General features: G+C 61.1%; 61 protein-coding genes (2 of these 61 only partly in view). 43 read left to right on the top strand and 18 right to left on the bottom strand.

Going from position 1 to position 56153, the window contains the following annotated elements:
• From YH62_RS16785 to YH62_RS16750, 8 genes are all read left to right on the top strand, one after another.
• Positions 1-1563 carry the 3' portion of a ParB/Srx family N-terminal domain-containing protein gene (locus YH62_RS16785; RefSeq protein WP_046795379.1) on the top strand. The gene continues 777 nt to the left of window position 1, outside the view, so 1563 of the gene's 2340 nt are visible here — the last part of the coding sequence; the start codon falls outside the window, past its left edge; its stop codon occupies positions 1561-1563.
• A gap of 118 nt (positions 1564-1681) precedes the next feature.
• Positions 1682-2038: a hypothetical protein gene (locus YH62_RS16780; RefSeq protein ID WP_046795572.1), complete on the top strand. Its 357-nt coding sequence runs from the start codon at positions 1682-1684 to the stop codon at positions 2036-2038.
• A complete protein-coding gene (locus tag YH62_RS16775) occupies positions 2035-2409 on the top strand; it encodes a DUF2958 domain-containing protein (RefSeq protein ID WP_046795378.1) in 375 nt (124 codons plus the stop codon). Before YH62_RS16780 ends, YH62_RS16775 begins: the two co-directional genes overlap by 4 nt.
• An 81-nt stretch (positions 2410-2490) precedes the next feature.
• Positions 2491-2907, top strand: a complete 417-nt coding sequence (locus YH62_RS16770; protein ID WP_046795377.1) for a hypothetical protein — start codon at positions 2491-2493, stop codon at positions 2905-2907.
• Positions 2908-3765: 858 nt separating this feature from the next.
• Complete coding sequence (locus YH62_RS16765; protein WP_046795376.1) at positions 3766-4086, top strand: DUF736 domain-containing protein; 321 nt, start codon at positions 3766-3768, stop codon at positions 4084-4086.
• 366 nt (positions 4087-4452) lie between these two features.
• Positions 4453-5646 carry a hypothetical protein gene (locus tag YH62_RS16760; RefSeq protein ID WP_046795375.1) on the top strand — a complete coding sequence of 398 codons (1194 nt, stop codon included), beginning with the start codon at positions 4453-4455 and terminating at the stop codon, positions 5644-5646.
• A gap of 313 nt (positions 5647-5959) precedes the next feature.
• Positions 5960-6931, top strand: a complete 972-nt coding sequence (locus YH62_RS16755; protein WP_082118389.1) for a kinase — start codon at positions 5960-5962, stop codon at positions 6929-6931.
• Positions 6928-7938 (top strand): cysteine synthase family protein, encoded by a 1011-nt coding sequence (locus YH62_RS16750; RefSeq protein WP_046795374.1) that lies wholly within the window; start codon positions 6928-6930, stop codon positions 7936-7938. The genes YH62_RS16755 and YH62_RS16750 overlap by 4 nt, the downstream gene beginning before the upstream one ends.
• Positions 7939-7973: 35 nt before the next feature.
• On the opposite strand, the gene YH62_RS16745 is transcribed toward YH62_RS16750, so the two are convergent.
• The 3 genes from YH62_RS16745 to YH62_RS16735 form a co-directional block, all read right to left on the bottom strand.
• The gene (locus YH62_RS16745) at positions 7974-8429 is read right to left on the bottom strand and encodes a PIN domain-containing protein (RefSeq protein WP_046795373.1); all 456 of its coding nucleotides are present in this window, start codon (positions 8427-8429) and stop codon (positions 7974-7976) included.
• Complete coding sequence (locus YH62_RS16740; protein ID WP_046795372.1) at positions 8426-8671, bottom strand: type II toxin-antitoxin system prevent-host-death family antitoxin; 246 nt, start codon at positions 8669-8671, stop codon at positions 8426-8428. Before YH62_RS16740 ends, YH62_RS16745 begins: the two co-directional genes overlap by 4 nt.
• 79 nt (positions 8672-8750) lie before the next feature.
• Complete coding sequence (locus tag YH62_RS16735; protein WP_046795371.1) at positions 8751-8990, bottom strand: helix-turn-helix transcriptional regulator; 240 nt, start codon at positions 8988-8990, stop codon at positions 8751-8753.
• 128 nt (positions 8991-9118) lie between these two features.
• On the opposite strand from YH62_RS16735, the gene YH62_RS16730 reads away from it, so the two are divergent.
• Positions 9119-9445: a hypothetical protein gene (locus tag YH62_RS16730; RefSeq protein ID WP_046795370.1), complete on the top strand. Its 327-nt coding sequence runs from the start codon at positions 9119-9121 to the stop codon at positions 9443-9445.
• A gap of 358 nt (positions 9446-9803) precedes the next feature.
• Positions 9804-10124: a hypothetical protein gene (locus YH62_RS16725; RefSeq protein ID WP_046795369.1), complete on the top strand. Its 321-nt coding sequence runs from the start codon at positions 9804-9806 to the stop codon at positions 10122-10124.
• Positions 10125-10214: 90 nt separating this feature from the next.
• On the opposite strand, the gene YH62_RS16720 is transcribed toward YH62_RS16725, so the two are convergent.
• From YH62_RS16720 to YH62_RS16690, 7 genes are all read right to left on the bottom strand, one after another.
• Entirely contained in the window at positions 10215-12605 is a 2391-nt protein-coding gene (locus YH62_RS16720; protein ID WP_046795368.1) for a hypothetical protein, read from the bottom strand.
• Positions 12606-12687: 82 nt separating this feature from the next.
• The gene (locus YH62_RS16715; RefSeq protein ID WP_046795367.1) at positions 12688-14196 is read right to left on the bottom strand and encodes a tripartite tricarboxylate transporter permease; all 1509 of its coding nucleotides are present in this window, start codon (positions 14194-14196) and stop codon (positions 12688-12690) included.
• Positions 14196-14621, bottom strand: a complete 426-nt coding sequence (locus YH62_RS16710; protein WP_046795366.1) for a tripartite tricarboxylate transporter TctB family protein — start codon at positions 14619-14621, stop codon at positions 14196-14198. Before YH62_RS16710 ends, YH62_RS16715 begins: the two co-directional genes overlap by 1 nt.
• Positions 14618-15580, bottom strand: coding sequence for a tripartite tricarboxylate transporter substrate binding protein (locus YH62_RS16705; RefSeq protein ID WP_046795365.1), 963 nt, complete (start codon positions 15578-15580; stop codon positions 14618-14620). The genes YH62_RS16710 and YH62_RS16705 overlap by 4 nt, the downstream gene beginning before the upstream one ends.
• A 62-nt stretch (positions 15581-15642) precedes the next feature.
• The gene (locus YH62_RS16700; protein ID WP_082118387.1) at positions 15643-16881 is read right to left on the bottom strand and encodes a threonine synthase; all 1239 of its coding nucleotides are present in this window, start codon (positions 16879-16881) and stop codon (positions 15643-15645) included.
• Positions 16881-18071, bottom strand: a complete 1191-nt coding sequence (locus YH62_RS16695; RefSeq protein ID WP_046795364.1) for a Xaa-Pro peptidase family protein — start codon at positions 18069-18071, stop codon at positions 16881-16883. The genes YH62_RS16700 and YH62_RS16695 overlap by 1 nt, the downstream gene beginning before the upstream one ends.
• A complete protein-coding gene (locus YH62_RS16690) occupies positions 18058-18858 on the bottom strand; it encodes an IclR family transcriptional regulator (RefSeq protein WP_046795363.1) in 801 nt (266 codons plus the stop codon). Before YH62_RS16690 ends, YH62_RS16695 begins: the two co-directional genes overlap by 14 nt.
• A 129-nt stretch (positions 18859-18987) precedes the next feature.
• Here YH62_RS16690 and YH62_RS29515 point away from each other — a divergent pair, with 129 nt between their 5' ends.
• Positions 18988-19221, top strand: a complete 234-nt coding sequence (locus YH62_RS29515) for a helix-turn-helix transcriptional regulator (RefSeq protein ID WP_082118386.1) — start codon at positions 18988-18990, stop codon at positions 19219-19221.
• 27 nt (positions 19222-19248) lie between these two features.
• On the opposite strand, the gene YH62_RS16685 is transcribed toward YH62_RS29515, so the two are convergent.
• Positions 19249-19482: a helix-turn-helix transcriptional regulator gene (locus YH62_RS16685; protein ID WP_046795362.1), complete on the bottom strand. Its 234-nt coding sequence runs from the start codon at positions 19480-19482 to the stop codon at positions 19249-19251.
• Between the two features lie 245 nt (positions 19483-19727).
• Here YH62_RS16685 and YH62_RS29510 point away from each other — a divergent pair, with 245 nt between their 5' ends.
• From YH62_RS29510 to YH62_RS16620, 14 genes are all read left to right on the top strand, one after another.
• Positions 19728-19952, top strand: coding sequence for a helix-turn-helix transcriptional regulator (locus YH62_RS29510; protein ID WP_082118385.1), 225 nt, complete (start codon positions 19728-19730; stop codon positions 19950-19952).
• A gap of 420 nt (positions 19953-20372) precedes the next feature.
• Positions 20373-20864, top strand: a complete 492-nt coding sequence (locus tag YH62_RS29125) for a DUF2285 domain-containing protein (protein WP_245282113.1) — start codon at positions 20373-20375, stop codon at positions 20862-20864.
• Positions 20865-20988: 124 nt separating this feature from the next.
• Positions 20989-21258 carry a helix-turn-helix domain-containing protein gene (locus YH62_RS16670; RefSeq protein ID WP_046795360.1) on the top strand — a complete coding sequence of 90 codons (270 nt, stop codon included), beginning with the start codon at positions 20989-20991 and terminating at the stop codon, positions 21256-21258.
• Positions 21259-21272: 14 nt separating this feature from the next.
• Positions 21273-22145, top strand: coding sequence for a replication initiator protein A (locus YH62_RS16665; protein ID WP_046795359.1), 873 nt, complete (start codon positions 21273-21275; stop codon positions 22143-22145).
• A 249-nt stretch (positions 22146-22394) separates the two neighbouring features.
• Positions 22395-22889: a DUF2840 domain-containing protein gene (locus YH62_RS16660; protein WP_046795358.1), complete on the top strand. Its 495-nt coding sequence runs from the start codon at positions 22395-22397 to the stop codon at positions 22887-22889.
• On the top strand, positions 22886-23446 hold the full coding sequence (locus YH62_RS16655; protein WP_046795357.1) for a S26 family signal peptidase: 561 nt from the start codon (positions 22886-22888) through the stop codon (positions 23444-23446). Before YH62_RS16660 ends, YH62_RS16655 begins: the two co-directional genes overlap by 4 nt.
• Before the next feature lie 34 nt (positions 23447-23480).
• The gene (locus YH62_RS16650; RefSeq protein WP_046795356.1) at positions 23481-23807 is read left to right on the top strand and encodes a DUF736 domain-containing protein; all 327 of its coding nucleotides are present in this window, start codon (positions 23481-23483) and stop codon (positions 23805-23807) included.
• A 356-nt stretch (positions 23808-24163) separates the two neighbouring features.
• On the top strand, positions 24164-24808 hold the full coding sequence (locus YH62_RS30780) for a lytic transglycosylase domain-containing protein (protein ID WP_245282112.1): 645 nt from the start codon (positions 24164-24166) through the stop codon (positions 24806-24808).
• A complete protein-coding gene (locus YH62_RS30150) occupies positions 24805-25053 on the top strand; it encodes a hypothetical protein (protein WP_137326510.1) in 249 nt (82 codons plus the stop codon). The genes YH62_RS30780 and YH62_RS30150 overlap by 4 nt, the downstream gene beginning before the upstream one ends.
• Positions 25050-26786: a VirD2 family relaxase/mobilization nuclease gene (locus YH62_RS16640; protein WP_046795355.1), complete on the top strand. Its 1737-nt coding sequence runs from the start codon at positions 25050-25052 to the stop codon at positions 26784-26786. The genes YH62_RS30150 and YH62_RS16640 overlap by 4 nt, the downstream gene beginning before the upstream one ends.
• Positions 26787-26860: 74 nt before the next feature.
• A complete protein-coding gene (locus YH62_RS16635) occupies positions 26861-27112 on the top strand; it encodes a type II toxin-antitoxin system Phd/YefM family antitoxin (protein ID WP_046795354.1) in 252 nt (83 codons plus the stop codon).
• 2 nt (positions 27113-27114) lie between these two features.
• Positions 27115-27555, top strand: coding sequence for a PIN domain-containing protein (locus YH62_RS16630; RefSeq protein ID WP_046795353.1), 441 nt, complete (start codon positions 27115-27117; stop codon positions 27553-27555).
• Positions 27556-27706: 151 nt separating this feature from the next.
• On the top strand, positions 27707-29722 hold the full coding sequence (locus YH62_RS16625) for a conjugal transfer protein TraG (RefSeq protein ID WP_046795352.1): 2016 nt from the start codon (positions 27707-27709) through the stop codon (positions 29720-29722).
• 2 nt (positions 29723-29724) lie between these two features.
• Positions 29725-30168 (top strand): CopG family transcriptional regulator, encoded by a 444-nt coding sequence (locus tag YH62_RS16620; RefSeq protein ID WP_046795351.1) that lies wholly within the window; start codon positions 29725-29727, stop codon positions 30166-30168.
• Positions 30169-30293: 125 nt separating this feature from the next.
• Here the strand turns inward: YH62_RS16620 and scpA are convergent, their stop codons facing one another.
• From scpA to YH62_RS16605, 3 genes are read right to left on the bottom strand one after another with little or no spacing between them, the layout of a single operon-like run.
• Entirely contained in the window at positions 30294-32444 is a 2151-nt protein-coding gene (gene scpA / locus YH62_RS16615; RefSeq protein WP_046795350.1) for a methylmalonyl-CoA mutase, read from the bottom strand.
• Positions 32444-34462: an acetyl/propionyl/methylcrotonyl-CoA carboxylase subunit alpha gene (locus YH62_RS16610; protein ID WP_046795349.1), complete on the bottom strand. Its 2019-nt coding sequence runs from the start codon at positions 34460-34462 to the stop codon at positions 32444-32446. Before YH62_RS16610 ends, scpA begins: the two co-directional genes overlap by 1 nt.
• A 26-nt stretch (positions 34463-34488) precedes the next feature.
• Positions 34489-36021 carry an acyl-CoA carboxylase subunit beta gene (locus YH62_RS16605; protein WP_046795348.1) on the bottom strand — a complete coding sequence of 511 codons (1533 nt, stop codon included), beginning with the start codon at positions 36019-36021 and terminating at the stop codon, positions 34489-34491.
• A 116-nt stretch (positions 36022-36137) separates the two neighbouring features.
• On the opposite strand from YH62_RS16605, the gene YH62_RS16600 reads away from it, so the two are divergent.
• Entirely contained in the window at positions 36138-37547 is a 1410-nt protein-coding gene (locus tag YH62_RS16600; protein WP_046795347.1) for a helix-turn-helix transcriptional regulator, read from the top strand.
• 48 nt (positions 37548-37595) lie between these two features.
• Here the strand turns inward: YH62_RS16600 and YH62_RS16595 are convergent, their stop codons facing one another.
• Positions 37596-38174, bottom strand: a complete 579-nt coding sequence (locus tag YH62_RS16595; protein WP_046795346.1) for a dihydrofolate reductase family protein — start codon at positions 38172-38174, stop codon at positions 37596-37598.
• Positions 38175-38479: 305 nt separating this feature from the next.
• The gene (locus tag YH62_RS16590) at positions 38480-39448 is read right to left on the bottom strand and encodes a helix-turn-helix domain-containing protein (protein ID WP_046795345.1); all 969 of its coding nucleotides are present in this window, start codon (positions 39446-39448) and stop codon (positions 38480-38482) included.
• 121 nt (positions 39449-39569) lie between these two features.
• Between YH62_RS16590 and YH62_RS16585 the strand changes: the two genes are divergently transcribed.
• From YH62_RS16585 to YH62_RS16515, 15 genes are all read left to right on the top strand, one after another.
• On the top strand, positions 39570-40205 hold the full coding sequence (locus YH62_RS16585; protein WP_245282111.1) for a hypothetical protein: 636 nt from the start codon (positions 39570-39572) through the stop codon (positions 40203-40205).
• A 274-nt stretch (positions 40206-40479) separates the two neighbouring features.
• The gene (locus YH62_RS16580) at positions 40480-41919 is read left to right on the top strand and encodes an ATPase domain-containing protein (RefSeq protein WP_046795344.1); all 1440 of its coding nucleotides are present in this window, start codon (positions 40480-40482) and stop codon (positions 41917-41919) included.
• A gap of 46 nt (positions 41920-41965) precedes the next feature.
• Positions 41966-42955, top strand: coding sequence for a sensor histidine kinase (locus YH62_RS16575; RefSeq protein ID WP_082118403.1), 990 nt, complete (start codon positions 41966-41968; stop codon positions 42953-42955).
• 19 nt (positions 42956-42974) lie between these two features.
• Positions 42975-43361, top strand: coding sequence for a response regulator (locus YH62_RS16570; protein ID WP_046795342.1), 387 nt, complete (start codon positions 42975-42977; stop codon positions 43359-43361).
• Between the two features lie 254 nt (positions 43362-43615).
• The gene (gene trbB / locus YH62_RS16565) at positions 43616-44620 is read left to right on the top strand and encodes a P-type conjugative transfer ATPase TrbB (protein ID WP_046795341.1); all 1005 of its coding nucleotides are present in this window, start codon (positions 43616-43618) and stop codon (positions 44618-44620) included.
• A gap of 98 nt (positions 44621-44718) precedes the next feature.
• Positions 44719-44994: a TrbC/VirB2 family protein gene (locus YH62_RS16560; protein ID WP_245282124.1), complete on the top strand. Its 276-nt coding sequence runs from the start codon at positions 44719-44721 to the stop codon at positions 44992-44994.
• On the top strand, positions 44991-45269 hold the full coding sequence (locus tag YH62_RS16555; protein ID WP_046795340.1) for a VirB3 family type IV secretion system protein: 279 nt from the start codon (positions 44991-44993) through the stop codon (positions 45267-45269). Before YH62_RS16560 ends, YH62_RS16555 begins: the two co-directional genes overlap by 4 nt.
• A gap of 8 nt (positions 45270-45277) precedes the next feature.
• Positions 45278-47782, top strand: coding sequence for a conjugal transfer protein TrbE (trbE, locus tag YH62_RS16550; RefSeq protein WP_046795339.1), 2505 nt, complete (start codon positions 45278-45280; stop codon positions 47780-47782).
• Entirely contained in the window at positions 47779-48564 is a 786-nt protein-coding gene (trbJ, locus tag YH62_RS16545; protein WP_082118383.1) for a P-type conjugative transfer protein TrbJ, read from the top strand. Before trbE ends, trbJ begins: the two co-directional genes overlap by 4 nt.
• Before the next feature lie 12 nt (positions 48565-48576).
• Positions 48577-48882, top strand: a complete 306-nt coding sequence (trbK-alt, locus tag YH62_RS16540) for a putative entry exclusion protein TrbK-alt (protein WP_046795338.1) — start codon at positions 48577-48579, stop codon at positions 48880-48882.
• A complete protein-coding gene (gene trbL / locus YH62_RS16535; RefSeq protein WP_046795337.1) occupies positions 48879-50261 on the top strand; it encodes a P-type conjugative transfer protein TrbL in 1383 nt (460 codons plus the stop codon). Before trbK-alt ends, trbL begins: the two co-directional genes overlap by 4 nt.
• Complete coding sequence (gene trbF / locus YH62_RS16530; protein ID WP_046795336.1) at positions 50258-50947, top strand: conjugal transfer protein TrbF; 690 nt, start codon at positions 50258-50260, stop codon at positions 50945-50947. Before trbL ends, trbF begins: the two co-directional genes overlap by 4 nt.
• Positions 50944-51987, top strand: a complete 1044-nt coding sequence (trbG, locus tag YH62_RS16525; protein ID WP_082118382.1) for a P-type conjugative transfer protein TrbG — start codon at positions 50944-50946, stop codon at positions 51985-51987. Before trbF ends, trbG begins: the two co-directional genes overlap by 4 nt.
• Positions 51984-53180, top strand: a complete 1197-nt coding sequence (locus tag YH62_RS16520; protein ID WP_046795335.1) for a TrbI/VirB10 family protein — start codon at positions 51984-51986, stop codon at positions 53178-53180. Before trbG ends, YH62_RS16520 begins: the two co-directional genes overlap by 4 nt.
• Positions 53177-53401 (top strand): DUF2274 domain-containing protein, encoded by a 225-nt coding sequence (locus YH62_RS16515; RefSeq protein ID WP_046795334.1) that lies wholly within the window; start codon positions 53177-53179, stop codon positions 53399-53401. Before YH62_RS16520 ends, YH62_RS16515 begins: the two co-directional genes overlap by 4 nt.
• Positions 53402-53451: 50 nt before the next feature.
• Here YH62_RS16515 and dinB read toward each other — a convergent pair whose 3' ends face one another.
• A complete protein-coding gene (dinB, locus tag YH62_RS16510; protein ID WP_046795333.1) occupies positions 53452-54540 on the bottom strand; it encodes a DNA polymerase IV in 1089 nt (362 codons plus the stop codon).
• A gap of 14 nt (positions 54541-54554) precedes the next feature.
• Positions 54555-54812 carry a hypothetical protein gene (locus YH62_RS16505; RefSeq protein ID WP_046795332.1) on the bottom strand — a complete coding sequence of 86 codons (258 nt, stop codon included), beginning with the start codon at positions 54810-54812 and terminating at the stop codon, positions 54555-54557.
• Between the two features lie 175 nt (positions 54813-54987).
• On the opposite strand from YH62_RS16505, the gene YH62_RS16500 reads away from it, so the two are divergent.
• Both YH62_RS16500 and YH62_RS16495 read left to right on the top strand, forming a co-directional pair.
• On the top strand, positions 54988-55743 hold the full coding sequence (locus YH62_RS16500; RefSeq protein WP_046795331.1) for an ImuA family protein: 756 nt from the start codon (positions 54988-54990) through the stop codon (positions 55741-55743).
• Positions 55664-56153, top strand: partial view of a DNA polymerase Y family protein gene (locus YH62_RS16495; RefSeq protein WP_046795330.1) — the start only. Its footprint extends 1025 nt past the window's final position; the window shows 490 of its 1515 coding nt (coding positions 1-490); its start codon is at positions 55664-55666; its stop codon lies off the right edge, out of view. Before YH62_RS16500 ends, YH62_RS16495 begins: the two co-directional genes overlap by 80 nt.

The raw sequence follows: 56153 nt of genomic DNA, 5'->3' as shown, positions 1-56153 counted from the left end.
GCTATCACCGATGATCATGCGCGGCAGGAGCAGGTTTATGCCGGTCTCGGCTACAACCGCGAGCCGCACATTATCCGCCGCGACCTGACTCACACCCATATTCACGCGAGCGACCGCAAGGCGATTTTCGTCGGAGCGGAAGCCTATACGCAAGCGGGCGGCTATATCGTCCGCGACCTGTTCACCGATGATCGCGGCGGATACTTCGAAGACGCCGCGCTTCTCGACCGACTGGTCATCGAGAAGCTGGAAGGCATCGCCGCCGACGTTCAGGCGGAGGGTTGGAAGTGGGCGAATGCCTCGATCGACTTCCCATATGCCCATGGCTTCCGTCGCGTCTATCCGGCGCTTGTCGACCTTTCGGACGAGGACGAAGCCGCCTACATCGCCGCGCAAGAGGAACATGAACGGTTGGCGGAAGTGTTGGGAAGCGTGGACGAATACGCCCCGGACGACGAAACCCGCTTCATGGAGCTTGAAGCGGAAATGAAGCGGCTCGACAGCATGAGGGACGCCTATGAGCCGGATGCGCTTGCACGGGGCGGCGTATTTGTTTCGCTCAATCATGACGGAACCGCCCGCATTGAGCGTGGCTTCATCCGGCCCGAGGACGAGGTCCCGGAGCCGGAAGACGACGGAAACGCGGACGGTGAAACCTTGGTTGACGGCGTGCGCGTGAACGAGGACGGCGAGATCATCGAGGATGATTTCAGTCCGGACCCTGACAGCGAGGCCGACGATTCGGAGGAAGAGGGCAGGCCGATTTCGGATGGCCTTGTCCGTGACCTGACCGCGCACCGGACGCTTGGGCTTCGCCTTGCGCTTGGTGAGCAACCGGAGATTGCTCTGATCGCCGTCACTCATGCGCTCGCCGCCCAGACGTTCTATCGCGGCAAGGAAGCGCAAGCCCTCGACATCCGGCCTTACAACCCACCGCTTGGAGCGCATGCGGACGGTATCGAGGATACGGCGGCGGCAAAGCTGCTGTCGGATCGCCATGACGGATGGGCGGCGGACGTGCCGCAGGGTGTTGCGGACCTTTGGGGCTTCATCGCCGGGCTGGATCAGGTGAGCGTCATGGCCTTGCTCGCGCACTGCGCGTCCTTAACCGTCAGTGCCGTCAAACTGCCATGGGATCACAAGCCGCGCGCTCTTGAAACCGCTGACAAGCTGGCGACCGCGCTTGCGCTGGACATGAGCCAGCAGTGGACGCCAACCGTGCGGACCTATCTCGGGCGCATCACCAAGGCGCACATCCTCGCCGCCGTGGGGGAAGCCCTTGGCGACGAGACGGCGGAACGGCTCTCAGGTATGAAGAAGGTGCAGATGGCGGAAGCCGCCGAGCAGCTTCTGGCCGGAACCGGATGGCTTCCGCCGTTGCTGCGCACCGAGCAACCCGCATCGCCTGCAGCACCGCAGGCGGAAGCCGACGCCGAGACGGCTGCGGAAGCAGCAGCGGACGGCGCGTCCGAAGCAAGAAAACCGGATGCAGGCGAGCCTACCTCCGCCGAGAACCCGAATGCGGCGGAAGACGCACCCGTCTTCCATGACGCCGCCGAGTGAGCGGCCATGGCCGGAGCCGTCGCGCGGTTCCGGCCTCCTTCTTCATTGCGCCGGGGAATTCCCGGGTCGCGGCAGTGCAGCGGCCGGGAACCGCCAGCGCATCACAGGAACCACGACAATGAGAACCTATGCCGAGCAGCGGGCAATGCTGGCCCGCATGGTGAGGGCTTGCGAAGAAACCCGCAACCACATCGAGATCATCGAAAGGCAGATCATGAAGCGCGCCGAGCGCATGGCGATCACCGCCCGTGTTAAGACCAGGCAATATGGCCGCTCGACCTCGACATGGACGACTGCGGACGAGCGCCGATATCAGGAAATCGTAGCCCAACTCCGCTTCGAGCGACGTGCCGAGATCGACACCCTGACCCGTAAGCTGGAACGGCAGGAAGGCGCTATCGGCGCCTTCCGCGTCCGCTACCGGATCAACGAGGATGCGGAGCTTTGGGACGAGGCAGGGGAGGCGGCGTTATGACACGGCGATTTCCCCGCACCGAAGCTCTGATCCCCGACGAACTGCGCGCCCGTCTCATCGAGAATGGCCGAGCCAGCCAGGAACGGGAAGACTTCGACCAGCGGCCGGTCGTAAAGTTGTTCACGCCAGACGGCAGCGCAACTTGGCTGATCACCGAAGGATACGAGGAACCAGACGGCGATTTGCGGCTGTTCGGCCTGTGCGACCTTGGGCTAGGCAGTCCCGAGCTGGGCTACGTCATGTTGAGTGAAATAGAAGATCTTCGCGGCGGGCTTGGGTTGCCGGTCGAACGCGACCTATACTTCAAGGGCGAGCACCGGCTCAGCCGGTATACAAAAATGGCGAGCCATGCCGGGATGATCGTCGCTTGAAGCAGCAACCCGGCGTGTCATGTCGGCGCGCCGGAGCAACCGGCCTGTGACGATGTTCGGCGTGAAGGGGGAAGGTTCAAGATGGTTCCGTTGATCGCATTGTCCGCAGTGCTGATCCTCGCCATGTGCGCGCTCGCCTATATGCTGGCCACCTATGCCCTACCGTTTCTGTTCGCCATCACGGTGACCCGTTTCGCCTTCGCCACCGGCGCGGGATATGTCGGTGCCGGCATCGTAGGGATTGTCGCTGGCGCGGCCGCTTACGGCGTTCTAGCCTACCTCTATGCCACGCTGCGCTCACCGATCCTGCGCCTTTTCATCTCCGTGATCTTCGCGGTCCCTGCCGCGATCGCGGGCTATGCCCTCGTGCACGGCATCACCGGCGAAGCCGTTCCCTCCGAAGTCTGGCAGCAAATCTTCTGCATTGCTGGCGGCGCATTTGTCGGCCTTTCGGCGATGGCAAGGCTGGCCGATCCATCCATGTTCGATGCCCGTTAGCGGAAGGTCATACCCAGTTTTCCGCCCCCCGCATATCCAATTGGGATATACATAACTTGGTAATGTCTGAATCGCTAGGCGTCTCCCTGCGGGCCGCGCTCTACTCGCCGCCTGCGACGGCTCGCGAAGCCCCTCAGGGTCTTCGCCTCCGGTGACGATCCCTGACGCAAAGGGTAAAGGCGGGTCTCGCCTGTCATCGCCCCGGCTCGAGAGCCCGCGCCCTATCCAGAATTCAGTCGTTCTCGTCGGCACGGCAACGGCAGTACGAGCGCAGGACACGCATATCTCCGCCGTCTGCTTCGAACAGGCTCGCATAGAGCAAGAGGACATCGGGAGAAACCCGAACGCCAAGCTTCACGGAGAAGCCGCCGCTGCTGCGGCGACCACGCCTTTCACGCCGTCCGGCATCGAACGGATCAAAGTGAAGCAGGCCCGAGGAACGGGGCCGTTCTCCACCGGCTCTCAAAAGGAGAGGGAAACCTCATGCCCTTGACGTCGATGTTTTGGCGCTTGCCGCAATGGACCCGATAAGGCCGTTTTCTGTGCGGGCGAAACCCCTCGATCGATTGTAATCGTGTCGTAATTTTTTTCACTGATTCAGGCCGCACCACGGCGACCTCGATGAGGCTGGTCTGACCGAAGACCGGCAACGCAGGCGCCGCCTCGATCTTGTTCCCGCAACGTCCTTCGCCAGCTTTTTTCCGCCGCCTTCGGCTTTGCATCGCGAACCAAAAAAGCTGCCTCCGGCCGCCTCCCACTGCGTTCCCGCCCTTTGGGTGCAGGACGATCGTCTTCGGTCCACCGACCGCCATCGAGGCCGCGATGGGCGCGGCCCGATCAGCAGAAGGAAATCACGACATGGCTACGATCGGCACTTTCACCCGCACCGAAAACGGCTTCACCGGCTCGGTCAAGACCCTCACGATCAACGTCAAGGGCGTACGGTTCGTCCCAATCGAGGAGCCGGTGGAGAACGGCCCGGTCTTCCGGGTATTCGCCGGAACCGCCGAGTTCGGAGCGGCCTGGAAGAAACGCTCAGACAGGGGCAGCGACTTCTACTCCGTGAAGCTTGACGATCCGAGCTTCCCGAAGCCGATCTACGCGGGCCTGTTCGAAGCAGACGGCGACGATCTGGTGCTGGCTTGGTCGCGCCCCAACCGCCTCGACGAGGCCAACTGAAATCCGAACCGGACGAGCCCCGCGAAAGCGGGGCTTGGCCATGCTTATGCCCGCCGCCATCATGTGATGCGGAGCGCCGCGCGCGCTTTATCTCCATCGGCTGCGGATGGGCCTTGCCGATCCGGTGGGAGCCAAGGGAGACTTTCCCCCTTGCTCCCCGCAAATGCCGCCTGCGCATGGCAGGCCCGCCGGTTCGCAAAACGGCCGCCAATCCTCATAATTCCGATCTTCTCGATTGCGCTCCGCTCACGCTGGCAGACCGGTCATGCTCGCCGGCATTTGCCCCCTCCATCCCCGCGCGCTCACGCGCCCCCGGAAGGCATGCCGAGCACATGCCTTCGGCAACAACGGGAAAGGAGCAAGGACATGAATATCAGCAGCAGCCAGAACAGCCAGCCAGTCAGCAGCGGTTTCCGCGTGGATGCGTCGCGCGGCTGCCTCAACACCCGCGTCTCGTCGGAATGGTTTTCGCGCCCCGATGACGAGCGGTACTTGTCGCTCACCGAACTTTACGACGCCGTGAAGGCGCGGGCGGATCGCGCCACGGCCCGCACGGTGGAAAGCCGCGCCGTGCGCGTGGAAGCCAGTCGCGACAATGCGGAAAGGCTTTCGCTTATCGTCCCGGGGCAGGAGGCCTCGATTGCTCCGACGCATTGGAGTTTCAGCCAGCTTTGCAGCCTCGTGGGTGCACCGGCATCCTACATGCGGCAACTCCCCGCGCCGTTGGCAGGCATCAATCTGCAGCATGGCTTGCTTTCGCATCGCGCCGAACTGGTCAAGACGCTGGAAACGGACGACGGCCGGATTGAATTGCGTGCCGTGACCGGCCCGGACTATGGGCGTATCTGGGATCATGAGCTTGTCGGAGCGGTGATGAAGATCGCGGGCAATGGCGTGGGCGATACCATGTGGAAGGTGCCAGGCGTGCTGGATTGGGCGACCATGACCCATAACCCCTTCGTGGACGTGACGAAGGACACCACCACGCTTTACGCCTCGGACAGGGATGTTTTCCTGTTTTTGGTGGACGACACGCACCCGATCGAGGCCGGACGCCTGCCGAACGGAGAGCCCGATTTGTATTTCAGGGGCTTCTATTGCTGGAACAGCGAAGTCGGCAGCAAGACGCTCGGCATCGCCAGCTTCTATCTCAGGGCGGTTTGCATGAACCGTTGCTTGTGGGGCGTCGAGAATTTCGAGGAAATCACCATCCGGCATTCGAAGTTTGCGGCGCAGCGTTTCGCGCATCAAGCGGCACCGGCGCTGAAGAGCTTCGCCAATTCCTCGCCCGCGCCCTTTGTCGCCGGCATCAAGGCGGCCCGCGAAAAGATCGTCGCCCGCACCGATGAGGATCGCGAAACCTTCCTTCGCCGTCGCGGGTTCAGCAAGGCGGAGACCGGCAGGATCATCGAAACAGTGTTGCAGGAGGAGGGCCGCCCGCCTGAAAGCATTTTCGACTTTGTGCAGGGTTTGACGGCGCATGCCCGCACCAAGGCGCATCAGGATACCCGCCTTGAGCTTGAAGGAAAGGCGCGGGCCCTATTGGAACGGGCATCATAAGGGTTGGGCCGGACGCGGTGAATGACATCCACCGCGTCCGGTCCAACGGTCCGCCGCAGGGTGTCCCGAGGACCTGGTCTATGACAGATTTTCACGGCTCCGTGAAGCGCGAGTGGCGGCGCTCGCCGGGCTCCGCCCGGCTCGCAACTCGGAAATCGACCAGCCGACATGGCCGGAAGATCACGTCTCTTCAAGAACTCGTTAGAGCGTAAATCTATGTCAAGTCATTGTTTATCCTCATAAATGAGGAGAGACAGCATCGCTCGCACCGAGAAAACTTACGACGTGTCACGATTTTCCCAGAGCGCGCACCATGTCCTTTCCCAACAGCTTTCCATTCGAAACCCGCACAGCCCCAGGTCACGTCTATTCCCGACCGCTTCGTGTCGGAACCGGCAGGGCCAGCGCCCATCATGGCGAGATCCTGCAAGGCGTCTTTCTGGACGAGGCGGGCAGGCTTCATCGCGCGCTCCTCACCCTTCCATTTCCATGTGCGGAATCCATCGCCACTTTCTGGCCTGAGGATGGCAGGGACATCCGCACGCGTCCGCCCGGCCGCAGCAAGGCTGCGAAAGCCGCAGCGCTGACCTTCCAGGAATTGGGATATTCCCAAGTCTCCGGATGCCTCACCATCGAAACCTCAATTCCCGTTGGTTACGGCTACGGATCATCGACGGCGGATGTCGTCGCGGCAATCCGCGCTGCTGCGGCCGCGACAGGCGTGGAGCTGCGGCGTTCCTTGATTTGCCGGCTGGCTGTTGAGGCCGAAACAGCAAGCGACAGCATTGCCTTCGGTGAGCGGGTGGTTCTCTTTGCGCACCGCGAGGGCAGGGTGCTTGAATACTTTCCCGGCGATTACCCACCCCTGTACGTTGTCGGATTTGTCTCTCGCGATGATCCGCCGGTCGACACCCTTGCCTTCTCGCCGGCCCAATATGACAGTTCGGAAATCGAAAGCTTTCGTGTCCTGCGCGGACTTGCCCGCCGCGCTATCGTTGATGAGGATGCCAGCCTGTTGGGACACGTCGCGACGGCCAGCGCCCGCATCAACCAGCGACATCTTCCAAAAAAGCACTTCGAGGCGCTTCTTCGGATTTGTGAAGAGAATGACGGTTGCGGCGTTCAGGTTGCCCATAGCGGAAACCTGATGGGCGTTCTGCTCGACGGGAAGGAACGCGATGCACCATCTCGGGCAAAGCGCGCCGCAACGGCTGCCCGCGAAGCCGGCTTCACTGATATTCTCAGGTTTGCCGTGAATGCCGATGCCATGCCGGTATGGGGATGAACGTGCAACCGCAGCTATCCTTTCTTCTCGACTACGAAACGCCGCGCATGATCGAGCTCGGGGCAAACTTTTATGCGGCGCAGTTTCATCTCATGAAGCTCCTGCCTGCCCGCTACATGCTGGATCGCGCCGAAGAAAGCGGTGCCTTGCAGCCGGGCGGCCACATCACCGAAACGAGCTCCGGCACCTTCGCCATGGCGCTGGCCATGCTTGCTGCCGTGCGCGGATACGGGTTTACGATCGTCAGCGCCACAAGCCTGATGGATGCAAGTTTCAAGGAACGACTGAAACAGCTTGGCGCTTCCGTCATCTTGGTGGAAGACGAGAGCCGGACCGGCAATCAGAGCGGCCGGCTTGCGGAACTGCATCGGGTGCTGGAAAGCAAACCAGGAGCGTTCTGGCCAAAGCAATATGACAATCCGGACAACCCAGCCGCCTATTCGCGACTTGCCGAGATGATTGTGGAAAAGCTCGGCAGGATAGATTACCTCGTTGGCTGTGTCGGCTCCGGCGGATCGCTCAGCGGGACGACGCGCTATCTCCGTTCGCTCTTTCCTGAGATGCGCGCCATCGCCGTGGATACCAACAACAGCGTGCTCTTCGGACATGCGGCCGGTCCCCGGCTGCTGCGCGGCCTCGGCAACAGCATTCTCCCCTGGAACCTCGATCATACGCTGATTGACGAGGTGCATTGGGTGGGCGCGTTGCAAGCGTTTGGTGCCACCAGGGAACTGTACCGCCGTCGCGCGATGTATGTCGGCCCGACCAGCGGTGCGGCTGCACTCGTGGGGGCCTGGTATGCCCGAACCCATCCGCAGGAGACGGTCGTTGCGATCATGCCGGACAAAGGCTACCGCTATCAGTCCACAGTTTATTCGGACGAGTGGCTGAGATCCCAAGCCGGTTGGCCGGCCGCCACATTGACCGAGCCGACAGAGCTATCCGAGATCGTGCCGGCCGGTGAGGGCGATTGGACATACATGCGGTGGGCCCGGCGGCCGCTGTAAGGGCCTCAGCTCGTTCAACGTCCCGGTTCGTTCGCTCAATTTGGGTGACCGCTCAGCAGGATGGACAGAAGCTCGTGCCGCGGGACCGCAAAGGGGTTGACGATGGTGACGCCTCCCCATGTGAAGCCTTCATGCATGTCTTCCGATAGCAGAAGGCGGCAACCTGCCTGTGAGGTGACCGCCAGGATAACGGCATCCCATATGCTGAACCGGTGATCTGTCACGAGATCGACAGCGATCATCATTGCTTCCGGCGTGGTCGGCATGACCGAAAACGTATCTTTCCAGCTCAGCAGGACTTCTCGCGCCTCACTGCGGCTTCTGTCGGCCTTGCGCACCAGAACGTTGAAGAGCTCACCGAGCACCTGTGCCGGAATGATGACAGATGCCTGCGGGAGCTGTCGCACGAGATCAAGCGCAACATCGCGTTTCTCGCTGCTATTGACCCCTTCGGCATAGGCAAGGACATTCGTGTCGAACGCAACCCTCACCGGTCATCCTCGTAGAGCTCGTCGCGCGACCATTTTCCGGCCTGGACGATGGGCTGTTTTTCGAGGCGGGAAATCAGGGCAGATCGAGCGCCGGTGGCAGTCTCCTGGTGAGCGTCGGCGGGGAGAATGCGCGCAACGGGTTTACCATGACTGGTCACGACATAGCTGTCTCCCTCCCGAACCTCGCGGAGGATCAGGGAGAAACGGCGATTGGCCTCCGCTGCTGATACGGCTTTTTCCATGGCAGGAATCCCAAAGTAGTGATTTTACCTACATATGATCACGGGGGTTCGGTTTGGCAAGTTTTAAATTGCCGCCCCTTCATTCCGCATGTCGCGGCTTTGCCAGCCGTACGCCCGCGCCGCCACCGTTTTCGGGGATGAAGACCACGCCGGCTTGCTCGAAAGTCAGCTTCAAGAGCTTCAAATTTGAAGCGCGCATCTCTCGGCCGCCTTCAAATGCCCGGAGCGAAACCACGCTGATCGACACGCGCCGAGCCAGTTCAGCTTGGGTCCAGTCCAACAAGCCGCGCGCGGCTCGACATTGTTCAGCTGTGATCAAAACTTTCCCTTTTAGTAAGTTTGAGATTGAAAACGAAAGTTATAGCACTTATTATAATCGTAACTTAGCGCCCAAAAAAGTAAGTTACAAAGGAATATGCGGCCGTGTCCAGCGAGTGTAGCCCCGACATGAACGACCCCGCACAAGATTTCGAACTCGAACGGTTAATCTCAACCTATATTGAGGCACGGGCGACATGGCTAAATAGCGCTGCTGCCGGCGACGATCTGGTGTCTCAAGGTGAGAGTTTCGAAGCCGTCGAAAGCGCGGCCCTTGTCTTTCTCCATCATCCCTGCCTGACGTTTGCTGCCATGCGGCGCAAAGTGTCCTTCCTCCTCGATACTGATGACCTCTATACAATGGTCAGGGAAGACGAGGACGAAACTGGAGAGATCCTGCGTATCTTTCTCTCCTCCCTAATCGCCCATCATTCTACATCTGCGTCGCATCACTGACTGCGGAAAAAAACGTTGATCTCTCCTCCGGCAAGCCATTGTCTTTGCCGCCAATTTTGTTGTTGAGCGCATGAAGAACATGCAAAAAAATGCGCGACAACCGAGGATTGGTATACTAGAGTGAACATAAGGCAGTAACGCGCTGCCCTGGGGCGTCGAAACCCCTCACGAAAGTTGGTGTCGGCTGCTACGGCACCACACTCCTTGACCTTATGGTCGGGGAGCCTGTGGCGTATGCAACAGGCCTCCGGCTAAAGGCTACAGGGCCGTTTCGTGACGGTTTCGAACTCCCCGATCACCAGGGGTCAATGAGCATAGGCGGGGGCGTACCGCGAATGCTCTGCTTGGAATCCGTGATATGGCCGATATCGATCAAGGGACCGACAAGGGCTTTACCTTCTATACTTACTCCTACGGCGACGATCTGGAAAACTGCGCACGCCAGTTCTACCAATCGGTAGACGAGGCGCGCAGCGACCTCGTGGCGTTCAGGACGGCGCTGATTGAAGAGGAGGGGCGGCAACAGCCGCTGCGCGATATGAAGATTGTGCGCCTTCATACGCTGCCGGTCACCCGCGGTGCTATTGTCGATCTGTTCAACGGCATGGATGGCGATCTTGGCGGCTTCATCCGTTCGCGGGAGGTGGTCGAAGTCGTGACCGAGCCGCAGTCACCTTGAAAACCGAAGCAGGTTTTGGGGAGGGCAGGGCGCTGGGATCAACCGCGCCCCGCATTGAGTGTTCCTGTGAAGTCGTGCCCGACCTTTTAGCTACGGATTGGACCAAGCGACCGAAAGAGGTCTTGCGAGTGGCCGGCCATAGGTCAGGCCGTTGACCTTTTCCACGATACCGGCGGCGTCAATTCCGAAATGGCGGTAGAGATCGGCGATCGTGCCCGTCTGCCCGAAATGCTCGACTCCCAGCGGTATTGTCTGATGTCCAGTGACCGATCCGAGCCAGGATAACGTTGCCGGATGCCCGTCGATAACTGTTATGATCTTGCAATGCGGGGGGACATTCATCATCAGCTGCTCGACATGGCACCGTGCCGCCGTCGTCCCGCGCGCACGGGCCCGCTGCGCGGCCGTCCAGCCGGCATGCAGCCGATCGGCCGATGTGACCGCCAAAACACCCACGTCGCGCCGTCCTTCGCTGATCATTCCCGCAGCTTTGATTGCCTCCGGGGCGATGACCCCCTGATATGCGATTACGACCTCACAGTTAGGACCTGGTTTGCGAAGCCAGTAGGCGCCGTCCACCGCCCCTTGCCGAAAGCCGTCGTCGAGCCGTTTAACAGGCTGTTCGATCGGATTTGTTGAGAGCCGCAGATACACCGAGCCGCCGGTTTCATCGCGAAGCCAGGTTCGTTCATCCGGATCGCCGCTTCCGTCTCTTTGCATATAGTCGAACGCCCAGGCCATGATCACGGCCAGTTCGTCGACGAACGCCGGCTCGAAGGCGGCAAGGCCATCCTGCGATATGCCGATCAGAGGCGCGCCGATGGACTGATGAGCACCACCCTCCGGTGCCAAGGTGACGCCGGAAGGCGTGCCGACGATCATGAAGCGGGCGTCCTGGTAGCACGCGTAATTCAGTGCATCCAAACCGCGCGCGACGAATGGGTCATAGACCGTGCCGATAGGCAGCAGCCGCTTGCCAAAGAGAGAGTGTGAAAGACCGGCTGCACCCAGGAGCAGGAATAGGTTCATTTCGGCGATGCCGAGTTCGATATGTTGCCCTTCCGGCGTGAACTCCCATTTGGCCGTGGAGGGAATTTTCTGGTCCATGAACAAGTCGGCGCGCGTTTCTCGGGCGAAGAGTTTTCGGCGATTAACCCATGGGCCGAGGTTTGTTGTCCCGGTTACATCCGGCGACATCGTCACGATGCGTGCGGCAAGATCGCTGCTGCTCTTGGAAAGGTCGTCCAGGATCTTGCCGAAGGCCATTTGCGTGGAGATTTCGCGCTCGCTGCTGACGGCAATGGCGGGGACGGCGATCAGATCATCTTCGTAACGGCGCCGGCCTTTCGAGAAGAAGGGGACACTGTCGAGAAAAGCCTTTAGCCGTTCCGGGTCATTGACCGTCGCCCACTTTTCCCATTCCTGGCCCTCAGGCACGCCCATCTGAGCCTGCCATGTCGCCATCTGGGATTTGGTCATCAGTCCGCCGTGATTGTCCTTGTGGCCTGCGATGGGTGTCCCCCAGCCCTTGATAGTGTAAGCCAGGAAGCAGGTCGGGCGATCATGATCGATAGCGGCAAAAGTCTCGGCCATGGTGGTGACGCAGTTACCGCCGAGATTTTCCATCAACGTGGCCAGTTCCTCGTCGCTACGCCGCTCGATCAGCGCAGTCAAATCTCCCTGGTCGCCCAGATCGTCCATCAGCTGCTTGCGCCAGACGGCTCCGCCCATGAAGGTCAATGCCGAGTAGAGCTGATTGGGGCAGTTATCGATCCATTCCCGCAGCCGAAGTCCGCCCGGCTCTTCGAAGGCGGCGCGTTGCAGGACACCGTACTTGATGCGGACCACGTCCCAGCCGAAGGCGCTGAAGATATCCTCGATCCGCCGGAAAAGCCCCTCGTGCACGATGCCATCGAGAGACTGGCGATTATAATCGATGACCCACCACGTGTTGCGCAGGCCATGTTTCCATCCCTCCTGCAGGCATTCGTAGATATTGCCTTCGTCCAGCTCGGCGTCGCCGACCAGGGCAATCATTCGCCCTGGGTTCAAGTCCTTTCCCCAGCTCTTTGCGGCCACATAGTCTTGAATCATTGACGCAAATGACGTGATCGCGACACCCAAGCCGACGGATCCGGTCGAGAAATCCACGTCGTCGACGTCCTTGGTCCGGCTCGGATAGCTCTGGACGCCGTGATAGCCGCGGAAATTCTCCATCCTTTCGCGGTTTTGATTGCCCATGAGATACTGGATCGCATGAAAGACAGGAGATGCATGGGGCTTCACCGCCACACGATCCTCGGGACGCAACGCCGAGAAGTAGAGTGCCGTCATGATCGACACCAGTGAAGCGGACGATGCCTGGTGGCCGCCCACCTTGATCCCGTCGGCCTTTGGACGGATGTGGTTGGCGTGATGGATCATCCAATGCGATAGCCACAAAACGCGTTGTTCGATCGTTTTCAGGTGCTCGTTCTGCATTGCCAGCTCTCTCTCCCATTTATCGAGCGTTCTTTTCTCAGCAGCGACGCGGCGGTCTTAACGATGTCCGCCGGTGCGTGTCTCAGCAGGGCTTGCGGATCAGGCGCGTCCTCAAATCCCTCACGGCCGGTGCGATCAGAATGGCGACCGTGAAAAGTATCACCGTCAGACTGATCGGGCTCTCCACGAAGATCCGGGGATTGCCGAGCCCGAGGATCAAACCTTGCCGGAGGTTTTCTTCGAGCAATGAACCGAGCAGGAACGCCAACAGGAGCGGAGCCAGGTCGAAGCCGGCCTTGCGCAGTCCATAGGCGACCACACCGCATCCGATCACCACGCCGACATCGAACAAGCTATTGTTCATGCTGAACGCACCGATGACGCAGAACAGCACGATAAGCGGAGCCATCATTGCTGCGGGTATGCGCAGGAGCAGCACGAATATCCGGATCAGCGGCACGTTGAGCACAACCAGCATTGCATTGCCGACCAGCATGCTGGCAACGATACCCCAAAAAAGCTCAGGATGCTCGGTGAGGATTTGCGGGCCTGGCACGACATTCTGCATCAACAGTGCGCCCATGATGATCCCGATCACAGCATTGGCGGGAATTCCAAGGCAGAGCATCGGAATGAAGCTTGCCTGGGCGGCCGCATTATTGGCGCTTTCGGGCCCGGCGACACCTTCGATGGCGCCCTTGCCGAAGCGTTCTGGTGAGCGGGAAAGCTTCTTTTCGAGCAGGTAACTGGCAAAGCCGGCTACCAGCGCCCCGCCGCCCGGCAGCAGACCAAGGAAGAACCCGAGCACCGTCCCGCGTGCGATCGGTCCTCTCGAAGCCTGCCAGTCCTTACCTGTCGGGAGCAATTCCCTCAGACGATAGGACGGGATCGGCGCGGATTCCGCAGAACTCCTCCTCTCGATCATCATCAGCATTTCGCTGACTCCGAACAGGCCCATTGCCAGGACGGCGATGTTGAAGCCGTCGCGAAGGTAACTGATCCCAAAAGCGAAACGCTCCTCACCGGAAATCAGATCGACGCCGGTGGTCGAAAGAAGAAGCCCGAGAGCCACCATCGTCCAAGCCTTTGCGCGCGATCCGCCCCCAATGCTTGCGGCAAGGACCAGGCCGAGCAGGACGATAGATGCTTTCTCAACCGGTCCGAATGCGAGTGCCACCGATGTAAAGGCGGGGCCGACGATCGCGATCGCCAAGGTCGCGCTGATCCCAGCAATGAAGCTCCCGAAGGCACTGATCCCCAACGCTGCCCCGGCACGCCCCTGGCGAGCCATAGGATAGCCGTCGAAGCATGTCATGACGCTTGATGCCTCTCCTGGCACACGCATCAGCACCGATGTGATTGAGCCTCCATACTGCGAGCCGTAGTAGATACCGGCAAGCAGGATGATCGCACTTGTCTGGTCAAGCACCATGGTGACGGGCAGCAGGAGGCTGACCGTGGCGGAAGGGCCAAGACCGGGAAGAACGCCGACCGCGGTTCCCAGGATCGCTCCCAGAAGTGCGACCGCAAGGTTGGTGGGCTCAAGGGCAATTCCAAGCCCCATAAGAAGCTGCGTAAGGGAGTCGAGCATTACATCCTCCACATGCCCTGAGGGAGAGGGACGGACAGAAGTCCCTCAAACAAGCCCCATGTCGAAAAGGCGAAGAGTGCCGCCAGGAGAATGCCCTTCTTCCATCCCATTCGTTCGATGAGGGTCAGGACCGCTATCAGGAACAGCAGCGCGGCCAGCGCGAAGCCGACGATGTTCAACATCAGGCAGAATCCCACGAGCGCTGCGGAGTAACCGATCAGACGAGGAAGCTCGATCGCCTCCTCTTCGGGTACTTTCTCCCGGGTGGAAAGCAGGCTGGTAACGACAAGCAGGGTGGCCGCCAGGAATGGAAACAATCCTGCCGCCGGTTCGCCGTACGTCCACAATCGAAGCTCCAGAGCGTTTGCCGCGGCACCGAGCCCGATGGCAGCGAGGGCATAAGGAACGAGACGGGCGACATTCATAAGCGGATCCCCATCGCTTCGACCTGACGTCCGATATCCCCGTAAGCTTCTCGAGCCATCTGCGTGAACTCACCGCTTTCTTGGAAGAGCGGATATCCGTTTATGATCTTGAGGAAATCCGCATACATGGCAGTCGTGATCATTTCGCGGATGGCATCTTCCCACCATGCGACGATCTCTTTCGGCATGCCTGGCGGCCCGAAGAGCCCGTAGGACGCGGGAATTGCGATCGGATAGCCTCGCTCGGCAAAGCTCACGATGTCAGGATGCGCGGCCTTGGGGTTGGGGCTTGTTTCAGCCAGCAAGCGAACCGAACCCGCCGCAAGATGGGGTCCGAAGTCCGACGAAACGACCATATCGATATGCCCGCCCAACAGGGCAGTCACAGCATCGGCACCGCCGCGAAACGGGACGAATGTCGCTGTCACCTTTTCTTGGCGGAACGCGGCATCCGTTGCGATATGCGCGAGGCCGCGGGGTGCGGCCGTAGCCCATTTCAGCTTTTCCGGTTCTTTACGCGCATAGTCGAGCAGTTCATCCCAGGACTTGAAGGGGCTGTCGCTGCGGACGAAGCAGGGGACCGAAATTCCGGCGTAACTTGCAATGTAGGTGAAATCACGCGTCGAGTCATAGGGCACTTTCTGGAGATGCGGTGCGACGAGCAATGGGCTGACGGAATAAAGCGACAGGACTGATCCATCGGGCCGCGCACGGCGAACCTGGTCGGTCGCGATTGTTCCGCCCGCGCCTGGACGGAAATCCGGTGTCGCCGCGAGACCACGTGTCTCCTTCACGTAGTTGGCAACGACGCGGGCTGCGATGTCGCCCGCGCCGCCCGCTGCAAAGCCGACGACAATTGTTGGGTTGCCGGCCGGGTAGGGTCCCGACGCTGAAGACGCAAGTCGAGGACCGGCCGCCGCGAGGAGTGCGGTGGCCGTCAAAAAAGCTCTTCTCTTCATTTGCTGTTCCCTTATTTGCTTGATGAAGACCGGGAGAGCCCGGTGGTATGCGATGTGCCTCCCTAGGCCCCGATGACCTCCAGTGCCGCGTCCACGGTGCTGAACGAGCGCGAAATCGCCGCCGGGTTCGATTTGTCAACGTCTTTCAGGCCGGACGCCGTGACGACGGCCACGACAGCTTCATGGGAGCCAATGACTCCCTGCTGTCTCGCGGCGAGGATGGCTGCAATCGGTACAACGGAGGACAATTCGAGGAAAATCCCCTCCATGCCTGCGGTCTTCTCCTGAAGGGCAATAAGACCGTCGTTGGAAACCGGCACAGCGATCCCTCTCGTCTCTCGCAGTGCCTTGAGCGCCTGGAACGTGCTTCGGGTCGCGCCGATAGAGACTGCCAAAGTGTTGAACCTCGCCGTTACGTCTGGAACGCGATCAATGCCTTGATCGAGAGCAAGCGCTAGCGATCCGTGCACCTCAGCGGCAAGCAGGCGCGGCATTCGCGCTATCTCGCCATCTCTCAGCAGTTCCTTGAAGCCGAGCCAGAGGCCCGCGAGTGCGTCGCCATAGCAAACGGGAAGGGCGCACCAGTCTGGCACCGCACCACCCATTTGTTCGACGATCTCAAAAGCGAGAGTCTTGTACCCCTCTATTCCGATCGGATGGCTGCCGACGACCGGATGCCGATAGGGCGAGGTTGCGAACCAGCCAAATCGCTCGACGCCTTCCGCAAGGAAAGCCCAGCGATCGGACTTGTTTTCGAAGGGGATGACCTGAGCACCGTATTTCTCGATCTGGGTCAGCATAGGGCCGGCCGAACCAGCCGCAGTCGCAACGACGCAGGAAAGCCCGGCACGTGCGGCATAGGCTGCGAGCGAGGCGCCAGCATTGCCGGTCGAGCTGGTCGCGACGGTGCTCGCACCGGCCTGCTGTGCGGCTGTGATGGCGACGGTGGAGAAACGATCCTTGTGAGACCAGGTCGGATTATGCCCTTCATTCTTGATGAAGAGAGCAGGGACGCCGATTTCCGCGCCGAGCCGCGCTGCCGGACGCAGAGGCGTCAATCCTTCGCCGAGCGAAACGGCAGCGTCCTCTCTAAAGGGCAGCCTATTCGCATAACGCCAGAGCGATGGCGGCTGCTCTTTCTTTGTAAGCTTGCCTTCTTCGGCAATGTCCCCCCGATAAACCAGCCTCAAATTCGAGGGAGCTTCGTCGAGACATCTCGGGCAGCCGCGCGAATCGATCGGATGCCCGACCGGCAATTCGCTGTCACACCGATAGCATGCATATGCGAAGCGGCGGGTCATCAGTTCAGCACCAGGAGGTTGTTGCCGGCGTTTGTCAGCATTTCTGCTCCGTCCGGCCGGACGACGAGCATGTCCTCAACTTGCAAGCCAACGCGCCCGATTTCGTAGTAGGGGGTCTCGATGCACAAAACCATTCCTGCTTCGAGGACGTCCTGACTTGAAGCGGATAGAAGCGGCAGATCGTAGCCATCCAGTCCAATCCCGTGCCCGACGTGACTACGGTGATAGTGAGGAATGCCCTCCTTGCGCACGGTTTCCACGACCACCTCGAAGATTTTCGAAGCCGGAACGCCGGGGCGGATATGTTCAATGCCCCGCTTCACGCCTTTATTGAGAGCGTCGTACTTCAAACGAACGTCGGGGGAAGGCTCGCCGAAGCAGGCATTGCGGGCGATGTCGGCGCGGTAGTTGCGAAAGTGCCCACCCACATCGAACCGGATGATATCACCTTTGCGGAGCTCGCGATCTGAAGGTTGTACGTTCATGAGGGCACTGCGCTCACCGAAGCCGATGCATCCGAGCACCGGAAAAGCGTCCTCTTTTATTGTCTGAGTATGAAAGGCCCTTGCCAGCGAAAGCTCGGTAGCTCCACTGCTCATAGCCTCATTGAAGGCGGCGGCAATCGAGCGCTCGGTAATGCCGCCGATGCTACGAAGCCGGTCGATCTCCTCAGGAGTCTTGACCGCACGTACCCAGCGAAGCAGGGACGACGCCGGAATCCAAGTTACGTCAGGCAACTCGCTGCGAAGTTTGTCCACGTCACCGGGGAGCAAGCCGATCTCGTCGATCCCGATGCGTGCTCCTGAAAGACCCGTGGCGCGAATCTCGGCTACGAGAGCGGCAAGAGCATCTCGATCATCGGTCAGCTGATGAAGTTCCGCCTGCCGAGCACTGACGGGATCGAGAATCGTCGTGAGATCCGTGTCGACCGTGAAGGCGCCATAGCGTCGCACGCGCGCTCGGACGTTTTGATCGGCGATCAGGTCAAGCGTCGACGTACCCGTGATGACCACGGGATTATCAATTGCCGAGGCGCCCAGCACCACGAATGCTTGCGGCCCCCGACGAATCCATTGTGGGAGGCACCAGAAGCCGCTCGCATACAGGACGTTCTCCGGTGACGTAGCTACAATTGCGTCCAAGCCATGGTTGGAAATTGCTTCCTGCAATCGCACATCATTTAACAGCATCGATGCTTTCTCTCCCAAAATGTTCAATGGACTCGTCGAATCCGAGCTCTCTGGAAATGCGATTTGCCGCTGCAAGCACACTTTGAGCGACGTTGATGAGCTTTACTTTTGGATAGACTGCGCGAGGAAAAGCCACGCTGATCGCGGCCGTGATTGAACCGGCTGCGTCGTAGACCGGGGCGCCGACGGAAATCACACCTTCGAGGTTTTCCGAGATGGCTGTCGCAAACCTCTGCTGGCGAGCAACATGAAGTTGCTCGATCAGTTTATCCACCTCTGTAATGGTGCGGTCGGTAAAACGCGGGAGCGGCGCTTCGCCCAACAGGTCCTTGATCAAGCCGTCGTCCAAGTTGAACAACAGGGCCTTTCCCAAAGCGGTGGAGTGGAGCGGCATTGTTTGGCCGGGGTGGTTTCGGATAACCACTGGGCTGTCCGACTGAACCGCCAGGACATAGATGCCGGCCGACCCGCGCCGGACACCAAGGAAGCCATTGAAACAACCGCCGGCTGCCATCGCTTGTAGCTCCGTCTCGGCAAGCGTGAGGAGACGTCCTCTTTGGAAAACGTGCTGTGCAAGACCGAGGACCGCATATCCGATCTGGTAGCGGCGGGTGTTGCCGGCATGTTCAACGTAGCCGCAAGAAGCAAGGCTATTGAGAAGCCGCTGGGCAACCGCCGGGCTGAGTTCAAGTCTCCGAGCAATCTCCCGGACGCCTAGCGGCTCCCGTGCCTCCTTAAGCAACCCGAGAACAAGAAGTCCCTTTTCAAGAGATTGATTACTCGACATTTCGTGTTCCGATAATAGCAACAATGTTCCATATAATGCACATTTAAGACGCCCTTTCCTTCGCAAGTCAAGAGGAATGTTCACTATAGTGTGTCGCACTAGAGTGAACGGCTGGCCAAAAGTCGCGGGATGGATATCCGCGCGACAGTGGGATTGAACGTTCTTAGGATACGACGGGAGCGCAACCTTTCTCAGGAGGAGTTGTCGTTTCGGTCAGGATTGACGCGCGCTTATCTGAGTGGCTTGGAAGCAGGCCGTCGAAATCCTACCATCGTCTCTTTAAGCAAGCTTGCAGACGCCCTAAGCGTCGATCTCGAAAATCTTGTTCGAGCCAGTAAAAGAAGTGACGCCGATTCTAAGTAAGCTGAAGGCTTATATTTCCAAGGCAATTCATAGCTTCTTCACGTCTACCGGAGAGAGCCGGCGGATCATCTTCTCGGCGTCGATCTGCATGGCGACTGCCAGCGCCTCAATAGTATCAAGCGTCGGCGAGCTTTCCTCGCGTTCCAACTTGCCGATGTAATTGCGGTCGAGGCCAGCGAACTCGGCGAGCCGCTCTTGCGAGAGGCCCGCGGCTTGACGGTACAGCCGCAAATTTCGTGCGAACACAGCCGTGAGTTTCATAGGCAAAGCCATTCAGAATGCAGGCGTAAAAGCTACATACTATAGTAATCAATCGGCATTCGCCGGTCTTGCGTGGAGCTTTTCGTTACGCATAACCTACAACCATTAAGCGTCTACGAAATGCCATGGGGGTTAAAAGTCACCACCGCCCAACAAGGTACATCCGACCATGCCCCCGCCCGTTCGCCTGATGAAATTCGCTCCACGCGATAATTGCCGCGTTGGTTTTCTTTTGTGAGGATAGAATGAGTATTTCTGAAATGTCGACGAAGAAGAGCTTAACTCGCAGGGAAAGGGAAGTCTTATTCTGGGTTTCGCGAGGGAAGACTGCTTGGGAGACGTCTGTGATACTTAATATTTCGAAAACAACGGTGATTTCGCATCTGAAAAATTCCAGGGACAAACTGGATACGACAAACATAGCTCAGACCATTGCTGAAGCAATGAAGCGATCGGAAATCCCCTCGTAGTTCTGGCATGTCACGCACGCGGGTGGCACGGTCATCGGTGTCCTCAATCCTGAGGACGGGAATATCCCTCCGGTGGCTCTTTCTGTATTGCGTCGGGGTCAGCTATGGAAACAGAATCCTATTGGGCATCATCGGATTTCATCAGCAACACATTCGCGCTTAACCGGAGCGATTTCGCCTTTGAGTTTTTGCGAAGAAACCTCAAATATCAAACCGATTACGTGACAGCCTCTAAAGAAGGGCCTGCGGCTGCTCCGCTGATTAGCTCCTTCCCGGCAAAGTGGGGGCTCATATTTTCCGACCGATCCTTGGAAGAAAGCTGGCTTCTCCCGTCCCGTTTGGCGTCCCGACCTGCATCATGAGACGGTCATCGTCGGAGAGGTTCCTTCCTCCTATCAGGGTGGCCAGGACCTAGATCCGATGCGGCTCCTGCAAACGATGGTGGTCCGCGACAGCCGAGCCGGACTCCATTTGCAATTGTCAGGACGGGAAGGCGACCTGAACCTGTGGCTGCCACACGGCAGGACGCCCCTACGCGCGGCCTTCATTATCCCGATCGATAACGACATCGAAATCCGTCTGCACAGCATTCAGCGCGCCTTTCGGCTGCTTCAGGGCAAGCCGATTGGAGATGTAATTCGGCGGCAAAAGCTTTCAGCATTTCACCGCCACCGCTACGTCCAAATGCTGCGGGCGGTCGACGGTCTGCGATCTGGAGCCTCCAAGCGGGAGGTTGCGAGCGTACTTTTCAGCCGCGATGTGCGATCGTTTCCGGCCGTCGAATGGCGCAACGCGTCTGAGCGTCGTCAGCTTGCGCGCCTGCTTGCCGAGGCAAACGAACATATCGAGCGCGGATATCTGCGCATTCTGAACGGTGGGCGGACAAAGGGCCACCTGTTTCGAAAATCATAGACCCATCTGGCATGGTGGGACAGGTTGCAAAGTCTCCAACTTTGTCACTCCGCCAAACCGCAGCTTTTCCGCCATCGTCGCACCTGATCCGCCGCCATAAGGGCGGCCGCGATGGAGGACTGCAATGCAAGTGAAGACCGATGACAACTGGCCGCGCTTCGTACGTACACCCGAAGCCGCTCGCCTTCTCGATCTCTCACCCCGAACGCTCGAAAAGCACCGCTGCGACGGAACGGGGCCGATCTATCGTAAGCTTGGCGGGCGTGTGGTTTATTCCATTGCTGATCTTCAAGCCTGGGTCGACGGATCCGCCCGCCAGTCGACGTCCGAAGCGCTCAGGGGCCGTCCTCTGCAAGGACCGGCCGGCGACCTTGCCGCGAATGCGGCCCGCTGAGCGGACGGCTGCCCATGTCAGCGCACAGGACATATCAGGGACAGCAGCTCGAACTGTTTCGGCCGACCGGCGGCGACATCGCCGCTCGCGACGCCCAGGACCTCATGTCCTGGCCGTTCTTTTCCCTCGCCAAATCCCGCCGCGTAACGCCGATCGACTTCCGCATGGGCAATGTGTCGATCCGCGTGGAGGCCACCGTCGAACACGGCATGGCGACCATATGGGACGCTGACGTGCTGATCTGGGCAGCCTCTCAGATTGTGGAGGCGCGCGACCGAGGCTTGCGTACCTCCCGCTTCATGTCGGCGACCCCATACGAGATCCTCACCTTCGTCGGCCGTACGGATTCCGGGCTGAATTACGGGAGGCTGAAAGCGGCGCTTGACCGCCTGCAATCCACCACCGTCGTAACCTCCATTCGTCAGCCGGCCGAACGGCGCCGGCATCGCTTCTCATGGATCGCCGAGTGGAAGGAGCGGCTGGATGCAGCCGGCCGGCCGCTCGGTATCGAACTCATCCTCGCCGATTGGTTCTATGCCGGCGTTATCGATGATGCGTTAATCCTCACCATCGATCCAGCGTATTTCGAACTGAGGGGCGGCTTGGAGCGCTGGCTTTATCGTCTGGTGCGCAAGCACGGCGGTCGCCAGACATGGGGGTGGAGCTTCGACCTCGAGCACCTCTATCTGAAATCCGGCTCCCTCTCTCCCCTCAAGCATTTTGCCTATGACCTGCGCGCCATTGTCCGGCGGCAGCCTTTGCCCGGTTACCGGCTTGCCCTTGTGACCGACCCGGATCGCCGTATCCGCCTGACCTTTCAGCCAACGCCAACCGATCCGCTTGCAGCTGCGCTACGCCTGTCGCGCCGCCGCGCGGCGAGATTGTGAGCAAACTGTGGACAGACCCGTACTATCCAGGACTGGAAGGCCCGTACTATCGGGGACCGGATTGCCGTACTATCGGGGACCGACATCGGGCGTAACCGTCCGCGGCCTTTCGATAATTGACCGTCCTAACGGTGCTAACCCAGAATCCTTCGGCTTCTTCCTAACGCGACCCGCCAAAATCTCCGCCGAGCAAGAACCGATCGCACCACCAGCGGGCATCGCTTTGTACCTTCGCGGGGAGGAGCGCCGATGATTATGGGACCGCGCTTCAACAACACTTTATCGGACCGAACGCTGGTCGAACTCACATGGCGCGAAAAACGGATCGAGCATTGGATACGCTTCGGTTCGATCGCTGCAGAACAGAAGCTCGATCGCCACCGTCGTATCGTCAGCTTCGCGCCCGGCAGCATTTTCGCGTTCGTCCGTTGGGCCGGCAACGATCACGGCACGATCATCTCGCGCATCGACATCGTGCGCGCTGTCAGCTCCATTGAACCATACCAGACGCTGCCCTTCGTTCGTCCCGGCGGCGAAATCCTGCTGCGCATCCACGGCTGGCCGAAGGTCGAGATCGTGCTGAAGACGATCGATGCGATCGAGACACTCGACATTGACCCGACCGATGTTGCACCGGATCATTGGCGGCACATCTATAACCGTCTCAGCGTCAACGAGCCTTTCCGCGCCTATTCCCCCGCACAGCATCGCGCCTGGCTGCGGCGCCGCGGGGTGCAGCCATGACGGCGCGCGGTGGGACGCTTGCCGTGATGCTGGCCGGTGCCGCCCTGATCGTCGTGCCGGAGTGGAGCCGGCCCGATTTCCGCTTCATCTGGAACGCGTCGGGCAGTGTGCCGGTCGGCCTCTATCGGATCGAGCGCGGCGGCGCGCTGTTGATCGGCGACCTCGCTGTCGTTGTGCCGCCGGACGAACTGGCCGACTTCCTCGACGAACGCGGCTATTTGCCGAAGGGCCTGCCGCTCCTCAAGCGCGTGCTGGCGCTTGTCGGAACTACCGTCTGCCGGAACGGCACAGTGATCTCCGCCTACGGCATGACCTATGGGCAGGCCCGCGAGCGCGATGGCCAAGACCGTCCTCTGCCCATCTGGCAAGGCTGCCGGAAGGTTGCCGAAGGCGAAGCCTTTTTCATGAATTGGGACAGTTCCGACAGTTTCGACGGCCGCTATTTCGGGCCGCTTCAGCTTTCAACCGTCGTCGGCCGGGCTGTCCCGCTCTGGACCACCGACGATCCCGATCCGGTTGCGGACAGTTTTCGCGAGCCGGTTTCCGACGAGCCGTGAACGGCTCGCTTCTTCAACCGCAGGAGTTTTCCCAATGCCCCAGATCGGCACCTTCACCCGTAATGCTGACGGATTTTTCGGTCGAATCCGCACGCTCATTCTCGACGCCGAAGTGACCATCTTGCCGACCGACGGCGGCGACATCGAGAACGCGCCGAACCACCGTGTCTTCGCCGATGGCATGGAGGTCGGCGCGGCGTGGGATCGGACCGGCGACCGGGCAGGGGCGTATCTGTCCGTTACCATCGACGACCCTTCCTTCATCGAACCGATCCGCGCCCGCATGTTCGAGTCCGACACGAAGAAGGACTCATGGAATCTTCACTGGACGCGCAAGACGCGGCGCGACGATCAGGCATGACCCTCATGCGCTGCCATTCTTCCTGCAAACCTTCAGGCTCACTCCCCTTGATCGATCATGTGCCGATCACTCCCCTCGACCCGATCGCCCATCGGGCGGCCGTCGCGCGCAGCAGAGGTCAAGGGTGGCCGCCGATTTTCCGGGAAGCGGACAGGCCTACAGATGTTGCCCGTCCGAAAAATCCAGGCCGGCGGCGCAGCCTTGCCCTTGGCCGCCGCGAGCACGATGGCAGGCTGAGGGGCAATCGGGCCGGCGGTCTTTGCGCCGCCCTCCCGGCGCTCATGGTGTGGCTCATCGCGGGTACCATGAGCGGGACGGCACCGTGCGCGGCGTGGGCTGATCCTCCGGCACACACAATGTCGGCGGCCCGCACGGCCACGGTAGCCGTGGCGGTTGATCCCTGGGCATCCTACGTCGCGGAAGCCGGCGGGCGCTTCGCCATTCCCGAGCGTTGGATACGCGCAGTCATGCGCGTCGAAAGCGATCATGATCCGCAGGCTGTTTCGCGGAAAGGCGCGATGGGGCTGATGCAGATCATGCCCGCGACATGGCAGGAGTTGCGCGTCCGGCACGGCCTTGGCGACGATCCTTTCGATCCGCGCGACAACATCCTCGCCGGCGCCGCCTATCTCGCGGAACTGCATGAACTCTACGGCTCACCCGGGTTCCTCGCCGCCTACAATGCTGGTCCCGGCCGTTACAAAAAGCATCTCGTCACAGGCGATCCGCTGCCCACTGAGACCGTCGCCTACATGGCGAAGATCGTGCCCATGATCGATTCCGTTGCCACCGTTGGATATCGCACGGCGGATCGACCGACGCGCCCTGAATGGTCCGTCGCGCCTCTCTTCGTCGCTCGCATGTCAGTTCCCGCTGGCGGTGACCAAACCGCGGATGATCGGCCGTCCAGCGCCGGCACGATCACCGACGTTACCTCGCTCGCGCCGCCGTCCGATGGTCTGTTCGTGCGTCGTGCCGGAGATCAGGAGGTGCTTCGATGACCATCGTGTTCCGCCGTAGCGCCGCGAACGGCGTCGTAGCGATTGCGGGACGCCGGGGAGGGGCGTCGCCAACAACCGGAGGAAGGCGGGATAAAAAGCCGCACATCGCGGCTCGGTCGGTCGGTTGTTTCGATTGGCTTTTTCGGAACGTCACGCACATTACGGCGCTTGAGCGCGAGGAGCGTGTCTGCGAATTATCGAATGATTTCCGTGAAAATCGCACATCACAGCGGAAAACCCCATGAGCAGGGGCGACGATTTCCGCGTCCGACCCGGCCGCATCCGCTCCAGCAAGGCCCAAAGGGCAAGGCCGTTCATCGCCCAGGTTTTGGCTGCGGCGCAGAAGGCCGGCGGGCGTGTGTCCCGCTCCGGCAAGCTCACCTCGGGACGTGGCTCCCGCTTCGGCCGCGGCCGATTGGCGAGCGTGCGCGCCAATCGGCTTATCACCGGCCGTTCACGCGGCGCCGTCATCAAGACCCGCGTCGTCCGGCATACGGCGCGATCGGCACCTCTCAAGGCTCATCTCGCCTATCTGCGCCGTGACGGCGTGACCCGTGACGGCGAGAATGCCCGCATGTTCGGTCCGGAAACCGACGAAGCGGACGCGAAGGAATTCGCCGAGCGCTGCGAGGTCGACCGGCATCATTTCCGGTTCATCGTCTCCCCGGACGATGCCCTGGAAATGTCCGACCTGAAGAGCTTCACCCGCGAGTTGATGGCGAGCGTCGAGAAGGATCTTGGCTCGAAGCTCGATTGGATAGCCGTCGATCATTGGAACACCGAGCATCCTCACGTCCATGTCATCCTGCGCGGCCGCGCCGACGACGGCAACGATCTGGTCATCTCCCGCGACTACATCAAGGAGGGGATGCGCAACCGGGCACAGGACCTCATCACCCAGGAACTCGGACCGCGCACCGACATCGACATCCGCCGCTCGATCGAACGTCAGATCGACGCCGAGCGCTGGACGCAGCTCGACCGCCAGCTTGTCCGCGATGCCGATCGCTACGGCTTTCTCGATCTCGCTCCGGCGCCGGACCAGAAGCCGGACGAATATCTGTCCCTGAAGGTGGGGCGGCTGCGCAAGCTCGAAAGCCTCGGTCTCGCCCAAGCTTCCGGCCCCGGCCAATGGGTGATTGCCGAAGAGGCGGAAGCCACCTTGCGCGAGCTTGGTGAGCGCGGCGACATCATCAAGCGGATGCACAGGGCGCTGACCGAACGCGGCATCGAGCGCGGGCTGACCGACTACGTGCTCTCCGGCGAAACGCATGGTGAGCCGGTCATCGGCCGGCTGGTCGAGCGCGGCTTGGACGACGAGCTGCGCGGCACGGCCTTTGCCGTGGTCGACGGCGTGGATGGCCGCACCCATCACATCCGTCTTCCCGACATCGAGGCGGCCGGGGACGGTGCGCCGGGTTCGATTGTCGAGCTACGCTCCTTCGAGGACGCGCGTGGCGAGCGCCGTGTTGCGCTTGCCGTTCGTTCCGATCTCCCGATTGAGACTCAGACTACGGCCGACGGAGCCACCTGGCTCGACCGCCAGCTTGTCGCCCGCGACCCGGTCGATCTCGGCGGCGGCTTTGGTCTGGACGTCAAACAGGCGATGGAGGCGCGAACCGAACATCTGATCGGGGATGGACTGGCGCGGCGCGAGGGCGAGCGTGTCGTCTTCGCCCGCAACCTGCTCGGCACGCTCCGGCAACGCGAACTGGACGCACTCGGCGAAAAGCTCTCCAGTGAAATGAACATACCGTATCAGAAACCTGCTGCCGGGGAGTATGTTGCCGGCACCTATCAGCAGCGCTTTACCCTTGCTTCCGGCCGCTTCGCGATGGTCGACGATGGTCTCGGTTTCAGCCTCGTGCCATGGACGCCTTCCATCGAGAAACATATCGGCCAGCATATCTCGGGCGTGGCCCGCGTCGACGGTGGTGTGGACTGGAGCTTTGGCCGCAAGCGCGGGCTTGGCTTGTGAATGAAGTCCAGCCCCCGCTTGATTGAAGCCGGCGCAATCATATATGACTATCGGTAGTCATATGGAGAAATGCCATGAAGGAAATTCAGCTCAAGGACGCGAAGGCGACGCTTTCCGCTGTGGTCGATCAGGCCATGGCGGGAGAGCCGACTGTCATCACCCGGCATGGCCGCAAGGAAGCGGTTTTGGTTTCCTTCGAAGAATGGCAGCGGGTCTCCAGGGTGCCGGACTTTGCCGATCTGCTTCTCGCCTTTCCTGGCGAACCGGCAGATATTCCCGAACGTCCGCGCAAGCCCGCCCGTGCGTTGCGTGAAAACGGTCTCTGATCTTGTATCTCCTGGACACCAACATTGTCTCCGCCGATGCGCCGACGAAGCGCCAGGTCGGCGTCGAGGCATTCGCCGCCTGGGTGCGCGCTCATGGCGACCGCCTCTATCTTTCAGCGATCACCATCGCCGAGATCGAGGCCGGGATTGCCCGCGCCAAAAGGATCGAGGCGACGACGAAGGCGCAGAACCTTCGCCGCTGGCTTGCGGCAATAGAGCATTTCTATGCCGGCCGCATCCTGCCGTTCGGTGTCGAGGAGGCTAGGCACGCCGGGCTGATCCTCGATCGGGCGCGGGCTCATGATCCTGGTTTCGAGGACATCGCCATTGCCGCGACCGCAGCCGCACACGGACTCACCGTTCTGACGGCCAATGAGCGACATTTCGAGCCACTGGGCGTTCCGCTCGCCAATCCGCTGAGGCAGTTGCCCACCATACAATAGGGGGCGGTGACGGCATGGACCGGCCCCGCAGCCCGCAAGTATTTTTACAACGGCCTTCGCCAACCTACGCCGTTCCCGACCTATGATATTGAAATAAGTCATGAGACCATTTTTCTGGACGTGAAGCCATGTTCAGAAGGGAGTTTCCGGCTTGTCGGCGACGCGCCTGCTATGGGAACAGATCATTGTCGTGTGCCTGACTGTCCTTGTTACGGTCTGGGGCGCGACGCAATGGGTCGCCTGGCGGCTCGATTTCCAGCCGCAACTTGGTTCTCCCTGGTTCGAGCTTGCCGGCTTGCCACTCTATCCGCCGCCGGCTGTCATTTGGTGGTGGTATTTCTACGACGCCTACGCACCTAACATCTTTCTCGAAGGCGGGGCCATCGCAGCGTCGGGCGGATTAATCGCGGTCGTCGTTGCTATCTTCATGTCGATCTGGCGGGCGCGGGAAGCGAAAGACGTTCGCACCTTCGGCTCCGCGCGTTGGGCCGAACGCGAGGAGATCGAGGAGGCCGGCCTCCTTGATGATGATGGCGTGGTGCTTGGCCGCTACGAGAGCGATTATCTCCGTCACGACGGTGCCGAGCATGTGCTCTGCTTTGCTCCGACACGATCGGGCAAGGGGGTTGGACTTGTCGTGCCAACGTTGCTGACATGGCCGGGGAGTTGCATCGTTCATGACATCAAGGGTGAGAACTGGGAGCTGACCGCAGGATTCCGGGCAAGACACGGTCGCGTGTTGCTGTTCGATCCGACCAATCCGAATTCCTCTCCCTACAATCCGCTGCTGGAGGTACGCAAGGGCGAATGGGAGGTAAGGGACGTACAGAATGTTGCCGATGTCCTGGTGGACCCCGAGGGGTCATTGGAAAAACGGAACCATTGGGAGAAGACCTCCCACTCGCTCCTGGTCGGTGCGATCCTGCACGTTCTCTATGCCGAACGGGACAAGACGCTCGCCGGTGTCGCGGCTTTCCTTTCCGATCCGCGCCGGCCGATCGAGATGACACTGAGAGCAATGATGACCACCCCTCATCTCGGCGAGGAGGAGCCACATCCGGTCGTCGCTAGTGCCGCCCGTGAATTGCTCAACAAATCCGATAACGAGCGGTCCGGCGTCTTGAGCACCGCGATGTCCTTCCTCGGCCTTTATCGCGATCCGGTGATTGCAGCCGTCACTAGCCGTTGCGGTTGGCGCATTGCCGATCTGATCGGGGAGGGGACGCCGGCCACGCTTTATCTGGTCGTACCGCCATCCGATATTTCCAGAACCAAGCCGCTTGTGCGCTTGGTCCTCAACCAGATCGGCCGTCGGTTGACGGAAGATCTTCATGCGAAGGGTCGCCGCCACAGAATGCTGATGATGCTCGACGAGTTCCCGGCGCTCGGCAGGCTCGACTTCTTCGAGAGCGCGCTCGCCTTTATGGCAGGCTACGGCATCAAAGCTTTCCTGATTGCCCAGAGCCTTAACCAGATCGAAAAGGCCTATGGTCCGAACAATTCGATACTCGACAACTGTCATGTGAGGGTCAGCTTTGCGACCAATGACGAGAGGACAGCCAAACGTGTGTCGGATTCGCTTGGTACCGCCACCGAAATGCGCGCGATGCAGAATTATGCCGGGCACCGGCTGGCACCGTGGCTGGCGCACATCATGGTTTCCCGGCAGGAGACAGCGCGCGCGCTCATGACGCCCGGGGAGATCATGCAGCTTCCATCTGACGAGGAGATCGTCATGATCGCGGGTGTTCCGCCCATCCGGACGAAGAAGGCCCGGTATTTCGAAGATGCGCGGCTCAAGGAACGCGTTCTTCCGGTCCCGGAGGTTTTCAATTCCGATGTCCCGCCCAAGGCGGATGATTGGTCGGCGCTAAAGGAGGTTCCGGCCCTGGCCGCGACCGGCAGCGCCCCGGCGAGGGGGCTGTCGGAAAAATCGGAAACAGTCATGGTGGAAAACGATACCGCCAATGCCGGCTTGCGCCGCGAGCCAGGTCTTGAGCGGCATAAGGACATCGCGCCGGAACCAGTCCGAACGCCCATCAACGAGTTCGATCCCGACAATGATGAACCGAACGCTGATGCTGTTGCAAACAGGATGCTGGCCCGCGGCATGCACAATATTGCGCGGCAGGTTTCGATGGACCCCGGCGATGGTATGGAGTTGTGAGCATGTCCGCACGACCAGGCAGAAAACAGCGACTTTCCGTCTATCTCGATCCCGAGCTAAAGCAGCAGCTCGGAGATTTTGCCGATCGGCGCGGGCATTCAAGCTCACTCATAGCCGAAGCCGCGATTGCCTCTTTCCTGTCCCCGGACGCCGACGAACGAAAGGAGGCCGCGATTAGCAAACGTCTCGACCGGATCGATCGCAGCATACAGCGGGTCGAACGGGATCTGGTCATCGCCAATGAAGCCTTCGCCCTCTTCGTCCGTTTCTGGCTGAATACGACCGTCCCTTTACCGGAGGCCGCTCAGGCTGCAGCTCGGGCGAAGGGTGGTGAGCGTTATGACAAGTTTATCGAGGCGCTCGGTCGGCGGCTCGCCAATGGACCGCGATTCAGAGACGAGGTGCCCGAGGAGGCGCAGTCGGATCCCTCGGGTTCGAATCCATAGCGCGTCGTAGCAAACGAGTTTCACGGCTGTCGTTCTCTGGGCTGCATCCCGGATGAATAGCGATCTCGTCAACGCCCAATCACCGGGAACGACTGCGTTTGAACCATGCTGGCTGTGAGGTGGAGTCAAATATTCCTTCTTTTGCCCTCGATGAGGTCGAGCACCTTGTTGGCGGCATCGAGCACATTGGTGCCGGGGCCGAACACGGCGGCGACGCCGTGCTGCATCAGATAATCGTAGTCCTGCCGCGGAATGACGCCGCCGACCACGACGACGATGTTTTCGGCGCCTTTTTGCTTCAGGGCTTCGACAAGCTGCGGGGCGAGCGTCCGGTGGCCGGCGGCGAGCGAGGACATGCCGACCACCTGCACCTTTTGCTCGATCGCAAGGTCGGCTGCCTCCTCCGGCGTCTGGAAGAGCGGACCGGCCAGCACGTCGAAGCCGATATCGCCGAAGGCCGACGCGATCACCTTGGCGCCACGGTCGTGCCCGTCCTGGCCGAGCTTGGCGACCATGATCCTCGGTTTCGCACCCAGCGTCCGGGCGTAGCTGCCAAGGCGCGAGACGATCGTCCTGTATTCCGGATCGTCCGCATAAGCGGGTCCGTAGATATCGCCGACGACCTCCGGAACCGCCGAGTGGCCGCCGAAGGCCTGCCGCATCGCGTCGGAGATTTCGCCGACGGTGGCGCGCGCACGGGCGGCTTCGATCGCCACTTCCAGCAGGTTCCCCTCGCCGGTTTCCGCGGCTTCCTCCAGGACGGCGAGCGCCGCCGCCACGCGCTTCGGATCGCGCTGCCGGCGCACCTCTTCCAGCCGCCGGATCTGGCCTTTGCGCACGGCGGTATTGTCGATGGCGAGAATGTCGAGTTCGTCCTCGTTCTCCAGCCGGTACTTGTTGACGCCGACAATGATTTCCTCGCCGCGATCCACCCGCGCCTGGCGAAGCGTGGCCGCTTCCTCGATCATCCGCTTCGGCAGGCCTTCCGCGACCGCTTTTGTCATGCCGCCAAGGGACTCGACCTCCTCGATCAGGCTCCAGGCCTTTTCAGCGAGTTCGTTCGTCAGGCTTTCGACATAGTAGGAACCGGCAAGCGGATCGACCACCTTGGTCACGCCCGTCTCGTGGCTCAGGATGAGCTGCGTATTGCGGGCGATGCGGGCGGAAAAATCCGTCGGCAGGGCCATGGCCTCGTCCAGCGCATTGGTGTGCAGCGACTGCGTGCCGCCGAGAACGGCGGACAGCGCCTCATAGGCCGTGCGGATGACGTTGTTATAAGGATCCTGTTCCTGCAGCGAGACGCCGGAGGTCTGGCAATGGGTGCGCAGCATGAAGGACGACGCCTTTTTCGGCTCGAACTCCTCCATGATGCGCGACCAGAGAAGCCGTGCCGCGCGCAGCTTCGCCGCCTCCATGAAGAAGTTCATGCCGATGGCGAAGAAGAAGGAGAGCCGGCCGGCGAAATCGTCGACGTTCAGGCCCTTGGCAAGTGCGGCCCTCACATATTCGCGGCCGTCGGCCAGCGTGAAGGCCAGCTCCTGCACCAGCGTCGCGCCGGCCTCCTGCATGTGATAGCCGGATATCGAGATCGAGTTGAACTTCGGCATTTCCTTCGCCGTGTATTCGATGATGTCCGCGACGATGCGCATCGAAGGCTCGGGCGGATAGATATAGGTGTTGCGGACCATGAACTCCTTGAGGATATCGTTCTGGATGGTCCCGGAAAGCTCGGCGCGCGAGCAGCCCTGCTCCTCCCCGGCGACGATGAAGGAGGCGAGGATCGGGATGACCGCGCCGTTCATGGTCATGGAAACGGACATGTCCTTCAGCGGAATGCCGTCGAAGAGGATCTTCATGTCCTCGACCGAGTCGATCGCCACGCCGGCCTTGCCGACATCGCCCTCGACGCGCGGATGATCCGAATCGTAGCCGCGATGGGTGGCGAGATCGAAGGCGACGGAGAGGCCCTTCTGCCCGGCGGCGAGGTTGCGGCGGTAGAAGGCGTTGGAGGCTTCGGCCGTCGAGAAGCCGGCATATTGGCGGATGGTCCAGGGGCGGCCGGCATACATGGTGGCGCGCGGGCCGCGCACGAAGGGCTTGAAGCCGGGCAGCGAATCGAGATGGCCGATGCCCTGAAGGTCCTCGGCCGTATAGAGCGGCTTCACATCGATGCCTTCCGCCGTGTGCCAGACGAGCGTTTCCGGCGAAGCCTTCAGCTCCTTCTCGGCAAGCCACTCCCAATCCGCTTTGGTAGCTTTCCCGGTCTTCTCGGACATCACGCGAACTCCATGATCAGTTCATCCACCGCCAGACTCTGGCCGGCAGTGGCCGCGACGCGCTTGACCACGCCCTGTCTCTCGGCCTTCAGCACATTCTCCATCTTCATCGCCTCGACGGTTGCGAGCGTCTGGCCGGCCTCGACCTGATCGCCCGCCTTGACGGCGACCGAGGTGATGACGCCCGGCATGGGGCAAAGCAGCATTTTCGACGTATCCGGCGGCAGCTTGACCGGCATCAGGCGCGCAAGCTTGGCGATGCGCGGAGAGCGGACTCGCGCCGTCACATCCATGCCGCGCCAGCGCAGCCTTATCGCGGTGCCGACGAGATCGACCTTCACGCTCATCGCCTCGCCATCCAGATGGAAGGCCGCATGGCTCTGGCCGGGCAGCCAACCCGTGGCAACCGAAATGCGCGCGCCGTCCGAGAACGTGACGGAGGTGCCGTCCGGGGAGGTTTCGAGATCGGCGGCCAGCTCCAAACCGGTCAGCTCGAAACCGGCAAGCGTGACCACCCATTCCCTGCCGACGACGCGGCGGTGATTGCCGATCGTGCCGGAGATCTGCACCGCACGCTCCTGCAGCACCTGGTTGACGAGGATGGCGATGGCCGCGAGCTTGCGGGCGGCGGCCTCATCCGGGCGCACGCCGGAAAAGCCTTCCGGAAACTCCTCCGCGATGAAACCGGTGGTCAGCCGCCCGGCACGGAACCGCTCATGCTCCATGACGGCCGAGAGGAAGGGCAGGTTGTGGCCGATGCCCTCGACCTCGAAATCGTCGAGCGCCGTCGCCATGGCATCGATCGCTCCCAAGCGATCGGGAGCCCAGGTGCAGAGCTTGGCGATCATCGGGTCGTAATACATGGATATCTCGCCGCCCTCGAAGACGCCGGTATCGTTGCGCACCACGGTGCCATCCTCCCGCCGGCCTTCCATCGGCGGACGGTAGCGGGAAAGCCTGCCGATCGAGGGCAGGAAGTTGCGATACGGGTCTTCCGCGTAAAGCCGGCTTTCGACAGCCCAGCCGGTGAGCTTCACATCGTCCTGACCGAAGGAAAGCTTCTCACCGGCCGCCACGCGGATCATCTGCTCGACGAGATCGATGCCGGTGACAAGTTCGGTCACCGGATGCTCGACCTGCAGGCGGGTGTTCATTTCGAGGAAGTAGAAGTTCCGATCGCCGTCGACGATGAACTCCACCGTGCCGGCGGAGGAATAGCCGACCGCTTTCGCGAGCGCCACGGCCTGCTCGCCCATGGCCCTTCGGGTCCCGGCATCGAGGAAGGGCGACGGCGCCTCCTCGATGACCTTCTGGTTTCGCCGCTGGATGGAGCATTCGCGCTCGCCGAGATAGAGCGTGTTGCCGTGCCTGTCGCCCAGCACCTGGATCTCGATATGGCGGGGCTCACTGACGAACTTCTCGATGAAGATGCGGTCGTCGCCGAAGGAGCTCTTCGCCTCGTTCTTCGATGACTGGAAGCCTTCGCGGGCCTCCTTGTCGTTCCAGGCGATCCGCATTCCCTTGCCGCCGCCGCCGGCGGACGCCTTGATCATCACTGGATAGCCGATGGAGGACGCGATCTTCACCGCCTCGTCGGCATCCTCGATGAGGCCCATATGGCCGGGCACGGTGTTGACGCCGGCTTCCGCTGCGATCTTCTTCGAGGTGATCTTGTCGCCCATGGCCTCGATCGCCTTGACGGGCGGGCCGATGAAGGCGACGCCCTCCTTTTCCAGGGCGGCGGCGAAGGCGGGGTTTTCCGAGAGGAAACCGTAGCCCGGATGGACGGCGTCGGCGCCGGTCTTGCGGATCGCATCGAGGATCTTCTCGATGACGATATAGGACTGGCTGGAGGGGGCGGGACCGATATGCACCGCCTCGTCGGCCATGCGCACATGCAGCGCGTCGCGGTCGGCATCCGAATAGACGGCGACCGTGGCGATGCCCATCTTCTTCGCCGTTCTGATGACCCGGCAGGCGATTTCGCCACGATTGGCGATGAGGATTTTCTTAAACATGGATTAATTCCTCACGGCGGACCACATCAAAGGGGGATGTTGTCGTGTTTTTTCCAATGCGTGGTCACCTGCTTGTTTCTGAGCGAGGCGAAGGCGCGGGCGATGCGGCGGCGCGAGGAATGCGGCATGATGACCTCGTCGATGAAGCCGCGCTCGGCCGCCACGAAGGGATTGGCGAAACGCTCCTCATATTCCTTCGTGCGCGCGGCGATCTTTTCCGGATCGGAGAGTTCCGAGCGGTAGAGGATTTCGGTCGCGCCCTTGGCGCCCATTACCGCGATCTCCGCGGTCGGCCAGGCATAGTTGATATCGGCGCCGATATGTTTCGAAGCCATCACGTCATAGGCGCCGCCATAAGCCTTGCGGGTAATCAGCGTCACCATCGGCACGGTCGCTTCCGAATAGGCGAACAGGAGCTTGGCGCCGTGCTTGATGACGCCGCCATATTCCTGCGCGACGCCCGGCAGGAAGCCCGGCACATCGACCAGCGTGAGGATGGGGATCGAGAAGGCATCGCAGAAACGCACGAAGCGAGCAGCCTTGCGGGATGAGTCGATATCCAGACAGCCGGCGAGCACCATGGGCTGGTTGGCGACGACGCCCACCGTCTGGCCTTCGAGCCGGATGAAACCGGTGATGATGTTCTTCGCGAAGGCTTCCTGGATCTCGAAGAAATCGCCCTCGTCGGCGATCGCATGGACAAGCTCCTTCATGTCATAGGGCTTGCTGGCGCTATCCGGGATCAGGCTGTCGAGTCGGTTTTCGAGACGGGCCGGATCATCATGGAAGGGACGGACGGGCGGCTTCTCACGATTGTTCAAGGGCAGGAAATCGAAAAGACGACGCACCGCTTCCAGCGTCTCGATGTCGTTTTCATAGGCCCCATCGGCGACCGAGGATTTCTTCGTATGCGTGCCCGCGCCGCCGAGTTCCTCGGCCGTGACGATCTCGTTGGTCACCGTCTTCACCACATCCGGCCCGGTGACGAACATGTAGGATGAATCGCGCACCATGAAGATGAAGTCGGTCATGGCCGGGGAATAGACCGCGCCGCCCGCGCACGGCCCCATGATGACAGATATCTGGGGGATGACGCCGGAGGCTTCCGCATTGCGGCGGAAGACTTCCGCATAGCCTGCGAGCGAGGCGACACCTTCCTGGATACGGGCGCCGCCGGAATCATTAAGCCCGATCACCGGCGCACCGACGCGCACGGCCATATCCATGATCTTGCAGATCTTCTGGGCGTGGGTCTCGGAGAGCGAACCGCCAAGCACGGTGAAATCCTGGGAGAAGACGTAAACCTGGCGGCCATTGATCGTGCCCCAGCCGGTGACGACGCCATCACCCGCCACCTTCTGGCCCGCCATGCCGAAATCCACCGCGCGGTGCGTGACATACATGTCGAACTCCTCGAAGGAGCCCTCGTCGAGCAGGACCTCGATGCGCTCGCGCGCCGTCAATTTTCCCTTGGCATGCTGCGCGGCGATGCGCTTCTCGCCGCCGCCGAGCCTTGCTTCCGCCCGCCGCTTCTCGACCTCACCCAGAACTGCGCGCATTGTTCCTCCCTCACGTTTGACCCCGGTTTAACGTGCATTCAAGGGACGGAAAACGGTTGAGAAGGTGCAGATGGGAAATTATAAAAAAGCAAATCAGAAATTGTGAAATTGCGAACATGGCCGCCGGAAAACTATTCATCGGACGAAAAGTGAGGGAACTGAGGCTGGCCAGTAAGGCGACCCAAGGCCAGTTCGCGGAGCGCCTCGGAATCTCGACGAGCTACCTCAATCAGATCGAGAGCAATCAGCGGCCCGTTTCTGCGTCGGTCCTGGTGGCCCTTGTCGACAAATTCAAGCTCGACTTCGCCGAACTGGCGAGTGGGGAGACCGATCGTCTCCTGTCCGCTCTGTCCGAGGCCATCGCCGATCCGCTCTTTGACGGCTACTCGCCTAGCCTGCAGGAACTGAAGCTGATAACTCAGAACGCACCGGGGTTTGCGCACGCGCTGATCACTTGTCATCAGGCCTACCTGCGCAACAGCGAGCAGCTCGCTGGAATGGACGATCGTCTTGCCCGGGCGCCCTTCTCCGAGGTGACCCCCTATGACGAAGTGCGCGACTTCTTTCACTTCGTCGACAACTATCTGGACGAACTCGACATTGCGGCGGAGGAGCTGGCGCACAACTACGGCTTCGGCCGTAGCGACAACCATGCGGCGCTGACGGCCTATCTGGAGAAACAGTTGAGCGTGCGGGTAGTGCAGGGGCCGACGACGATGAGCGCGGTCCGAAGCTACGACCCGGCGGGGAGATTGCTGGTGCTGAACCCTTATGCTTCGGTGCAGACGCGGACCTTCCAGATGGCCGTACAGATCGCCCAGCTTCACGCTGGCGCCCTGATTGATGACACGGCCCGCGAGGCTGGATTCCGCAATGAGGAGGCGGTTGAGATCTGTAGGATTGGGCTACACAATTATTTCGCGGGTGCGCTTCTTATGCCCTACCAGGACTTTGTAACTGCCGCGCGAGAGCTGCGTCATGACATCGAACTCCTGGCGATTCGCTTTAGCGTATCCCTGGAACAAGTCTGCCATCGGCTTTCAACCATGCAGCGGCCCGGTTCCAAGGGGGTGCCGATCTTCTTTGCCAAGATCGACCGTGCCGGCAATATCACCAAAAGACACAGCGCGACGAAATTGCAGTTTGCGCGGTTCGGCGCCGCCTGTTCGCTCTGGAATGCGCACCAGGCTTTCGAAGCTCCAGGGCGGATCATCCGCCAACTCGCCGAGACGCCTGATGGCGTGCGCTATCTCTGCCTAGCGACGCAGGTCGTCAAGGGACGCGGTGGCTTCCACACTCAACAGCCGACATATGCATTGGCATTGGGCTGCGAAATCGCCTATGCCGACGCGTTCGTCTACGCTGACGACTTCAATCTAAGCGACAGGACGCGCTTCGATCCGATCGGGATTTCGTGCCGTATCTGCGATCGCTCGAACTGCGCAAGCCGGGCTCTACCGCCCTTCAGACGCAAGCTGATAATAGATCATCATACTCGGTTCGCGGTTCCCTACGAGGTCAAGTAACAGTCAGCCATGTTGCGATGCTTGACGGGTAGCAGAGCATGGACGGACTTAGGCGTGCAGGGTAGGTCGGTAGATCAGCTCTTGGGTATGGCCGTCGAGCGTTTGGCTCTCGATTAGGTCAAGGTCGAAGTCGGCCGCACCATGGAAGATCGGGTCCAACCCGGTCTGGCCGGTGATCACAGGGAAGAGCGTTATCTGAACGCGGTCGACTAGACCGGCAGCCATCAGCGCCCGGTTCATGGATAGGCTGCCGTGCGAGCGCAACGGCACCTTGGATTCCGCCTTGAGCCGAGCGACGACATCGACGGCATTGCCATTGACAAGATCAGCGTCCGGCCAATCGAGGGGACCTTCCAGCGTAGTCGATACCACCGTTGCCGGCAGGCTCCTCATCCGCGTGACCCATAGGTCACGAACCTCCGACCCCTCGGTGCTCGAAGCCAGCATCCGCGCGAAGGCTCGATAGGTGTTGGCGCCGAAGACCATCCTCTGCTCCTCACCGTAGAGGGCAAGGCGGTGATCAAGCAACTCTGGGCCTTGCTTTCCCCAGTAGCCACCCCAGTCGCCGTTGTGAGCACCAAAGCCGTCGAGGCTGGCAAAGACATCGAAAGTGTAGGTAGCGGTCATGATGTTCTCCTCGAGTATCGTTGATCGGGCACTTTGCGTTTCACATCCCAGGACGAAGGACAGCCGCGTTTTCCGACACACCGAACCGTTTTTTCAACCTCAACGCCCGAGATCGGCGAGAACTGCCATTTCCGTGTCGTAAAATTCCCGCTGAGCGTCCCAAAACCCTTTGGGTAGATAGCCCGAGTGCGCTGGTGATGTTCGCCTCTTAGCTTCGCGGCTTCCCGAAACCGGGGATCAGCGACGATAGCGATGGAGATCGTGGTTGCGCTCTAGGCGGTGCATCGCATGAGGGCCGGCTTCATTCAGATCTCGGCCTGCGTCTCACGGAACAACGCCGGCGTTACGCCGAACCGGCGCCGAAATGCCGCGGTCAAACGAACGGGCGGCGTCAATCCGACCTGAGCGGCGACCGCTTTGAGCGGGGTTCCTTGTGACAGCAGCATACGGGCTGCATCGAGTCGAACCGATTCAATGAACCGGGCCGGCGTCTCGCCAGTCGTGGCGAGGAACTTGCGGTAAAAACTCCGCTCGCTCAGGCCTGCCCGGGACGCAAGGCTCGGGACGTCCAGCGGACGATCCAGATTGGTCTGCATCCATGCGATCAGTTCGGCAAACGGGCTGTCGGCCTTTGCCTGCGCCAGGAGAAGTGGACTGAATTGGGCCTGATGGCCAGGACGACGCGCATAGACCACCAGACGCTTGGCAACCTCGCCGGCTATCATACCATCAAGGTCGCGGCCAATCATGGCCAGCGTCATGTCGATACCGGTCGTTACGCCTGCGGATGTCCATATCGTCCCGTCCACCACAAAGACGCTGTCTCGGTCCACTGTAACCGATGGATAAAGCTGGGCGAGTGACCCGCAGGCCTTCCAATGCGTTGCCACCCGCTTCCCATCCACCAGCCCGAACGCGGCAAGAATGAATGTGCCGGCACAGATCGAGCCGAAGCGCTCTGCCGTTCGCGCATATTGCGGAAGCCAGCGACGCACGGCCGGTTCGGAAATCGTCGCCTTGAGACTCTCGGCCTCGGCGCCCGCGACCAGAAGCGTGTTGGCGGGCTGCATCGACGAAAGTGGCCGCGTTTCGACTGCTATCCCGCAACTACTCTGCACCGACCCTCCGACCGGCGAAGTCATCTCAACAGTATAGAACGGCTGCTCGCCGCGTTCAGTCAGCACATGGTTAGCAATACCGAAAGCCGAGGCAGGACCTGCAGCGTCGAGGAGTTCAAATCCGGGGAAGACGACGATCAAAACCTTGTGCGGCATTGGCAGAAATTCGCATGTTTTTGACATTCATGCCACGCTGTTTCGCTGTTAATTTTGGTGACCGGATAGCCAGAGGCACCAGCCGGCGCACGATCATATCGCTAATCCGGGGGAACCGACGATGAAGCACACCGAAAAAACACACACGCCATCGACACGAACCGGCAGCGACGAAACCGTCGATAGCCGGTTGAGCATCCCATCTGGCATCGCCTCCCTGCAATGGTGGCCAGCATTGGTGGGCGTCGGGTTCGCCGTTTTCGTCGCGTTCGATCTCTTCACTGGCGAGGAGCATGGTGGAGAACTGGCTTCGATCGTCGCTGCCTCCGGCTTGGTATACCTTGCCGCCGCCGCACTCGAGAAGCCGTCTGCATCCTGGGCGGTCTTTTTCGGATCCGTCGTTGTTATCACGGCCGGAAAAATGGGATTGGTCGGTATTGATGCGACTTGGCTTCTTCTGGGGATCGCCGCGGCATTCCTCGGCTACGGACTGATACGCGGCGCGCATCACTCAACCGCTGGCTTGCCTCTTCAGACCATCGCGATGATCGCGTTCGGCGCCATCGCAGCGATCGCTCTGTATCTCAACACGGCCGCAGGCGCCTATCTTGTGGCTGCTGGTCTGTTCGCCCATGCCGCATGGGATATCCACCATCACCGTGTGAATAAGGTCGTGTCGCGTTCGATGGCCGAGTTCTGCTGTGTTCTGGACATAGCGCTGGCGGTTGCGATCGTCATTGCAACCGCCAGCACCTGATCTGGAGCGGTTGGTTTTATTGGCTGTCCTATACAGACTAGGCCCCGACCACGCGTGCCAGGAACAGCAGCTTTCGGAAACTCCTTTTGGGCTTTGGGACAGTAGTCGGAAGCGCCACACATCGTAACAGCCAGTCTGCTGGAGCGAGCGTTATCAGTCCCCCGCGAGCAGGTCGCCTTTTGCGCCGGAATCGCCGTGTGCAATTCGTAAATGGCACAATTTGTGAAGCTGTGCGTTCATTGCTGAAGTTGATGCAACAAAACGAGAGGCGCACGTGGCAGGGGGCAAGAAGCAGGCAGTGGTGAGCTCAGGTATCGGTGGGCTCGATGAGATTCTTCGGGGCGGTTTGCCCGCCTCCAACCTCTATATTCTTCAAGGTGAACCGGGGTCTGGCAAGACCACAGCGGCTCTTCAGTTCCTTCGCGCCGGGGTGGCCGCAGGCGAGCGCTGCATTTATGTCAGCTTATCGCAGACGAAGGCCGAACTCGAAGCGATCGCGTTTTCACATGGCTGGACGCTAGACGGCATTCGCGTCGAGGAGCTTTCGGCTTCGGATGCGGTCAACGGTGCTGCCGACCAGACGATCTTTCAAACCGCCGAACTTCGGCTGGACGAGACGCGGAAAGCCATCGAGTCGGCGATCGAGGAGCATAAGCCGAGACGCCTCGTCTATGACTCCCTACTCGAAATCCGGCTTATCACCGGCGACACGCCGCGTTTTCGTCGCGAGCTGATCGCCTTCAAGGCGTTTCTTGCCAAGCGAAACGTCGTGGCGCTGCTCCTCGACACGAAAATTCGTGACGCCCAAAATTCAGGCGAGGAAGTTGAGGGTATCGCCCATGGCGTAATTTGCTTGGACAAGTCGCTCGAGGAATATGGCTCGGTCCGCCGCCGCATCGATGTGAGTAAGATGCGCGGCGTGCCCGTAGCCGACGGCTTTCACGACATGGCAATTCGTGAAGGCGAAGGTGTTGTCGTGTTTCCGCGGATCGTGCCGGGTGCTGCCGCAGAAACTGTCAAGCCGCAGCTGATTAAATCAGGCGTCGACGAACTCGACGTGATGTTTGGCGGTGGTCAGGAGTCGGGAACGACAACCCTCGTAATCGGGCAGGCGGGCACGGGCAAGTCGACCATGGCGTCGCTTTATGCGACCGCAGCGCTGAAGCGGGGAGAAAGCGTTGCCTTGTTCCTGTTCGAGGAGAGACTCGAAACGTTCTTTCGACGCTCCGAAGGTCTCGGCATGGATCTACGTCAGTTCTATGACAGCGGTCAGCTTATCATACGCGACTTCAACCCCAACGAGATTTCTCCCGGCGAGTTTGGCCAGATCGTGCAGCAGGCTGTGAACAACAACAAGGTGCGGGTGGTCGTGATCGACAGCTTCACTGGCTACCTCAACTCGCTGCCGCATCGCGAGAAGGCAGTGCGCGACATCCAGTCGCTGCTCAAATATCTGGCCCGGGCCGGCGTGCTGACGATGCTGATTGTGGCGCAGCATGGCCTGCTCGGCCAGGATGTGGGTATTGATGTCGATGTGAGTTTCCTAGGCGATACCGTGCTCCTGCTGCGCATCACCGAGCATGGAGATCGCCTGAGGCGCAATATCACGGTGGTGAAGAAGCGGCATGGTCCGCACGATCTCGACGTGCGCGAACTCTTCATCCAAAGTTCCGGCGTGACCGTGGTGCCTTACAATCCTCTACCGGAGTCGTGAGAGGGACGTGACTGGACGTGACGATTCACTCGACTGGGCATTGATCCTGGCACCCTATCGCAGGGATGCCGAATACCTGCGGACGCTGCTCGCCGAACATGAAGTGGCGGTAAGGCAGGCTACCGGTCCGGACGAGCTTGCCGTCAGGCTGACGGAGGCGCCCGGCATACTGGTCGTCACACACGAAGCGCTTAATCCCGCCATATTGAACATCATCGCGGAACATCTCACCAATCAACCGGATTGGTCGGAGATGCCGATTATCATTCTTCTCGATCGGACAGCGCGCCATCCGCAAATTCGCGCCAAACTCAGCGCCACATGGCCGCGCTCACGCCAGATTTACTATCAGCGTCCCGTAGCGGCACTGGAGCTGCTCAGCGGCGTCCAGTCGGCATTGCTCGCACGGCTCCGCCAGCGGGACGTGAGAAACCATATCGAACGCGAGGTCGAGCTGCGCCGCGAACTCAATCACCGCGTCAAGAATATCCTGGCGAGCGTGACGGCGATATTCGGGATGACACGGCGTAACGTGACTTCAGTCGACCAGCTCGCGGACGACTTTTCAGGTCGCCTCACAGCGCTGTCGAACGTCCACTCCGCCGTCTTCGATGCTGGCGGCGAAACGGTCGACCTTGCGGACATCATCGAGCGGACGTGCTTGCCTTATCGCAGCGGCGGCAAGGATCGCATCATAGCAAAGGGATCTTCGGTCCACGTAGGGCGGGATGCCGGCACAACAATTGCCCTTTGTCTGCACGAACTTGCCACGAATGCCCTCAAATATGGCGCGTTATCACGCCCGCAAGGTCAGGTACATCTGGACTGGGAGTTGCTCACGGACAGCGAACCTGTCTTGACGATGAGATGGATTGAAAGTGGAGGGCCGCCGGTGGCGCAGCCGTCGAAGCCCGGCTACGGGACGCTGTATGTACGGTCGGCTCTTCGAGGACTGTTTGGTTCTCCTCCCCAGATCATCTTCAATTCCGAAGGACTGCGCTGCATAGCGACGGGATCATTTTCCCGATTCCGATGATGGTAAGGTGTTTGCATCAATGAATTCGATCTGTACATCGCTCCGAATCTTCTACCTCGAGGATAACCCCCTTATCGTGTTCCACGTCGAAGCCCTGATCGAGGATCTGGGGCATATTTTTGCAGGCTCGGCCGCAAGCTTTGCCGAGTTGACCTCTAACCTCGACATATCCGAGATCGATGGTGCGCTGATCGATATCGACCTTGCTGATGGGCGCACAGGCCCTAACGCCGCGGCCTGGCTGCAGGAGCGTGGCATTCCTGGTATTTTTGTCACGGGCCAGGTCGAGGTCGCCGCCGAGCATCCGGGATTGGTGATCGGCACAATTGAAAAGCCCGTTTGCCTTGAGGAGCTTGCCAGTGCGCTTGGAGTGCTCAAGAGGCATCTGAGCTCAGGACTAGAATAGTCTAAGGCCAGTGGTGATGACCGCGTCTTAGCTTCGTCCGCACATGAGGGAGCGTAGAGTCGATTCCCAAGGCTTGCGAGCCGAAGGGAGCGAACAGCATGGCCGCAGCCCCGCATATCTCAAGTATTTTTTCGCTCCTCCACGACCGCCTACGAAACCTGAAATAATCCTGTTGCCGCCGGGCTAAATGTGCCTTTCTTGATTGTCCCCGTTGCCATCCGAACCTTTCCCGGATGGCCGGAAACGGGGACCAAATGCCTGCACACGCTTACAATCGGGACGCCATCTCACGCGGGACGCGGATGCTGCGGACGGCCTTGGGGCCAGCGATTGCGCGCCACCTCGAAGACCCCGCCATCGTTGAAATCATGCTGAACCCGGACGGCCGGTTGTGGGTCGACCGGCTAAAGGAAGGTCTCGCCGACACGGGCGATATGCTGCTGCCCGCCGATGGCGAACGCATCGTGCGGTTGGTCGCTCATCACGTCGGTGCTGAAATCCATTCGGGCAATCCACGCGTCTCTGCCGAACTCCCCGAAACCGGCGAACGGTTTGAGGGCCTGTTGCCCCCCGTCGTCGGAGCCCCAGCCTTCGCGATCCGCAAGCCGGCGGCGGCTGTCTTCAACCTTTCCGACTATGTCGCCGCCGGCATCATGGTGCAGGCGCAAGCCGACGTGCTGCAGGTCGCCGTCGAGAGACGAAAGAATATCCTGATCGCCGGCGGCACATCCACCGGCAAGACGACGCTGACGAACGCGCTGCTCGCCGAGGTGGCAAAGACCTCCGATCGCGTGGTTCTGATCGAGGATACGCGTGAGTTGCAATGCGCGGCACCCAACCTGGTCGCCATGCGGACCAAGGATGGTGTTGCTTCTCTTTCAGACCTGGTCAAGTCGTCGCTACGCCTGCGCCCAGATCGCATTCCAATTGGCGAGGTGCGCGGGGCGGAAGCCCTCGATCTCCTGAAGGCCTGGGGCACGGGACATCCCGGCGGCATCGGCACCATCCATGCCAATTCGGCTATCGGCGCACTGCGGCGGCTGGAGCAACTTGTGCAGGAAGCCGTCACCACCGTTCCCCGCGCGCTGATCGCCGACACGATCGACATCATTGCCGTGCTCTCCGGCCGCGGCTCTGCCCGTCGGCTTGCAGAGATCGCCCTGGTCGATGGACTGGATCCGGCCACCGGCGATTACCGAACCCTGAACGCGCAACTCCCCTCCCATACGCCACCGCTCTCGAAAGGAGACCAGTCGTGACTGTGCATGTACCGCCTGTCTTGCCCGTTTCGCGGGCATCCTCAGTTTTGCGTAGCGTCCGCGCCCGTCTCGCCGGTTCGACGGCGCTCACGACCATCATGCTGATGGCGGCGGCCGCGCCGGCACGCGCCTCCGGCTCCTCCATGCCGTGGGAGGAGCCGCTGGAACAGATCTTGGAAAGCGTCGAAGGTCCGGTCGCCAAGATCATCGCCGTTATCATCATTATCTCGACCGGTTTGGCACTGGCTTTCGGCGATACGTCGGGCGGCTTCCGACGTCTGATTCAAATCGTCTTCGGCCTGTCCATCGCCTTCGCTGCATCGAGCTTCTTCCTGTCCTTCTTCTCCTTTGGCGGTGGAGCGCTGATCGCATGAGGTTTCCAATCGAACAGGAAGAGGCCCGCGGCTTCCTCGCGCCGGTCCACCGGGCACTGACTGAACACATCCTGCTCGGCGGCGCGCCGCGCGCCGTGGCAATCGCCAACGGCACGCTGGCGGGTGCAATCGGCCTTGGTCTGCGCCTTTGGCTCGCCGGCCTGGTGATTTGGATGATCGGCCACCTGGCTGCGGTCTGGGCCGCACGGCGTGACGCGCAATTCGTCGATGTCGGCCGACGTCACCTTCGTTATCCGACCTATCTCCGCGTGTGAGGCCAGCCATGTTGAACCTCGCTGAATATCGTAAGAAGAACGCCAGTCTTGCCGACTTCCTGCCGTGGGCGGCGCTCATCGCACAGGGCATTGTGCTCAACAAGGACGGCAGCTTCCAGCGGTCCGCGCGTTTTCGTGGTCCCGATCTCGATAGCGCGACGCCGTCCGAACTGGTCGGCACTGCGGCACGGCTCAACGGTGCGCTGCGGCGTCTCGGTTCCGGCTGGGCGATCTTCGTCGAAGCACAGCGCAATCCCGCCACGGAATACCCGGAAAGCCTGTTCGCGGACAGTGGTTCCGCACTTCTCGACATTGAGCGCCGCGAGCAGTTCGAGGATGGCGGTTCGCTGTACGAGAGCAGTTATTTCCTCACCTTTGTCTGGCTGCCGCCGGCCGAGGAATCCGCCCGCATGGAAGGCTGGCTTTACGAGGGCCGTGAGCGGTCCGGCGTCGACCCACGTGAATTGCTGAAGAGCTTTGTCGATCGCACGGATAGGGTATTGCAACTGATAGAAGGTTTCGTGCCGGAAGCCGGTTGGCTCGACGATGCGGAAACGCTGACCTATCTGCATTCCACCATTTCGGCCAAGCGTCATCGCGTTCGGGTGCCGGAAACACCGATGCATCTCGATGCGTTGCTCGCCGATCAGCCGCTAACCGGCGGGCTGGAGCCACGTCTTGGTGATTTCCACCTGCGCACGCTGACGGTGATCGGTTTCCCGACCGCTACATTCCCCGGCATCCTCGATGATCTCAATCGATTGGCCTTTGTGTATCGCTGGTCGACACGCGCAATCATGCTCGACAAGACCGACGCCACCCGTCTGGTGACGAAAATCAGGCGACAGTGGTTCGCCAAGCGGAAGTCGATTGCCACCATCCTCAAGGAAGTGCTGACCAACGAGCAATCCGTTCTCCTGGATTCCGATGCCGCCAACAAGGCGGCCGATGCCGATGCCGCCCTTCAGGATCTCGGTTCGGATCGGATCGGTGAGGCCTATGTGACCGCGACCGTCACGGTCTGGGACGCCGACCCGCGCATTGCAGACGAGAAAATCCGCCTCGCGGAAAAGGTCATCCAATCGCATGACTTCACCTGCATCGTGGAAACTGTGAACGCCATCGAGGCGTGGATGGGCAGCATTCCGGGCCATGTCTATGCGAACGTGCGCCAGCCGCCGATCTCGACGCTGAACCTTGCGCATATGATGCCACTCTCGGCTGTCTGGGCCGGACCGGGCAAGGACGAACACCTCGACGCGCCGCCACTGTTTTATGCGAAAACCGAAGGAGCGACGCCGTTCCGCTTTTCGCTGCATGTCGGCGATGTCGGTCATACGATGGTGGTTGGTCCGACCGGTGCCGGCAAATCCGTCCTGCTCGCGCTGATGGCTCTACAGTTCCGGCGCTATGAAAGAAGTCAGGTATTCGCCTTCGACTTCGGCGGTTCAATCCGTGCCGCCACACTGGCCATGGGCGGTGATTGGCAGGACCTTGGCGGCTCGGTTTCGGACGACGCGGAGCTCCTCAATACCGTGTCGCTCCAGCCGCTCGCCGGTATTCACGAGACGCCAGAACGCGCTTGGGCGGCCGATTGGCTGGTGGATATCCTCGTCCGCGAAGGCGTGACGATCACCCCGGATGTCAAGGAACATCTGTGGACGGCGCTCACATCGCTCGCGTCCGCGCCCGTTGTGGAACGTACCATCACCGGCCTGACCGTGTTGCTGCAATCGTCGGCGCTGAAGCAGGCGCTCCGCCCATATTGTATCGGCGGCCCCTATGGCCGGCTGATCGACGCTGAAATGGAATGGATCGGCGAGGCATCTGTTCAGGCCTTCGAGACGGAAGGGCTGATTGGCACGGCGGCGGCGTCGGCCGTGCTCTCCTATCTTTTCCATCGCATCGAATCCCGCTTTGACGGCCGGCCTTCGCTGCTCATCATCGATGAAGGCTGGCGGGCGCTGGATAACGGTGGGTTTGCGGCCAAGATCAAGGAATGGCTGAAAACGCTGCGCAAGAAAAACGTCTCCGTCGCCTTTTCTTCGCAGTCGCTAACCGACATTGAAGCCTCACCGATTGCTCCGGTTATCGTCGAAAGCTGCCCGACGCGCATCTTCCTGGCCAATGAACGCGCCATCGAACCGCAGATCGCCGCGGTCTACCGCCAGTTCGGCCTTAACGACCGGCAGATCGAGATCGTCGCCCGCGCCGTGCCGAAGCGGGACTATTACTGCCAGTCCCGGCGCGGCAACCGCCTGTTCGAGCTCGGCCTCGGCTACATTGCCCTGACGCTGTGCGCCGCGTCCAACAAGGCCGCCCACTCGCTGATCGACGAACTGCTGCGTGACGGCGCGCGGCCGCATTTCCTCGAAGCCTGGCTTGAGGCCAATGGCCTCAGATGGGCTGCCGATCTCATTCCCGATCTCACCAATGTCGTCGGCCAGTCACCCGCCAACGATGATGGGCCGGTATCCGCTTTCCCATCAACCGAGGAGGATATTTCGTCATGAAGAACACTGCTATCAGCGGCACCTGTATCGGTCTGCTCGGCTGCACTGTCAGGGCGTCAGCCCTCCTACTTTCCGCGCTTCTGCCGCTCGCCACGGTTTCGCTCGATCCAAGACCCGCCGTCGCGCTGACCGTGTTTGATCCCAAGAATTACGGCGAAAACCTGCTGTCGGCAGCTCGTGCCTTGGAGCAGATCAACAATCAGGTGACATCGCTCGCCAATGAAGCACAGATGCTGATCAACCAGGCGAAGAACCTGACCAGCCTGCCGACCTCTATGCTGTCCGAGATCGAGGGGAATTTTTCCGAGATGAAAAGCCTGCTCGGAGAGGCCCAGCAGCTCGGCTATAACGTCCAGAATATCGAGGAGCAGTTTAACGCCGCCTATCGCGACTTTGCTTCCGGTAATCGATCTTCATCACAGCTCATCTCGTCCGCACGCCTGCGCTGGCAACAATCGGTTTCCGCCTTCGAGCACGCGCTGAAAGCAGGGGCAGTGGCCGTCGGCAATGTTGAGGGAACACGACAGCAGACCGGCGAACTGCTCGATGCCAGCCAGTCGGCGGTCGGCATGCTGCAGGCCACCCAGGCCAGCAACCAGTTGCTCGCTGTGCAGGCCAGGCAGATTTCGGATCTGACGGCTATGCTTGCCGCGCAGGGCCGAGCCGACGCGCTGGAGCAGGCTCGGCGGGCCGCGGCCGAGGAGCAGGCCCGTGAACAGTTCAGCCGCTTCATGGCCGGCACTGCCTACAGTTCGTCCAGTGTCCGCATGTTCCACGATTGAGGGAGCGGACGCATGGACCTGAAGATCGCCGCCCGGATGATCGCCGTCGTCGCCATCGGCGCGGGGCTGACCGCCGCAATTTCAGCCCTGCATCATGATAATGGCCCGGAGGATACCCCCTCTCTCCGCCTCCGCGATCCGGGCGGCGACCCTACCATCACCAGACTAGCCCGCTGCCGCGACATGGGAGTTGCCGCTCTGGACGATCCTTCATGCCGCAAGGCATGGGACGAAGCTCGCCGCCGCTTTTTCCGTACCGGCAACTCCGAGCCATCGGTCCTTCCAAAGCCTGGCCTCGACAAGGCGCCGCCGCCATGAACAATACCGGCATCATCGACCGCTTCCTCGAAACCTTCACTTCGTATATCGATTCCGGCTTCGGCCTGCTCGGTGGCGAGATCGCTTTCCTGACGTCGGCCCTGATCACCATCGACATCGTGCTTGCCGGCCTGTTCTGGGCCTGGGGCGCCGACGAGGACGTGCTGCAGCGGCTCGTGAAGAAGACGCTCTATATCGGCTTCTTCGCCTTCGTCATCGGCAACTTCAACGACCTCGCCCGCATCATCTTCGAAAGTTTCAGCGGGCTTGGCCTCAAGGCCGGGGGATCGTCGCTCTCCGGTTCCGAGCTTCTACAGCCGGGCCGCGTGGCGCAGGTCGGCATCGATGCCGGCAATCCGATCCTTGAGGCCGCCGGCGATCTTATGGGCTACATCAGCTTCTTCGAGAATTTCGTGCAGATCTTCGTGCTGATGGTCGCCTGGGTGATCGTACTGATCGCCTTCTTCGTCCTCGCCATCCAGATATTCGTCACCCTCATCGAGTTCAAACTGACGACGCTTGCGGGCTTCGTACTGATCCCCTTTGCACTTTTCAACAAGACTGCCTTTCTCGCCGAAAAAGTGCTCGGCAATATCGTCGCCTCTGGAGTGAAGATACTGGTTCTGGCGGTCATCGTCGGCATCGGCTCCGGCCTGTTCAGCGAGTTCACCGCCGGCTTTTCCGAGCAGCCGACGATCACCGAGGCCTTGTCTCTGGTGCTCGGCGCGCTTGCCTTGATGGGATTGTCGATCTTCGGTCCAGGCATCGCCACGGGGCTCGTCTCGGGCGCGCCGCAACTGGGGGCAGGTGCTGCGGTTGGAACGGGTCTTGCCGCCGCTGGCCTCGGAGCAGCCGGTTACATGGGAGCGCGCGCGGGTCTCGGCGCAGCCGCCGGCGCCATCGGCGGCGCGGCGCGGGGAGGGGCAGTACTCGCCGGTGGTGCCCGGACTGCCTACGGCCTCGCCGACGCTTCGGTGGGCAATACCGGAACGGGCGGCGAGGCTGCCGGCTTTGCCGGTGTGGCCCAGGCGGGTGCAGGCCTCGTCATGAACAAGGGCAGGGAGGTCGCGGCTCGTGCCACGGAAGCCATGCGCGCCAGCTATCGCACCGGGCAGTCGAGCGCATGGAAGGCGACAGGCGGCGGGAACGAACTCAATCCCGGCGGCGCCGATGTCGCCAATAATCCAACCACTGCGGGACAAGCGTCCGCCGTTTCCGGTCCTGGTGTCGCACCGTCCTCGCCCCCCGAATGGGCGCAGCGAATGAAGCGCGACAGCGCCGTCCATCACGGGGTCAGCACCGCCGCCCACACGGTCCGTTCCGGTGACCATGGCGGCGGCTCCATGTCCGTCTCCCTCAATCAGGATGATCGCCGATGAACATCTTTAAACGACCCTCCGTGCGTTACGCCCGCACCCCGGAGCCTGAGACCCCATACCAGAGGGCCGCAAAGGCCTGGGATGAGCGGATCGGATCGGCCCGGGTGCAGGCGAAGAACTGGCGGCTGATGGCCTTCGGTTCGCTCCTACTTGCCGGTGGCTTTGCTTCAGCGCTGGTTTGGCAATCGACACGCGGCACGGTCGTTCCCTGGGTGGTGCAGATCGACAAACTCGGAGAAGCGCAGGCTATTGCTCCCGCCGTCGCGGATTACAGACCCGCTGATCCGCAGATTGCCTGGCACCTCGCCCGTTTCATAGAGCAGGTCCGGAGCATTCCAGCGGATGCGGTGATCGTTCGGCAGAACTGGCTGCGCGCCTACGAGTTCACCACCGACCGCGGCGCTGTCGCGCTCAACGACCATGCCCGCGCCAACGACCCGTTCACCAAGGTCGGCAAGACGCAAATTTCCGTCGAGATCTCCAGCGTCATTCGAGCCTCGCCCGACAGCTTTCGCGTTGCCTGGACCGAAAGGCATTTCGAGAACGGCCAGCTCTCTACCACCGAACGATGGACGGCCATCCTGACCGTCGTGATCCAGCAACCGAGCACCGCCGATCGGCTGCGTGCCAATCCGCTCGGCGTCTACGTCAACGCAATCAACTGGTCGAAGGAGATGGGGTCATGAAACGGGCACACAGCAAAAGGGCGATGGTCCTGGCAGCGACGCTGATGTCGGCGACCACGCTTACCGGCTGCGCGAAGAAATATATTCCGCCGGAAATCGACTATGACGATGCGGCGCCGGCAGTGCTCAAAGCCGATCCGGTCGCGCCGGTGAAGGTCGTGGAAGTGCCGAAGACACTGCCGCTGCCCGGTCAGTTGAAACCGGTCGATGGCGGCAAGGCAAAACCGGAGCCGCCTGATCCGAAAGCCCGCATCAGCGCCGCCAACGAGGCGGCCCGCATGCAGCCCGTCCGCGACGGCTTCATCAATGCCGTGCAGGTCTATCCCTTCGCCATCGGCGCGCTCTATCAGGTCTATGCCGCGCCCGGCCAAGTGACGGACATCGCGTTGCAGCCGGGTGAACAGCTTGTCGGCTCCGGTCCCGTCGCCGCCGGCGACACGGTGCGCTGGATCATCGGCGATACCGAGAGCGGAACAGGCGAGGGCAGGCAGGTCCATATCCTGGTCAAGCCGACGCGGCCGGATCTTCAGACCAACCTCGTCGTCAATACCGATCGGCGGACCTATCATATGGAACTCCGCTCGACGGAGAAGACCTACATGGCCTCCGTCTCCTGGCAATATCCGGCCGATCAGTTGATTGCGTTGCGGCGGCAGAATGCCCGTGCGGCGGAGCAGCAGCCGGTCGCCAGCGGCGTCGACATCTCGAAGCTGAATTTCCGCTATCGCATCGAGGGCGACGGAGCGCCCTGGCGGCCCCTGAGGGCGTTCGACGATGGTTCGAAGGTTTATATCGAATTCCCGTCCGGCATCGGTCAGGGCGAGATGCCGCCACTCTTCGTCATCGGCCCCTCCGGCAATTCGGAACTGATGAATTATCGCGCCCGTCAGAACTATTATGTGGTCGACCGCCTCTTCGCCGCCGCGGAATTGCGCCTTGGCGATAAGGATTCACAGCGCCGCGTCCGTATCGTTCGTACCGACGGCCGGCCTGCAGCCGTGAAGCGCGCCGGGCTGTTCTCGCGAGGTAGCGACCGATGACGGATGCTCATGATCTCAAGGCGCAGTTCCGGTTGCGCCCCGATCCGCCGCGCGTCACCCGCCTTTCCCGAAAAGTCCTGATCGGCCTCGGCGGCGTGGCGAGCCTCGCCGTTGCCGGGGCATTGTTCTGGGCGCTCGATACGAACCGGCGTTCCGGTAGGTCTCCAAGTGAGCTCTACAACACGGAAAATCGCACGCCGGCCGAGGGGCTCGCGGGCCTGCCGAAGGACTATACGAACATCCCGAAGCTGGGACCGGCACTGCCGGGTGATCTCGGCCGGCCGATCCTGCGGGCGCAGGAGGAGGGCAAGCCCGTGGTGCCTCCGGCGATCCAAACGCCGCAGGCCGATCCGGAAGAGCAGCGCCGCCTAGCCGAAGTCGAGGCTGCCCGGATCGCGAAACTCTTCACTGAGAGTCGCGGTGAGCGGACGCATGACGGCCAAGCCGTTAGCCTGAGGAGCGGCAACATCGATCCCGCTACGGACCTTCCGCTTCCGGCTGAGACACCGTCGCTCGATCCGGGTTCCGCGCAAAACATGCAGGATCGCAAGCTTGCCTTCGCCAACGCTGAAGCCGACAGGCGTACTGTCAGTCCCGACCGAGTGCAGGGGAAAGCCTCGCCCTATGTGGTGCAAGCCGGCACCGTCATCCCGGCGGCCCTCATCACCGGCATCAAATCGGACCTGCCCGGCCAGATCACCGCGCAGGTGACGGAGCACGTTTACGACACGCCGACCGGGACGCATCTGCTCATTCCGCAGGGCTCGCGTCTGATCGGGCAGTATGACAGTCAGGTCGCTTTCGGCCAGTCGCGGGTTTTGTTGGTCTGGAGCCGGCTCATCATGCCGGATGGGACGTCCATTGTCCTCGAACGCTTACAGGGCACGGATCCGCAAGGATTTGCCGGCTTGGAGGATGAAGTTGATCACCATTGGGGACAGCTCTTCCGGGCGGCCGCTCTTTCGACACTGCTCGGCATTGGCGCCGAGCTTTCCACGGACGATGAAAGCGAGATCGCCAGGGCCATCCGTGAAAGCGCGCAGGACAGCGCCTCCGATATCGGTCAGCAGATTGTGCGCAGGCAACTCAACATCCAGCCTACGCTGACAGTTCGGCCAGGCTTTCCGGTTCGAGTCGCCGTCAACCGTGATCTCATTATGCGGCCCTACGGGGCCGTGAAGGAGCCGTCATGACCAAGTTAAAGCTCTCCGTCATTCCCGATGACCGTCCGGTCAAAGTGACCGTCGAACTGCCCGCAACAGTGTTTCGGGATTTGCAGGCTTATGCGGCGATCCTTGCCGCGACCGCCGGTGAGGCCGAACCGCCGCAGCCGGCAAAGCTGATTGCGCCGATGCTCCAGAGGTTCATGGCGACCGACAAAGGATTCAAAACGGCAAGAAATCGGCTGCCATAACCTGGTCGATAGGCGCGCTCTGCATCCCCTGCGGTTCAGCTTGATCAGGGCTATAGGGGAAGAGCAAGTTGAGGCTGCGATTGATCCGCACCACGCTCGAGCGAAGAAAGGGTGACGCCGAGAAGGCGGATGCCTTTCCTTACGGGAAAGATCGGCTGTAGCAGGAGTCCGACGATCTCCTCCAGATCCGAAATCGACGACAGCGTCGCCGGCACGGTCTTACTGCGGGTGATCTGCTGGAAATCGGAATACTTGACCTTCAGAGTGACTGTCTTGGCGCCGATGTTATTCGCCTCGCAATAGCTCCAGACCTTCTCGATCAGAGACTGGATGCCGTCGCGTGCCGGGTCATAGGCATGAACGTCCTCGGCAAAGGTGTCCTCGGCGCCGACAGACTTGCGCACCCGGTCCGGCTTGACCTCGCGATTGTCGATGCCCCTGGCAATGCCATAGAAATACGGCCCAGACTTGCCGAAATGCTCGATCAGGAAGTCGAGCTCCTTTCCGAACAGATCGGCACCAGTCTCGATGCCGAGACGGTGCATTTTTTCGGCGGTCGCCGGGCCCACGCCATGAAACTTCTTCACCGGCAGACCCTGCACGAAGGCTGGACCATTCTTCGGCGTGATCACCGCCTGGCCGTTCGGCTTGTTGAGATCGCTCGCCATCTTCGCCAGGAACTTGTTGTAGCTGACGCCGGCAGAAGCATTCAGGCCGGTCACTGCCTTGATCTTCGCTCGGATTTCTGTGGCGATTTCTGTTGCGATCTCCATGCCCTTCAGGTTCTCCGTCACGTCGAGATAGGCCTCGTCGAGCGACAGCGGCTCGATCATCGGCGTGTATTCCGCGAAGATCTCGCGGATCTGCATGGAGATGGAACGGTAGACGTCGAAGCGCGGCCGGACGAAGATCAGATCGGGGCATTTGCGCTTGGCGGTGACGGACGGCATGGCTGAATGAACGCCGAACTTACGCGCCTCATAACTGGCGGCAGCCACGACACCGCGGGCGGCCGAGCCGCCGACGGCCACCGGCTTTCCGCGGAGTTCCGGATTATCGCGCTGCTCGACCGAGGCGTAGAAAGCATCCATGTCCACATGGATGATCTTGCGCGGCCGGTCGGCGTAGGTGTCTCCCATCACTTAAGCCTTCATCAGGAAGATCGCTCTTCCAGCAAACATGGGAAATAGGCACCGCATTTGTCACCATCGACTGTGTTCATCCTTTGGCATCCGACAGCCATGCGCCGGCGGATTTCGGCAAAGCTGACGCCGGCGCCAAAGGCCTTCACCAACTGCTTGCGATCATGTGCCCCATGCCGTTGGCAGATGCGGCAGTCGAGCTCGATCACAGGGCTGCGTACATCTCGCAGGATTGGAACGCTGTCATCGACCATTTTACGTCTCGACATCCAAAAAAATCTTCCCCGGTCATGGTCCTGAATCCGCTCGCTGAATCGGCGATTCACTCAAGCGAGTTCTGACGCCGATGCTCACATGCGCATTGACTCACTTATATCTTGAGAACAAATACAGAACATAATTGTTTCTCTCAAGCCAATAACGCTTCCCGCGAAGAAGGAGACCATGGGCCAGTCCGCCTCCAATTCCGTTCTTTCGGAACTGCGCGAGCGCATCGCACACCTGGAAGGCGCTGTCGGTCGCCAGAAGATCGTCCTGCCGTTCGGCGTTGCCGACATCGACGACTGTCTTCCAGGAGGCGGTCTCGCCTTTGGCGCCATTCACGAGGTGGCGGGCGGCGGCAACGGTGCAGTGGATGGGGCTGCGGCAGCACTCTTCGTCGGCGGCATCGCGGCAAGGACCAGGGGCAAGGTGGTCTGGTGTTTCACGCGCGCCGACCTGTTCGCACCCGCTCTGGCGCAGGTGGGCTTGCATCCGGACCGGGTAATCTATGTCGAGGCCGGCTGTGAGGAGGATGTGCTCGCAAGCTTCGAGGAGGCTCTGCGCTACGGCGGCCTCGGCGCCGTCGTCGCCGAACTGGTGCGCCTGCCGATGGTCGCTTCGCGCCGGCTGCAGCTCGCCGCCGAAAGCTCCGGCACGATCGGGCTTGCGATCCGGCGGTGGCGCCGCCAGACGGAAGCATCGGATTTCGGGATGCCGACGGCGGCGGTGACGCGATGGCGTGTCTCTGTCCTGCCGTCCGAGCCGCTTCCGGTTCCGGGCGTCGGCCGCGGACGCTGGCTCGCTGAGCTGATGCGGGTGAGGGCAGGGGAGCGCGCGGAATTTGTCATAGGTGCATGTGATGGCCAGGGTCGTATCTGTCTTTCTTCCGACACTGCCGACGGATCGGATAAGACGCGCCGATCCTTCGCTGCCGGCTGACAAGCCGCTTGTCGTCGTCGCCAGAAGCGGCTCGAAGCGGTGGATTGCCGCCGCTGATGCCGCCGCCGCCAAGCTCGGCCTGCATGTCGGTATGCCGGCGGCCAAGGCGCAGGCGCTCGTTCAGGGCCTGATGCTCGTTGATGCGGATCCATGTGCCGACAGCGACATCTTGGAGCGGCTCTCGCTTTGGGCGCTGAAGCAATATTCGCCGGTCGTCGCGATGGATCCGCCGGACGGTATCGTCATGGATACGGAAGGTGCCGATCATCTGCAGGGCGGCGAGGAAATGATGCTCTCCGGCCTGGTCAACCGTTTCCGCGCCAAAGGACTGACTGCCCGCGCAGCGGTCGCCGATAGCTGGGGTGCGGCCCATGCGCTGGCGCGGGCGACCCGTCGCGAGACGATCATCG

It is taken from the genome of Rhizobium sp. LC145, from assembly GCF_001005825.1.
GTDB lineage: Bacteria > Pseudomonadota > Alphaproteobacteria > Rhizobiales > Rhizobiaceae > Neorhizobium.
Note: the sequence above shows the minus strand (reverse complement) of the source record. Positions and strands in the feature narration are given on the sequence as shown.

Coding starts and splice junctions, on each gene's coding strand:
- YH62_RS16780 (WP_046795572.1), top strand. CDS start 1,682: ATGAGAACCTATGCCGAGCAGCGGGCAATGCTGGCCCGCATGGTGAGG.
- YH62_RS16775 (WP_046795378.1), top strand. CDS start 2,035: ATGACACGGCGATTTCCCCGCACCGAAGCTCTGATCCCCGACGAACTG.
- YH62_RS16770 (WP_046795377.1), top strand. CDS start 2,491: ATGGTTCCGTTGATCGCATTGTCCGCAGTGCTGATCCTCGCCATGTGC.
- YH62_RS16765 (WP_046795376.1), top strand. CDS start 3,766: ATGGCTACGATCGGCACTTTCACCCGCACCGAAAACGGCTTCACCGGC.
- YH62_RS16760 (WP_046795375.1), top strand. CDS start 4,453: ATGAATATCAGCAGCAGCCAGAACAGCCAGCCAGTCAGCAGCGGTTTC.
- YH62_RS16755 (WP_082118389.1), top strand. CDS start 5,960: ATGTCCTTTCCCAACAGCTTTCCATTCGAAACCCGCACAGCCCCAGGT.
- YH62_RS16750 (WP_046795374.1), top strand. CDS start 6,928: ATGAACGTGCAACCGCAGCTATCCTTTCTTCTCGACTACGAAACGCCG.
- YH62_RS16740 (WP_046795372.1), bottom strand. CDS start 8,671: ATGGAAAAAGCCGTATCAGCAGCGGAGGCCAATCGCCGTTTCTCCCTG.
- YH62_RS16730 (WP_046795370.1), top strand. CDS start 9,119: ATGAACGACCCCGCACAAGATTTCGAACTCGAACGGTTAATCTCAACC.
- YH62_RS16725 (WP_046795369.1), top strand. CDS start 9,804: ATGGCCGATATCGATCAAGGGACCGACAAGGGCTTTACCTTCTATACT.
- YH62_RS16720 (WP_046795368.1), bottom strand. CDS start 12,605: ATGCAGAACGAGCACCTGAAAACGATCGAACAACGCGTTTTGTGGCTA.
- YH62_RS16715 (WP_046795367.1), bottom strand. CDS start 14,196: ATGCTCGACTCCCTTACGCAGCTTCTTATGGGGCTTGGAATTGCCCTT.
- YH62_RS16710 (WP_046795366.1), bottom strand. CDS start 14,621: ATGAATGTCGCCCGTCTCGTTCCTTATGCCCTCGCTGCCATCGGGCTC.
- YH62_RS16705 (WP_046795365.1), bottom strand. CDS start 15,580: ATGAAGAGAAGAGCTTTTTTGACGGCCACCGCACTCCTCGCGGCGGCC.
- YH62_RS16700 (WP_082118387.1), bottom strand. CDS start 16,881: ATGACCCGCCGCTTCGCATATGCATGCTATCGGTGTGACAGCGAATTG.
- YH62_RS16695 (WP_046795364.1), bottom strand. CDS start 18,071: ATGCTGTTAAATGATGTGCGATTGCAGGAAGCAATTTCCAACCATGGC.
- YH62_RS16690 (WP_046795363.1), bottom strand. CDS start 18,858: ATGTCGAGTAATCAATCTCTTGAAAAGGGACTTCTTGTTCTCGGGTTG.
- YH62_RS29515 (WP_082118386.1), top strand. CDS start 18,988: ATGGATATCCGCGCGACAGTGGGATTGAACGTTCTTAGGATACGACGG.
- YH62_RS16685 (WP_046795362.1), bottom strand. CDS start 19,482: ATGAAACTCACGGCTGTGTTCGCACGAAATTTGCGGCTGTACCGTCAA.
- YH62_RS29510 (WP_082118385.1), top strand. CDS start 19,728: ATGAGTATTTCTGAAATGTCGACGAAGAAGAGCTTAACTCGCAGGGAA.
- YH62_RS29125 (WP_245282113.1), top strand. CDS start 20,373: ATGCGGCTCCTGCAAACGATGGTGGTCCGCGACAGCCGAGCCGGACTC.
- YH62_RS16670 (WP_046795360.1), top strand. CDS start 20,989: ATGCAAGTGAAGACCGATGACAACTGGCCGCGCTTCGTACGTACACCC.
- YH62_RS16665 (WP_046795359.1), top strand. CDS start 21,273: ATGTCAGCGCACAGGACATATCAGGGACAGCAGCTCGAACTGTTTCGG.
- YH62_RS16660 (WP_046795358.1), top strand. CDS start 22,395: ATGATTATGGGACCGCGCTTCAACAACACTTTATCGGACCGAACGCTG.
- YH62_RS16655 (WP_046795357.1), top strand. CDS start 22,886: ATGACGGCGCGCGGTGGGACGCTTGCCGTGATGCTGGCCGGTGCCGCC.
- YH62_RS16650 (WP_046795356.1), top strand. CDS start 23,481: ATGCCCCAGATCGGCACCTTCACCCGTAATGCTGACGGATTTTTCGGT.
- YH62_RS30780 (WP_245282112.1), top strand. CDS start 24,164: ATGTCGGCGGCCCGCACGGCCACGGTAGCCGTGGCGGTTGATCCCTGG.
- YH62_RS30150 (WP_137326510.1), top strand. CDS start 24,805: ATGACCATCGTGTTCCGCCGTAGCGCCGCGAACGGCGTCGTAGCGATT.
- YH62_RS16640 (WP_046795355.1), top strand. CDS start 25,050: ATGAGCAGGGGCGACGATTTCCGCGTCCGACCCGGCCGCATCCGCTCC.
- YH62_RS16635 (WP_046795354.1), top strand. CDS start 26,861: ATGAAGGAAATTCAGCTCAAGGACGCGAAGGCGACGCTTTCCGCTGTG.
- YH62_RS16620 (WP_046795351.1), top strand. CDS start 29,725: ATGTCCGCACGACCAGGCAGAAAACAGCGACTTTCCGTCTATCTCGAT.
- scpA (WP_046795350.1), bottom strand. CDS start 32,444: ATGTCCGAGAAGACCGGGAAAGCTACCAAAGCGGATTGGGAGTGGCTT.
- YH62_RS16610 (WP_046795349.1), bottom strand. CDS start 34,462: ATGTTTAAGAAAATCCTCATCGCCAATCGTGGCGAAATCGCCTGCCGG.
- YH62_RS16605 (WP_046795348.1), bottom strand. CDS start 36,021: ATGCGCGCAGTTCTGGGTGAGGTCGAGAAGCGGCGGGCGGAAGCAAGG.
- YH62_RS16600 (WP_046795347.1), top strand. CDS start 36,138: ATGGCCGCCGGAAAACTATTCATCGGACGAAAAGTGAGGGAACTGAGG.
- YH62_RS16595 (WP_046795346.1), bottom strand. CDS start 38,174: ATGACCGCTACCTACACTTTCGATGTCTTTGCCAGCCTCGACGGCTTT.
- YH62_RS16590 (WP_046795345.1), bottom strand. CDS start 39,448: ATGCCGCACAAGGTTTTGATCGTCGTCTTCCCCGGATTTGAACTCCTC.
- YH62_RS16585 (WP_245282111.1), top strand. CDS start 39,570: ATGAAGCACACCGAAAAAACACACACGCCATCGACACGAACCGGCAGC.
- YH62_RS16570 (WP_046795342.1), top strand. CDS start 42,975: ATGAATTCGATCTGTACATCGCTCCGAATCTTCTACCTCGAGGATAAC.
- trbB (WP_046795341.1), top strand. CDS start 43,616: ATGCCTGCACACGCTTACAATCGGGACGCCATCTCACGCGGGACGCGG.
- YH62_RS16560 (WP_245282124.1), top strand. CDS start 44,719: ATGCTGATGGCGGCGGCCGCGCCGGCACGCGCCTCCGGCTCCTCCATG.
- YH62_RS16555 (WP_046795340.1), top strand. CDS start 44,991: ATGAGGTTTCCAATCGAACAGGAAGAGGCCCGCGGCTTCCTCGCGCCG.
- trbE (WP_046795339.1), top strand. CDS start 45,278: ATGTTGAACCTCGCTGAATATCGTAAGAAGAACGCCAGTCTTGCCGAC.
- trbJ (WP_082118383.1), top strand. CDS start 47,779: ATGAAGAACACTGCTATCAGCGGCACCTGTATCGGTCTGCTCGGCTGC.
- trbK-alt (WP_046795338.1), top strand. CDS start 48,577: ATGGACCTGAAGATCGCCGCCCGGATGATCGCCGTCGTCGCCATCGGC.
- trbL (WP_046795337.1), top strand. CDS start 48,879: ATGAACAATACCGGCATCATCGACCGCTTCCTCGAAACCTTCACTTCG.
- trbF (WP_046795336.1), top strand. CDS start 50,258: ATGAACATCTTTAAACGACCCTCCGTGCGTTACGCCCGCACCCCGGAG.
- trbG (WP_082118382.1), top strand. CDS start 50,944: ATGAAACGGGCACACAGCAAAAGGGCGATGGTCCTGGCAGCGACGCTG.
- YH62_RS16520 (WP_046795335.1), top strand. CDS start 51,984: ATGACGGATGCTCATGATCTCAAGGCGCAGTTCCGGTTGCGCCCCGAT.
- YH62_RS16515 (WP_046795334.1), top strand. CDS start 53,177: ATGACCAAGTTAAAGCTCTCCGTCATTCCCGATGACCGTCCGGTCAAA.
- dinB (WP_046795333.1), bottom strand. CDS start 54,540: ATGGGAGACACCTACGCCGACCGGCCGCGCAAGATCATCCATGTGGAC.
- YH62_RS16505 (WP_046795332.1), bottom strand. CDS start 54,812: ATGTCGAGACGTAAAATGGTCGATGACAGCGTTCCAATCCTGCGAGAT.
- YH62_RS16500 (WP_046795331.1), top strand. CDS start 54,988: ATGGGCCAGTCCGCCTCCAATTCCGTTCTTTCGGAACTGCGCGAGCGC.